The sequence below is a fragment of the Massilia sp. CFBP9012 genome (genome assembly GCF_034045115.1).
Classification (GTDB): Bacteria; Pseudomonadota; Gammaproteobacteria; order Burkholderiales; family Burkholderiaceae_D; genus Telluria.
In genome coordinates this window covers 1-57366 of record NZ_JAXCWM010000019.1, presented here as the reverse complement: position 1 = coordinate 57366, position 57366 = coordinate 1, and the positions used below count along the sequence as shown (strand labels likewise).

Sequence of the window (57366 nt, the reverse complement as noted above, 5' to 3'; positions counted from 1 at the left end):
GCACAAGACGCCGCTGTCGATCGCGCCGATCTTCACCAACCAGCGCGAAGGCACGCCGCGCAGCTGGATCTTCACCTCGGCCACGCTGGCGGTGAAGAACGACTTCAAGCATTTCTCCGATCAGCTCGGATTGACCGGCGAGCCGGCCAAGACCTGGCCCAGCCCGTTCGACTACGAGAACCAGGGCATCCTGTACGTGCCGACCGGCTTGCCCGAGCCGCAGGCGGCCGTGTACACCGACGCCGTGGTCGATGCCGCCTTGCCGGTGATCGAGGCGGCCGGTGGCCGCACCTTCTTCCTGTGCACGACGATCCGCGCGGTCAATAAAGTGGCCGAACGCCTGCGCACCGAGTTCGCCGAGCGCGGCTGGGATTTCCCGCTATTCGTGCAGGGCGAGCGGGGCCGTACCGAACTGCTCGATTCCTTCCGTAATGCCGGTAATGCGGTGCTGGTCGGCAGCCAGAGCTTCTGGGAAGGCGTCGACGTGCGCGGCGAGGCGCTGTCGCTGGTGATCATCGACAAGCTGCCGTTCGCGCCGCCCGACGATCCGGTGCTGGCCGCGCGCATCGAGGTGATGGAAAAGCAGGGCATGAACGGTTTCATGCACCACCAGCTGCCCGAGGCGATCATCACCCTCAAGCAGGGCGCCGGCCGCCTGATCCGCGACGTCGACGACCGCGGCGTGCTGATGATCTGCGATCCGCGCATCATCACCAAGCCCTATGGTCGCCGCATCTGGCAGAGCCTGCCGTCGTTCAAGCGCACCCGGGTGCAGGAAGAAGTGATCCAGTTCTTCCGGCCGGTGGAAGAGGCGAACGAGAACGTCGCCTGATTCTTCGTTGCCCGCTCAGGGCACGATGATGACCTTGCCGATGACCTTGCGCGCCGCCATGTCCTGCAGCGCCTGCGCGGTGTCGGCAAGGCGGTAGCGCCGCGAGACCAGCGGTTTCAATTTCCCTTGCGCGATCCAGCCGGTGATGCGCGCCATCGCCGCCAGGTGCGCATCCTGTTCCTTGCGCGTAAAGTCGCCCCAGAACACGCCCACCACCGACGCCCCTTTCAGCAGCATCAGGTTCCACGGCAGGCGCGGGATCTCGCCGGCCGCGAAGCCCACCACCAGGTGCCGCCCGCGCCAGGCGATCGAGCGCAGCGCCGGTTCGCTGTACTTGCCGCCGACCGGGTCGTAGATGACGTCCGGGCCATTGCCGCCGGTGGCGGCGCGGATCGCTTCGCGCAAGTCCTCGGTTTCGTAATTGATCAGCACGTCGGCTCCGTGCGCCTTGCACGCCGCCAGTTTCTCGTCGCTGGACGCGGCCGCGATCACGCGCGCGCCGAGAGCCTTGCCGATCTCGATCGCCGCCAGTCCCACGCCGCCGGCCGCGCCCAGCACCAGCATCGTTTCGCCCTGCTGCAAGGCGCCGCGGTCGGCGACCGCGTGGTACGAGGTGCCGTAGGTGAGCGTGATGGCGGCGGCGACGTCGAAGTCCATATCGTCCGGTATGGGGAGGAAGGCGCTGCCTGGCGCCACGGCCTGCTCGGCGAAGGCGCCGGTGCGGGTGAAGCCGATCACGCGCTGGCCGGGAACAAAGCCGTCCACGCCTGCGCCGACGGCGCGCACCACGCCCGCGAACTCGTTGCCCGGCGTGAAGGGGAGGGGAGGACGCACCTGGTATTTTCCCTGAACCGTCAGCACATCGGGGAAGTTGACGCCGGCCGCCTTCACGTCCACCACGACGTCGCCAGGGCCGGCGACCGGCTCCGGCAAGTCTTCCAGCACCAGGCTGTCTGGCGGTCCCCAAGCGGTGCAGCGTACGGCTTTCATTGCTTCCTCACAGTTTATTGGCGGAATTGTTGGCGGGGCGAATTATGCCTTAAGAAAGAGAGCGAATCTTCGCCGGCAAGGCCCGTGTCTGCTTGTCCGTCCGCAAAGCCGGCAGGGGGCTGCGCGCTAGAGTCTTGGGATGTGGACGCTGCGCGCGCCCAGCACAAGAGGACAAGCATGGCAATCCGTTACGGTTGTTTCTTCAGTTATGCCCACGGCCGGCACGCGCTGATGCAGCGCTTCAAGTCGGCCCTGGCCAACGCCCTGCGCTGCTATCTCGAACCCTACTTCGACAACGAAGACGAACTGTTTATCGATACCGAGCAGCTGGGCGGCGGCGACGATCTCGACAGCAAGATCGCACGCGCCATGTGCGAGAGCGTCTGCATGATCCTCATCTATACGCCCAAGTACGAGGCGCACGCCTACACGCGGCGCGAGTACGAGGCCATGCGCCTGATCGAGGCCGAGCGCGGCAAGTGGTACACCCTGCCGAGCCGCCTGATCATCCCGGTCGTCATGACGCGCCACCCCGAATCGCTGCCGCCCCAGATCAGCGACGCCCGCTTCTACGTCGACTTCTCGCACTACACGATGGCCACGCCAGATCTCATGTCGAATCCAGACTTCTTGCCGGACATTGACAAAATGGTCAAGCGGATCGCAGCCCATTATGCATGTCAAAAAAAGCATACTCCACTCGACCACGACTGCAACCAATTCGTGCTTCCCGCTGTCCCACCAGAATGGCGCGATGTCCCAGAACTGACGTTTCCAAAAGAATGAGGAGCCATATGGACCAACAAGGTATCTCGCTCCCGCCGCTGGCCATGCCCGGCGCGGTGACGAGCTTCTATGCCTACGAGGGTGGCGCGGCGCGCAATGCCGTGCTGGCGGCGCTGGCGCTGCAGCTGGCGGGTGGGGACGCCGAGGCGCCGGTGCTGGTGATCGACTGGGATCTCGAGGCGCCGGCGCTGCACCGTTATTTCGCGGTGCCGGCCGATGAACCGTTTGCCGGCCTGCCTGTCTCGCTGCATGCTTCCGAGCCTGCCTCTCAGCCCGACACCGGGCCGGCGTCCGCGCACCTGGCGGGGCTTCCGGCCGCGCATGCCGCCGCCGACGACGCGGGCGACGCGGCCCGGCCCGGGCTGCTCGAATTCTTCGAGGCCTGCCGCGCCCGGCTGCGCAACACCGCCGGCCGCGGCGAAGAGCTGGCCGACCGCGTGATCGACGGTGTCGGCTGGCAGGCCTATCTCGAACGCGCCGACGGCCGCCGCCCGCTCTACCTGCTGCGCGCCGGACGCTTCGACGGCAGCTATGCCGAACGCGCCGGCCGGCTCGACTACCCAGCCCTGTTCGACGCCTGCCCGGCGCTGTTCCGCCGCTTCGCGGCGCGCCTGGCGCAGCATTTCGGCCACGTGCTGGTCGCCACCGCCGCCGGGCGCTCGGCCGCCGTCAGCGTGTGCTCGACCCTCGTGCCCGACCGCCTGGTGGGCCTGTTCACGCCGGCGCCGGGCAGCATCGAAGGCATCGAAGGCGTGCTGCGGCGTGCCATCGATTACCGCTGCACCCATGAAGACGAACAGCGGCCGCTGCTGCTCTATCCGCTGGCCTGCAGCGCCGACGGCGCGCGCAGCGATCCGCATGCGCGCTGGCGGCGTGGCGAAGCGCGCCACGGCGTGCCGGGCTACCAGCCGCGCTTCGAGGCGCTGCTGCGCGCCAGCTACGGCTGGTCGCGCGTCAACCTCGACAGCTGGTTCGACGAGACCCAGCTGGCGCTGGCCGACGCCCTGTCCACCGCCGGCCCGGCCGGCGACCGCCGGGCGCTGGCGCGCCATGCCGCGCTGCTGGCCGAATGGCTGGCGCCGGTAAGCCCGCCCTGGCAATCGCTGGCCGAAGTGCGCCTGCGCGCCGCGGTCGCGCAGGCGCGCACGCTGGGCGGCGACGACGAGATCGGTTCGCCGCAGGTGGCCGAACAGCTCGCCCGCCTGGGCGAGCTGTGCCGCCGCGAGCGGCGCCGCGACGAAGCCCGTGCCTGTTTCGAAGAATGCCTGGTCCTGCGCGAACGCCTGCTTGGCGACGACCATGCGGCCACGCGCCAGGGCCGCGCCGCGCTGGCCGCAGTCCTGCTCGACAGCGGCGCCGTGCAAGAGGCGCGCCGCCACTACGACCTGCTGGTCCAGGCCTGCGCGCGCAAGGCCGGCGCACAAGCCGCCGAGACGCTGACGGCGCGCTCGCAGCTGGCGCGGGTGCTGGCCGCGCTGGGCGAGGGCGAGCGCGCGCTGGCGCTGCACGAGCAGGTGGTGTCCACCTGCGAACGCGCGCTCGGCGCCGAACACCTGGTCACGCTCGACTGCCTCGAAGACCTGGCCCACAGCCTGGTGCAGCAGCGCGAACTCGAACGCGCCCGCATCGTGCTCGAGCGGGTGCTCGATGCCCGTCGCCAGCGCCAGGGCGGCGAGCATGCCGACACCCTGCGCTGTGGTCATCGTCTGGCGCTGCTGCTGGGCGAGACGGGCGAACTGGGCAACGCTCGGCGCATGCTCGAATCGGTATTGCGGGCCCGCGAACGGCACGACGGCCTGGACGCCGCCGGCACGCTGTCGGCGCGCGAGGCGCTGGCCGAGATCCTGGCCGCCCAGGGCGACCTGGCGGCGGTGCGCAGCATCCAGGAATCGCTGGCGCGCACGCGCGAGCGGCACCTCGGGGCCGGCCATCCCGAAACGCTCAATATGCAGCTGCGGCTGGCCTCGACCCTGGGCCAGCAGGGCGAGGCCGAAGCCGCGCGCCGCCTGCGCGAACAGGTGGCCGAGTTGCGCCAGCACTTGCGCGAAGTCGAAGGCGCGCCGGCGTCCGGTGGCGCCCAGGACGATGCCGTGCAGGCGCAGATGCTGGAGCGGATGCGGGCCCAGGCCGGGGCGTCAGCCGCCGGGCTGCTCCCGGACAGCGAAGAGACAACCCCGCCGTCCCAGCCTGCGGCGGACGGCGTTGCGGCGCGCGGCCAGCACGCGCATGCGGCCTCGCGCGAACATGCCGAGACCCGTCACGCGGCCGACAACCTGGGGCACAAGCTGACCCAGTTGCAGAACCTGATCGACAGCAGTAGTCCGGGCGAGGCCAGGGCGCTGGCCGACAGCCTGCGCACCTCGGTGCTCAGGCCCAGCGCCGCCCATCCGCTGCGCCGGCGCGGCGCCGCCATGATCAAGCAGGTCTATCTGCAAGAGGGCGACAAGGACGCGCTGCTGTCCTTCACCCAGGACGAAGTGTCGCTGCTCGAAGGAGCCTTGATCGAGGCGGCGCGCGACAATCCGATGGCGATGCGCTGACGGCGCTGACGGCGCTGCGCCAGCCTCGACGCCCGGCGCCGCTCCGGGCAAGTGCTTGCGCCGTCTTTCGTATGCCGGCTCTTATGTCGGCTCTCTTATGCCGACGCCCGTATGCCGACGCCCGTATGCCGGCGCCCGTATGCCGGCGCCCGTATGCCGGCGCTCGCCGGCCTCGCATCTGCCTGGGCTGACTTGCCATCACTTTCCCACGCCACGCCCAGACTTACCCTGCTGACAAGCAACTTGTAAAGACGGCATTGGTCGATTCCGGTCGAGCTTGTCAGCCTGTCCAGTAAACTGTCGCATGTCCGCTTCACTGTTATCAGGCGGTCCATCGTTCGTCCCGGATTATGAAATCCGGGCGTGAATTTCTGATGCCGGGCGTCGATACGGGCGTTGCTTCAGGTAAAATCTCCGCCATGCGAATCTTGATCAGTAACGATGACGGTTATCTGGCGCCTGGGCTGCAGGCGTTGGCGGACGCGCTCGCGCCGATCGCCGACATCGTCGTCGTCGCACCCGACAGCAATCGCTCGGGCGCCTCGAATTCGCTGACCCTGGACCGGCCGTTGTCGGTCTACAAATCGGCCAACGGCTTCTATTTCACCAATGGAACGCCGACCGACTGCGTGCACATTGCCCTGACCGGCATGTCCGATGCGCCCCCCGACCTGGTGGTTTCCGGCATCAATAATGGCCAGAATATGGGCGACGACACCCTGTATTCCGGCACTGTCGCCGCCGCCACCGAAGCCTTCCTGTTCGGCCTGCCGGCGATCGCCTTTTCGCAGGTGCACGGCGGCTGGGCCCACGTCGATTCCGCCGCCCGGGTGGCGCGCGACATCGTCGAGCGTTTCGCCGCCGGCGGCTTCGACATGCTGCCCAAGCCCTTCCTGCTGAACGTGAACATCCCGAACCTGCCATACGAGGAGATCGGCCCGCTGACGCCGACCCGCCTCGGACGCCGGCACCAGGCCGAGCCCGTGATCCGCGCAGAGGATCCGCGCGGCCGCGAGATTTTCTGGATCGGCGCCCCGGGCGCCTGCCGCGATGCGGGCGAGGGCACCGACTTCCACGCGACCGCGGAAGGCCGCGTGTCGATCACGCCGCTGCAGATTGACCTGACCCACAAGACCCAGCTGGCGCTGCTCGCGGGAGGCCTGGCATGAAGGATGCGCGACCGAATTTCCCGCTGCCGCTGTCGTCGGTGACGAGCGGCGTGCGCAAGCCCGGCACGCCGGCGCCGGTGCAGACGCCGCAGACCGCCACCCGCAACGCCACCACCTATACCGGCGCCAGGACGCCGCAGTCCCCGGGCCCGGCGCCGCGCGCACCCAGCTATGTGCAGGTGACCAGCAGCGCGCCGGCCGCCCAGCGTTCCGACCTGGCGGCGAGCGAGGCGGTGCGCCGCGCGATGGTGGGCCGCATTGCGCGCCAGGGCGTGAGCGATCCGAAGGTGCTGATGGCGATGGAAACCGTGCCGCGCCACCTGTTCATCGAACCGGCCATGTCGGGCCAGGCGTATATCGACGCCTCGCTGCCGATCGGCCATAACCAGACGATTTCCCAGCCGTATATCGTCGCCCGCATGATCGAAGCAATGCGTGCCGGCGGCGCGCTGGGCAAGGTGCTCGAAATCGGCACGGGCTGCGGCTACCAGGCCGCGGTCCTGTCCTTCGTCGCCAAGGATGTGTATTCGATCGAACGCATCAAGCCCTTGCACGAGCTCGCGAAGACCAATCTGCGGCCGCTGCGGATATCGAACCTGCGTTTGCAGTATGGCGATGGTATGCTAGGCTTGCCGCAGGTCGCGCCTTTCGATGGCATCATCCTCGCCGCCGCCGGACTCGAGGTGCCGCGGGCCTTGCTCGAGCAGCTGGCCATCGGCGCGCATCTCGTGGCGCCGGTCGGCGCCCAGGTGCAGCATCTGCACCGTATTACCCGCACCGGCAAATCCGAGTGGACCAGCGAAACGCTGGAAGCGTGCCACTTCGTGCCGCTGCGCCCAGGCACCATCTAAAACCCAAGAAGGGCCGCCAGGCCCGCCGTACGCCGATAAGACAATAGAATGCCAATGACACAAGCACCGCGTTTAGCCCTCCTGACGATCCTCATCGGCCTCGTGGCCGGTTGTTCCACCACTACCCGCCAGGCGCCGGTCGTCGAGCGTCCTGTCACCGCTGCCCCGAGCCGTCCCGCTCCGGCCAAGGTCGAAGAAGCGCCGAAGCAGGACGAGCGCGGCATGTACACCGTGCGCAAGGGCGACACCCTGCTGCGCATCGCCCTCGATTTCGGCGAAAACTACCGTGACCTGGTGGCCTGGAATAACCTGGCCAATCCGGACGACATCAAGGTCGGCCAGGTGCTGCGCGTGAGCCAGCCCGGCGGCGAACGCAGCGCCAATATCCAGACCCAGCCGGTGCCGATGCCGCCGTCGGCCAGCGTGCCGCGCAAGACCGAGCCGCGCGCCGACAAGACGCCTTACAGCGACGGCAAGGTGGCCACCACCACGCCGCCGGCCACCACCGCACCGGCCACACCGGCCGCACCTGCCACCCCGGCTGCTGCCGACGAAGCGCGCCTGAGCTGGATGTGGCCATCGGAAGGCCGCGTCGTCGCCACCTTCGACGATGGCCGCAACAAGGGGCTGGACATCGCCGGCAAGCTGGGCCAGCCGGTGGTCGCCGCCAGTTCGGGCAAGGTAATGTATGCTGGCAGCGGCATCCGCGGTTATGGTAATCTCGTCATCGTCAAGCACAGCAACAGCCTGCTGTCCGCCTATGCCCACAACCGCAAGATCGTGGTCAAGGAGGGCGACAACGTCAGCCGTGGCCAGGTGATCGCCGAGATGGGCGACTCCGACGCCGATGCGGTCAAGTTGCACTTCGAGATTCGTCAGCAGGGCAAGCCGGTCGACCCGACGAGGTTCTTGCCCGTTCGTTAGGAACGGTATGACGCAGCCGCCGCACTCGCTGGACCAGGACGATACGGATGAGTTTCCGGATGAGCCGGATAGCGAGCGCGTGCATGCTGATGACGATACCGACCGCGGCGACGGCGCGGCGGGCCAGGAGCCGCTCGCACGCCACGCCAGCGTCGAGACGGTCGACGAGCTGCGCAAGGTCTTGCAGGCCGAGCTCGCGACCGACACCACCCAGCACTACCTGAACCAGATCGGCGCCCGGCCGCTCCTGACGGCCGTCGAGGAAGTCCACTTCGCCACGCTGGCCAAGGCCGGCGACTTCGGTGCGCGCCAGAAGATGATCGAGCATAATCTGCGCCTGGTCGTCTCGATCGCCAAGCACTACATCAACCGCGGCGTGGTTCTGCTCGACCTGATCGAAGAGGGCAATATCGGCCTGATGCGCGCCATCGACAAGTTCGAGCCCGAACGCGGCTTTCGTTTCTCGACCTACGCCACCTGGTGGATCCGCCAGAGCATCGAGCGCGCCATCATGAACCAGGCCCGCACCGTGCGCCTGCCGGTGCACATGGTGCGCGAGCTCAACGGCGTGCTGCGCGCCAAATACCACCTTGAGGCGCAAAAGCACGACGGCAAGGAAGCCTCGAGCGAGGATATTGCCAGCCTGGTCGGCCGTCCGGTCGAAGAGGTGCAAGACATACTGACCCTGTCCGAGCACGCGACGTCGCTCGATGCGCCGCTGGACAACGACCCGCAATCGAGCCTGATGGACATGCTGCCCGACGACGGCGAAGGCAGCCCCGACGCCCACGCCGAGCAGCAAGAGGTGGCGCTCTTGGTGCGCGACTGGCTGACCCGGCTGCCGGACAAGCAGCGTCTGGTCGTCACGCGCCGTTTCGGCTTCGACAACGACGATCCAGCCACCCTGGAAACCCTGGCCGAGGAGATGGGCGTGACGCGCGAGCGGGTGCGCCAGATCCAGCAGGAAGCGCTGGTCAAGCTCAAGCGCGCGATGGCGGCGCGCGGCGTGGTCCGCGATTCCTTGTTGTAACGACAAGGCCTCCGGTAGCGTCCACTTCGATTCCTTGCTATCATCCGCCGTTCTTTTTTGCGCGGCCTTTGAAGCATGCGCCGCCAGCCAGGGCCAGCCCCTGCCTTCACCCCACTTTCTCATCACCATGCAAGAAATCTTCATCGACATCAAATCCCTCGACATGGACGGGCGCGGCGTGGGCCACCTCGAGAACGAGGACGGCTCGCCGGGCAAGGTGATCTTCGTCGAAGGCGCGCTGCCGGGCGAACGCGTCAGCTTCGAGACGACGCGCAAGAAAAAGAATTGGGAAGCTGGCCGCATGGTCACCCTGCAGCGCGCCTCGTCGATGCGGGTCGAGCCGAAATGCCAGCATTTCGGTACCTGCGGCGGCTGCTCGATGCAGCACCTGGAGCCGGGCGCCCAGGTGGCGATGAAGGGCCGCGTGCTGGAAGATAACCTGTGGCACATCGGCAAAGTGAAGGCCGAGATGATCATGCGCCCGATGTACGGCCCGACCTGGGACTACCGCTACCGCGCGCGCCTGTCGGTGCGCCACGTGGCCAAGAAGGGCGGCATCCTGGTCGGCTTCCACGAGCGCGGCTCGTCCTTCGTCGCCGACATCACCACCTGCGAGATCCTGCCGGATCACGTCGCGTGCCTGCTGGTGCCGCTGCGCGAACTGATTGCAAGTCTGTCGATCTACGACAACCTGCCGCAGATCGAGGTGGCGATCGGCGAGGAAAGCACGGTGATGGTGCTGCGCATCATGGAATCGCTGACGGGCGCCGATGAAACCCTGTTGAAAGCCTTCGCCGACCAGTGGGGCATCCAGTGGTGGCTGCAGACGAAAGGCCCTGACACTGCCCATCCGTTCTACCCGCTTGGCAAGGAGCTGTATTACACGCTGCCTGAATTCGGCATCCGCATGCCGTTCAAGCCGACCGACTTCACCCAAGTCAACCACCAGATCAACCGGGTGCTGGTGGCGAAGGCGCTGCGCCTGCTCGACGTGCAGTCGCAAGACCGCGTGGCCGACCTGTTCTGCGGCCTGGGCAACTTCACCCTGCCGCTGGCGACCCAGGCGCGCGAAGTCGTGGGCATCGAGGGCAGCACGGCGCTGACCACGCGCGCGCTGGACAATGCCAAGGCCAACGGCCTGGCCGCAAAAACCTCGTTCTCGACCCGCAACCTGTTCGAAGTCACCAAGGACGACCTGGTGGCGCTGGGCAAATTCGACCGCATGCTGGTCGATCCGCCGCGCGACGGCGCCATGGCGCTGGCGACGGCGCTGGCCGAACTGCGCGAGACCCATGAAGACCTGATGCCGCAGCGCATCGTCTACGTGTCGTGCAGCCCGTCGACCCTGGCGCGCGACGCCGGCATCCTGGTGCACAAGGCGGGCTATGTGATGAAGAAGGCGGGTGTGGTGAACATGTTCCCGCACACCTCGCACGTCGAGTCGATCGGCGTGTTCGAGCTGGGCGCCAAGCCCGTGCCGCCAGCGGACGCGGTGGCCTGAGTGAGGCGGATCGGCCGCCACGCGGCAGCCTTGCTGGCCGCCGCCGTCGCGACCGGTCTGGTAGCCAGCCTGGTCCAGACCCAGGTCAATCTCGGCGAACTGACCGCGCTCGGCGCGACGATTCCACTGTCGCTGCGGGCCTGGACCACGCTGCAAGACCTGGCGGGATTCGGTCCGGTCATGATCGGGATCTCGTTCGCGGCGCTGCTGCCGGCCATGCTGGCCGGGCACGCGATCGGGCGCACCGCCGGGCTGGCGCACCGCGCGCCGCTGTTCGCCGTGGCTGCCGTCGCCGGCCTGTGGGCGGCATTCTGGCTGATGCTCAACGTCATTCCCATGCCGGCGATCGCCGCGACCCGCGGTGGACTCGAGCACGCCCTGATGGCCATGAGCGGCATCGCCGGCGGCCTGGTCTATGCCCGCATGACGTCGCCGGCGCGGCAGGCCGCACAGCCGCGGCGCCAGGTGTTGGCGGCGGCATTGCTGGCCCTGATTCCCGCGACGGTCTTCCTCATTACCTCGCCGGGCGCGGCCGACAAGCTCGATGCGGTCGACCCCGCCACTTACCGGGTCGAGACCGTGGCGAAGGGACTCGATCGGCCGTGGTCGCTGGCTTTCCTGCCGGATGGCCGCCTGCTCGTCACCGAGATGGCCGGGCGCCTGCTGGTCATCGGCAGGGATGGCGCGAAGACGGCGATCGCCACCGGCGGCCTGCCGCCCGTGTTCCAGCGTGGCGGTACGATCGGCCTGATGGACGTCGCCCTCGATCCCGCCTTCGCGCACAATGGTTTGCTGTACCTGACGATGGGCCATGGCGAGGAGGGCGCCAATGGCACGCGCCTGGCGCGGGCCAGGCTGGAGAACGACCGGCTGGAGGACGTCCGGATCCTGTTCAGCTCCACGCCGAAGCCGCGCGCCGGCAATAACGGCGGCCGCGTCGCTTTCCTGCCCGATCAGACGCTGGTGCTGACGGTCGGCGACGGCAACTGGCGCCGTGAAGAAGCGCAGAACGCCGCCAATCACCTCGGCACCGTCGTCCGGATCGACCGCGACGGCAAGGCGCCGCCCGACAATCCTTATATCGGCCGTCCCGGCGCCGCGCCCGAGATCTACAGTCTCGGCCACCGCAATCCGCAGGGCATCGCCGTCGATCCGGCCAGCGGCGAGCTGCTGCTGACGGAGCACGGCGCACGCGGCGGCGACGAGATCAACCGCATCGTGGCGGGCAAGAATTACGGCTGGCCGCTCGTCACGGCCGGCATCGATTACCCGTTCGGCCGCGTGACGCCGTTCAGCCGCCTGGCCGGCTTCGAGGCGCCGCTGCTGGAATGGACGCCGTCGATCGCGCCGGCGGGCCTGGCGGTCTATCGCGGCGACCAGTTCCCCGAATGGCGCGGCGACCTGCTGGTGCCGGCACTGCGCGGACGCGCACTGCACCGCGTCGCGCGCGATGGCGGCAGGATCGTCGGCCAGCAGACGCTGTTGGCAGAACTGAATCAGCGCCTGCGCGACGTCAAGGTCGGCCCGGACGGCGCGATTTACGTCCTGACCGATGGCGTCGATGCCAGGCTGCTGCGTTTGACGCGCCCATGAAAAAACCGGCCCGCAGGCCGGTTTCTTGTCGAGAAACAGCGATCGGTCAGTCGTCGCCGCCCACGATGCCCAGCAGGCGCAGCAGGCTGGTAAAGATGTTGAACACGTTCAGGTAGATCGACAGGGTGGCGGTGACGTAGTTGGTCTCGCCGCCGTTGACGATGCGCTGCACGTCATACAGGATGAAGGCCGAGAAGATACCGATCGCCAGGACCGAGATCACGATCGACAGCACCGACATCTGCAGGAAGATGTTGGCCACGACCGCCAGCAGCAGGACGACGACGCCGGCCATCAGCCAGCTGCCCATGCCCGAGAAGTCGCGCTTGGTGGTGGTGGCGATGCTGGCCATCACGGCGAACACGGCGGCGGTACCGCCGAAGGCGGTCATGATCAGGCTGCCGCCGTTCGAGTAATTGAGCGTGTGGGTCAGCAGCGGCGCCAGCATCAGGCCCATGAAGAAGGTGAAGCCGAGCAGCAGGGCCACGCCCAGGCCGGAATCCTTGTTCTTCTGGATCGCCCACATGAAACCGAAGGCAACCGCGAGGAAGATGACGAAGCCCATGATGCCGGTGAATGCGATGCCCAGGGAGATGCCGGTGAAGGCGCCCAGGACGGTAGGAATCATCGACAGCGCCAGCAGCCAATACGTGTTGCGTAACACTTTGTTACGCGTGGCCTGACCACCTTTGCTCAGGTCGATGGTACTTTGCTGTTGGGTACTAGGGTACATATAGTGCCTCCGGTTAGATAAATGGTACTTGCGAGTGCAACGCGAGGTACGTCAGCTTGATCCTATCGCATCTTTCTTAACTGAAGATGAAGAAAGGCTCACTTTGGACGGACTTTTGCCGCCACTGTAACCCATGCTTGCCGCTACCGCAATATCGGATATCTGGGGCAGGTATGGTAAAATTAAAGGTTGATTGAGTCCCAAAGTTCAAACGAATTTCTCAGTTCAAAACCTTTCTTTTATTGGAGTTTTCTCATGGCAATCGAACGCACCCTGTCCATCATCAAGCCGGACGCAGTTGCAAAAAACGTGATCGGCAAAATCTACAGCCGTTTCGAAGAAGCCGGCCTGAAGGTCGTGGCTGCACGCATGGTGCAACTGTCGCGCGCTGAAGCCGAAGGCTTCTACGCAGTGCACGCTGCGCGTCCGTTCTTCAAGGATCTGGTCGACTTCATGATCTCGGGTCCGGTGATGATCCAGGTGCTCGAAGGCGAAGGCGCGATCCTGAAAAACCGCGACCTGATGGGCGCTACCGATCCGAAGAAAGCCGACGCCGGCACCATTCGCGCCGATTTCGCTGACTCGATCGACGCCAACGCCGTTCACGGTTCGGACGCTGCCGAAACCGCCGCTGTGGAAATCGCTTACTACTTCCCAGCACTGAACGTCTACTCGCGTTAATTAGTAAGGGGGAACGCAGTCCGGGCGTTCCCCGGATTGATTCCCCCGGACTAATTTAAATGAGTAACCCGCTTGCCCGCAGCCAAGGGCTGGCGCAAGCGGGTTCGGAAATATAGGAAGACGATATGACAACTCTCACCAACCTGCTGGACTTTGATCCCGCGCAACTCGTCGCTTACTGCGCCGACTTGGGTGAGAAACCGTTCCGCGCCAAGCAATTGCAACGCTGGATACACCAGTTCGGCGCGGCGGACTTCGATAGCATGACCGACCTGGCCAAGTCGCTGCGCGAAAAGCTCAAGACGCGCGCCGAAGTGCGCGCGCCAGCCATCGTCAGCGACCAGACTGCCACCGACGGCACCCGCAAATGGCTGGTCGACGTCGGCAACGGCAACGCGGTCGAAACCGTGTTCATCCCGGAAGAAAACCGCGGCACGCTGTGCATCTCCACGCAGGCGGGCTGCGCCGTCAACTGCCGTTTCTGCTCGACCGGCAAGCAGGGCTTCAACCGCAACCTGACGGTGGCCGAGATCATCGGCCAGCTGTGGATGGCCGAGTTCGAGCTGCGCCGTACCAAGGGTATCGAGCCCGGCCCGAAAGGCGAACGCCAGATCACCAATGTGGTGATGATGGGCATGGGCGAGCCGCTGCTGAACTACGAGCCGACCGTCACCGCGCTCAAGCTGATGCTCGACGATAACGCCTATGGCCTGTCGCGCCGCCGCGTGACCCTGTCGACCTCGGGCGTGGTGCCGAATATCGACAAGCTGTCGCAAGACGTGCCGGTGGCGATGGCCGTGTCGCTGCACGCCTCGAACGATGCGTTGCGCGACATCCTGGTGCCGCTGAATAAAAAATATCCGCTGCGCGAGCTGATGGCCGCCTGCAAGCGCTACCTCGAGTTCGCACCGCGCGACTTCATCACCTTCGAGTACTGCATGCTCGACGGTTTCAACGACAGCGACGAGCACGCGCGCGAACTGATCGCGCTGGTGAACGATCCGGTGGTCGGCGTGAACTGCAAGTTCAACCTGATCCCGTTCAACCCGTTCCCCGAGTCGGGCCTGTTCCGCTCCAAGAATCCACGCATCAAGGCTTTCGCCGAAGTGCTGATGAACGCCGGCATCGTGACCACCGTGCGCAAGACGCGCGGCGACGACATCGACGCCGCCTGCGGCCAGCTGGCGGGCGAGGTCAAGGACCGCACCCGGGTGGCCGAACGCATGGAAAAGATGGCCGAATACCAGAAGAAGTTCGGCGCCGATTTCGGCCGCATCGTGGAGATCCCGACCTGATGAAATTCGCCGCCGCCTGGCTCGCATTCGCATCGACCCTGTCCCTCGCTGTGCTGGCCGGTTGCGCCGGCACGGGGGCGGGCGGCGCGGCAACGGCGCGCGACGGCGAACTCAGGACCGCCTCGGACCAGACCGCGCTGGAAAAGCGCGCCTCGATCCGGGTGCAGCTGGCGGTCGGCTACTACCAGGAGGGCAAGCACGAAATCGCCCTCGACGAAGTCAAGCAGGCGCTGGCGGCCGATCCGAACTACGCCGACGCCTACGGCCTGCGGGCCCTGATCTATACCTCGATGGGGCAGTTTCCGCTGGCCGACGAGAACCATCGCCACGCGCTGCGGCTCGAACCGGGCAATCCCGAGTTCGCGAACAACTACGGCACCTTCCTGTGCCAGTCGGTGAACAAGCCGGCCGAAGCCTTGCGTTATTTCGATGCCGCGCTCAAGAATCCCGCCTATCAGACGCCGCTGTCCGCGCTGATCAACGCGGGCGCGTGCAGCATCAAGAACCGGAATGTCGACGCGGCCGAGCGCTACCTGCTCGAGGCCCTGCGTCTGAACCCGACGCAGCCGGCGGTCAATGCCGGCCTGGCGCGGGTGTACTACGAGCGGCGCGACATGCAGCGCGCCGGTTTTTTCGTGAATCGCCTGATCGAGACGGCAAGCATCGAGACACTGCCGGCCGACGCGCTCTGGCTCGCGCTGCGCGTACAGCGCAAGCTGGGCGACCGGACCCATGAAGCAACGTTCGCGGCCCAGCTGCGGCGGCGCTTCCCCGGTTCGCCCGAGTACGCGGCATTCGAGCGCGGCGCTTTCGACGAGTAAGCAAAAAAACAAGCTCAACTAGAAGCTCACACGGACAAGGACGAGGACAATGAACGAGCAAGCAGATCAGCCGGCTACGCCAGGCAACCAGCCCGGCATCCCTGGCAAGACCCTGCAATCCCAGCGCGAGGCGATGGGCTGGAGTGTGGAACAGGTGGCGGACCAGCTGAAGCTGGCCCCGCGCCAGGTGGTGGCGCTGGAAGCGGGCGATTACGCCGCGCTACCGAGCCCGGCCGTGACACGCGGTTTCGTGCGCGCTTACGCCAAGCTGCTCAAGATCGACGCCGCGCCGCTGGTGTCGATGATCGAACTGAATATGCCGCCGGAAGCCCAGGCGGGTGCTCCCATCAATACCGGCGCCGTGCGCCGCGAACAGCGTCCGGCCACGTTCTCCGAGAACCGTTTCCCAATGGGCGGCAAACGCAACCGCCTGCCGCTGGGCTGGATCGCCGCCGCCGTGGTGGTGGCCGGCGCCGCCGTCGCGGCCTGGCAGTTCGACCTGATTCCTAACCTGCAGCGCGATGGCCAGGCGGACGACGCCACGGTGCTCGAGAATCCCGCCGCCGGCGTCGTCGCGCCGGGTTCGGCGCCAGCCAATGGCGCCCACCCAGGCCTGATCAATCCGTCGGTGCCGCTGATCTCGGTGCCGGCCCCGGCCCCGGCCGGAGAAAGCACGCCGCCAGCGGCAGCTCCGGGCTCGGCGCCGGATACCGCGCCGGCCACCCCGACCGCACCGGTGCCAGCCGTGCCGCCGCCGGCCTCCGGCACGCCGGGCGCCGCCGCACCTGGTGCGACGCTGGCTCCTAGCGTCTCGACCGCCGCGGCGCCGGTCACCGCCGTGGCGCCCACCGCCGGCGCCAACACCCTGGTGCTGAACGTGCGCGAGGATTCCTGGATCGAAGTGCGCCCGAGTGCCGGCGGCCGTCCGCTGATCTCGCGCCTGGTCAAGGGCGGCAGCACCGAGTCGATCGAGCTGGCCGGCCCCGCGACCCTGGTGGTCGGCGCCCCTGGTGGCGTCAGCGCGACCCTGCGCGGCGCCGACATCGCGCTGCCGCCGCAGCCGGGCCGCACCATCGCGCGCGTGGCGCTGAAATAATTAGCTGGAACAAGCTGGAACAAAACCGATGAACTCGTTGAATCAAGGCTGCATCTCCGAAGCAATTCCCTCAGGCCCGCTGGCGCGCCGCGCCAGCCGCAAGGTGGCCGTCTCGCATGGCGCCCGCACGGTGTGGGTGGGCGGCGACGCGCCGGTGGTAGTGCAGTCGATGACCAATACCGACACCGCCGACGCGATCGGTACCGCGATCCAGATCAAGGACCTGGCGCGCGCCGGCTCCGAGATCGTGCGCATCACGGTCGACACGCCGGCGGCGGCTGCCGCCGTGCCGGCGATTCGCGAACAGCTCGACCGCATGGAAGTCGACGTGCCGCTGGTGGGCGACTTCCACTACAACGGCCACCTGCTGCTGCGCGACTATCCGGAATGCGCGCAGGCGCTGTCGAAGTACCGCATCAATCCGGGCAATGTGGGGCAGGGCGCCAAGCGCGACACCCAGTTCGCCCAGATGATCGAGATCGCCGCCAAATACGACAAGCCGGTGCGCATCGGCGTCAACTGGGGTTCGCTCGACCAGTCGCTGCTGGCCCGCATCATGGACGAGAACGCCGCGCGCGCCAATCCATGGAGCGCCCAGGCGGTGATGTACGAAGCCCTGATCACGTCGGCGATCGAGAACGCCGTTCGCGCCGAAGAAGTCGGCCTGGCGCGCGACAAGATCATCCTGTCGTGCAAGGTATCGGGCGTGCAGGACCTGATCGCGGTCTACCGCGAACTGGCGCGCCGCTGCGACTACCCGCTGCACCTGGGCCTGACCGAGGCCGGCATGGGCAGCAAGGGCATCGTCGCCTCGACCGCGGCGCTGTCGGTGCTGCTGCAAGAGGGCATTGGCGACACCATCCGCATTTCGCTCACGCCGGAACCGGGTGGCGACCGCACCCGCGAGGTGGTGGTGGGCCAGGAAATCCTGCAAACCATGGGCCTGCGCAAGTTCACCCCGATGGTGATCGCCTGCCCGGGTTGCGGCCGTACGACCTCGACCGTGTTCCAGGAGCTGGCGGACAATATCCAGACTTTCCTGCGCGAACAGATGCCGGAATGGAAGAAAACGTATCCGGGCGTGGAGGCGATGAACGTGGCCGTGATGGGCTGCATCGTCAACGGCCCGGGCGAATCGAAGCACGCGAACATCGGTATCAGCCTGCCGGGCACCGGCGAATCGCCGGCCGCGCCGGTATTCGTCGATGGCCAGAAATTCGCGACCCTGCGCGGTGAGCGCATCGTCGACGAGTTCCAGACCATCGTGCTCGATTATGTGAAGAAGAATTACGGCCGCGAGGCAGTCGCACCATAAAATACGGCCATCGGCCCCCGCACGTCGTTCCCGCGAAGGCGGGAACCTAAGTTTTCCAGCGCTGCGGTAACGTATGCAAACTTGGGTTCCCGCCTGCGCGGGAACGACGAGGATCAAAAGTTAACTAATATGTCCAAACCAGAAAAAATCGTCGCCATCAAAGGCATGAACGACATCCTGCCGCAAGATGCGCCGCTGTGGGAGCTGTTCGAGAACACCACCGAAACGATCCTCAAAAGCTACGGCTACCAGAAGATCGTGACCCCGATCGTCGAGCAGACGGGCCTGTTCGCGCGCGCCATCGGCGCCGTCACCGACATCGTCGAGAAGGAGATGTATTCCTTCGAAGACTCGATGAACGGCGACCAGCTGACCCTGCGTCCGGAAGGCACGGCCAGCGTCGTGCGCGCCGTGCTCGAGCACAACCTGGTCTACGACGGCCCGCGCCGCCTGTGGTACAAGGGTCCGATGTTCCGCCACGAGCGTCCGCAGCGCGGCCGCTACCGCCAGTTCTTCCAGTTCGGCGCCGAAGCGATCGGCTTCTCGGGCCCGGACATCGACGCCGAGATGATCATGATGTCGCGCCGCCTGTGGGATGACCTGGGCCTGCAGAACGTGCGTCTCGAGCTGAACTCGATCGGCAATGCCGAAGAGCGCAACCGCCATCGCGCCGACCTGATCGTGTATCTCGAAAAACACGAAGACATCCTGGACGCCGAAGCCAAGCGCCGCCTGCACAGCAATCCGCTGCGCATCCTGGACACCAAGAACCCGGCGATGCAAGAGATGGTCAACGCCGCCCCGCGCCTGCTGGACTACCTGGGCGAGGAATCGCTGGCCCACTTCAACGGCGTCAAGGCGCTGCTGGACAAGAACGCGGTGCAGTACACCGTCAACCCGCGCCTGGTGCGTGGCCTGGATTACTACAACCGCACCGTGTTCGAGTGGGTCACCGACGAGCTGGGCGCCCAGGGCACCATCTGCGCCGGCGGCCGCTACGATCCGCTGATCGAGACCTTCGGCGGCAAGCCGACCCCGGCGGTCGGTTTCGCGATGGGCATGGAACGCATCATCGAGCTCATGAAGGGGCTGGGCGAACCGGCCGAGCCGAACGTGTGCGACGTCTACATGGTCCACCAGGGAGAAGAAGCGCAGCTGCAGTCCTTTATCCTGGCCGAGAGGATTCGGGATGCCGGCCTGGATGTTGTGTTACATTGCGCAACTCCAACGGGTGCGGGCAGCTTCAAGAGCCAGATGAAGAAGGCCGATGGCAGCGGTGCGGCCTTTGCCGTCATCATCGGCCAGGACGAGATCGCGAACAATGCCGCGCAAGTGAAAACGATGCGCGGCGAGATTGGCGAACAGCAGCAGGCCAGCGTGCCGTTCGAGGAAGTGGTCGACTACCTGGTCGACCAGATCGTCGGTGGACATGTTCACGGCCCCGATTGCGACCACGACCACGACCACGTGCACAGGCATTAATCCCGGCACTGGCCACATTTTCGAACCACTCACTACAAGAATACGCACATGGCATACGATCACCAGGAACAGGAACAGCTTGATTCCTTCAAGGCGTTCTGGTCGCAGTACGGCAATATCATCATCTGGGTCCTGATTCTCGCGCTCGGCTCCTACGCCGGCTGGAACTACTGGAAAACCCACCAGCGCAACAAGTCGGTCGAGGCGTCGGCGCTGTATGACGAGCTGCAGACCTCGCTGCTGGCGAACGACAATGCCAAGGTGCAGCGCGTCGCGGGCGACATCCGCGCCAAGTACGAATCGTCGGCCTACGCGCCGATGGCGGCCCTGGCCGCGGCCAAGACCGCCTTCGAAGCGAACGACCTCAAGACTGCCAAGACGCACCTGCAGTGGGCGGCCGAGCACGGCAACGACGAGTACAAGTCGATCGCCAACCTGCGCCTGGCCGGCGTGCTGCTGGACGAGAAGGCATTCGACGAAGCGCTGAAGGTCTTGAACGGCAAGTTCCTGCCGCAGTTCACGTCGGAAGTGAACGACCGCAAGGGTGACGTGCTGGTCGCGCAGAATAAGCTCAACGAAGCGCGCGCGGCCTATGTCGCGGCGATCGCCGCCATGGAGCCGAATGCACCGGGCCGCCAGTTGGTGCAGATCAAGCTGGAAGCAATCGGCGGCACCGTGCCGGCAGATAAGAAATCGGAAGCAGCTGCCGAGCAAAAGGCAGCCGCGTAATCCTCCCCCATGAGAGGGCCCGCGCACGCCTGACGGCGGCGCGGGCCTTGCGTCCTCTATAGTCCAGGAACAAGGTAGAACAAAATGCGTATTTGCAGCAAGCTTGTTGGTGTCGGCGTACTGGCCCTGATGACGGGTTGCTCGACCCTCAATTCGCTCAATCCATTCGCGTCTGAAAAGAAGGGCGACCAGCCGGCCAAGCTGGTCGAGCTGAAAGGCAGCATGGCCGTGCGTACAGCATGGAAACTTGATATCGGCAAGGCGCACGGCTACACCTTCTCGCCCGCGCTGACCGGCAACACGGTGGTCGTGGCCGGCGCCGACGGCGCCATCGCGCGCGTCGAAGCCGCGAGCGGCAAGCAGCTGTGGCGCATCAAGGCCGATACCGAACTGTCAGCTGGCGTCGGCACCGACGGCAACCTGATCGTGGTCGGCGCCGACAAGGGCCAGCTGCTGGCCTTCGACATGGATGGCAAGGCGCTGTGGAAGACCCAGCTGTCGAGCGAAATCCTGTCGGCGCCGGTGGTGTCGCAGGGCGTCGTCGTGGCGCGCTCGATCGACAACCGCATCGTCGGCATCGACGCCGCCAACGGCAAGACCAAGTGGACGGTGCAAAAGGTCGCGCCGCCGCTCACCCTGCGCAATGCGCCGGGCATGATCGTGGCTGGCGGCGACGTCATCGTCGCCCAGCCGGGCGGCAAGCTGTCGTCGATGATCCTGGCCACCGGCGCGCCGCGCTGGGACGTCGAGGTGGGCGTCTCGCGCGGCGCCACCGAGCTGGAGCGCGTGACCGATATCGGCGGCGCCCCTGTGCTGTTCGAGAACGAGGTGTGCGCCGTGTCCTATCAAGGCCGCGTAGGCTGCTTCGACCTGGTCACCGGTTCGGCCAAGTGGACGCGCGATCTGTCCTCAAGCGTCGGCGTCGCCGTCGACCAATTGTATGTGTTCGCACCGGACGACAAGGGCGCCCTGCATGCCTTCACCCGCGACACGGGTTCTTCCAGCTGGAAGAACGACAAGCTGGCTTTCCGCCGCCTGTCGACCCCGCTGTCGTATGGCCGCGCCGTCGCGGTCGGCGACTTCGAGGGCTTCGTGCACTTCCTGTCGCGCGAGGACGGATCTTTCCTGGCGCGCGCAGCGACCGATGGCAGCCCGATCCTGGGCACGCCGCTGGTGGCCGGCACGAACCTGATTTTTCAAACACAAAATGGAACTGTGACCGCCATCGCGGTCGAATAGAATAAAACATGAAGCCGGTAATCGCACTCGTAGGTCGTCCCAACGTCGGGAAATCGACCTTATTTAACCGCCTGACCCGTTCGCGTGACGCGCTGGTGGCCGACCTCCCTGGCCTGACACGCGACCGCCACTATGGCGAAGGCCGGATTGGCGAACGGCCATTCCTGGTCATCGACACGGGCGGTTTCGAGCCGGTCGCCAAAGAAGGCATCATGCACGAAATGGCGCTGCAGACGCGCCAGGCCGTGGCCGAGGCCGACGTGGTCGTGTTCATCGTCGACGGCCGCCAGGGCCTGACCCCGCACGACAAGACCATCACCGATTTCCTGCGCAAGAGTGGCCGCAAGGTCATGCTGGTGGTGAACAAGTCGGAAGGCATGAAGTACACCTCGGTCACCGCCGATTTCTATGAACTCGGCATGGGCGACCCCTACGTCATCTCCGCCGCCCATGGCGACGGCGTCACCGACCTGGTCAACGAGGCGCTCGACATGGCCTTCGAAGGCCGTCCGGAAGAACCCGAAGAGCTCGAGCCGGCCGACCACGGCTTCAAGATCGCCATCGTCGGCCGTCCTAATGTTGGTAAGTCCACATTGATCAACACCCTGGTCGGCGAGCAGCGCGTGATCGCCTTCGACATGCCGGGCACGACCCGCGACTCGATCGAAGTGCCGTTCGAACGCGACGGCAAGCGCTTCACGCTGATCGACACCGCCGGTATCCGCCGCCGCGGCAAGGTGTTCGAGGCGATCGAGAAATTCTCGGTGGTCAAGACCATGCAGTCGATCTCGGACGCCAACGTCGTGATCCTGCTGCTCGACGCCCAGCAGGATATCTCGGAGCAGGATGCGCACATCGCCGGCTTCATCCTGGAGTCGGGCAGGGCGCTGGTGGTGGCCGTGAATAAATGGGATGGCCTGCAGACGCAGGACCGCGACGAGGTCAAGATCGACCTCGACCGCAAGCTGGACTTCCTCAGTTTCGCCAAGACCCACTTCGTGTCGGCGCTGCGCGGCACCGGCGTGTCGCAACTGATGAAATCGGTCGAAGCGGCCTATGCCGCCGCCACCGCCAACCTGTCGACGCCGCGCCTGACGCGCGCGCTGCAAGAGGCGGTCGAGAAGCAGGAGCCGAAGCGCAAGGGTACCTCGCGTCCGAAGATGCGCTACGCCCACCAGGGTGGCCAGAACCCGCCGATCATCGTCATCCACGGCAATGCCCTTGAAGGCATTACCGAGCCGTACAAGCGTTATCTGGAAAAGCATTTCCGCGAGACGTTCAGCCTGGTCGGCACGCCGTTGCGGATCGAGCTGCGTAGCGGTAAGAATCCGTTTGCCAAGGACTGATTCACGGAGGCGATTAAGTCGTTCTTAACCTTAGCAGTACGACAAAAACCGGCAAAACAGGTTACAGTAGGCTTAGGGCTGCATTCGCTCACGCAGAATATGGCTCTAGCTACTTGAAAATCGGCAAATCGCCTCAAACTTTTAACTACAACAACATTACGGAGCTGTTATGAGCAACAAAGGGCAACTGTTACAAGACCCATTCCTCAACGCCTTGCGCAAGGAACACGTCCCTGTCTCCATCTACCTCGTCAACGGTATCAAACTCCAGGGCCATATCGAATCCTTCGACCAATACGTCGTTCTGCTTCGTAATACCGTGACCCAGATGGTCTACAAGCATGCCATTTCCACCGTCGTGCCGGCACGTGCCGTCAACCTTAACCTTGACTCCAACGAAGCCGAGTAAGGCCGATGGCTGACGCCCCCGGCACTCCCACCTTGCGCGCAGCGCTGGTCGGCATCGACTTCGGGACTGGCGACTTTGCCGCCAGCCTCGAAGAGTTGTCGCTGCTTGCGCGCTCCGCCGGCGCCGAACCGATCACCACGATCACGGCGAAGCGCAGCAGCCCTGACCCCGCGCATTTCGTCGGCAGCGGCAAGGCCGACGAAATCGCCCTCGACGCCAAGGCCCTTGGCGCCGAGATCGTCATCTTCAATCACGCGCTCTCTCCTGCCCAGCAGCGCAACCTGGAACGCCGTCTCCAGCTGCGCGTGATCGACCGTACCAGCCTGATCCTCGATATCTTCGCGCAGCGCGCCAAGAGCCACGAGGGCAAGCTGCAGGTCGAGCTGGCTCAGTTGCAGCACCTGGCCACGCGCCTGATCCGCGGCTGGACCCACCTTGAACGTCAAAAGGGCGGTATTGGCCTGCGCGGTCCGGGTGAAACCCAGCTCGAGACCGACCGCCGGCTGATCGGCGAGCGCGTCAAGATGCTGCGCGCGCGCCTGGCCAAGCTGCGCAAGCAGCACGAGACCCAGCGCCGCCAGCGCGGCCGCAACAAGACCTTCTCGGTGTCGCTCGTCGGTTATACCAATGCCGGCAAGTCGACCCTGTTCAACACGCTGACGAAAGCCGGCGTGTATGTGGCGAACCAGCTGTTCGCGACCCTGGACACCACCAGCCGCCGCCTGTACCTGAATGACGAAGTGGGTAGTGTCGTGATCTCGGACACCGTCGGTTTCGTGCGCGAACTGCCCCACCAGCTGGTGGCGGCTTTCCGCGCCACGCTGGAAGAAACCATCCATGCCGACCTCTTGCTGCACGTGGTCGACAGCGCCTCACCGACGCGCATGGAGCAGGTCGAACAGGTCAATGAAGTGTTGCGCGAGATTGGCGCAGATCATGTTCCGCAAATTTTGGTATGGAACAAGATCGATGCCGCCGGCCTGGAGCCTGGGGTCGAGCGTGATGAGTATGATAAGATCAACCGGGTTTTCATCAGCGCCCACAGCGGCGCCGGCCTGGATCTGCTGCGTTCGGCAATCGCCGAGGTAGCCGCGTCCGCGCCGGGGTCACGCGGGTACAGTAACCCAGAAAACGAAGAGCAGGACGAAGCCTTCGGGCTCGCCGAGGACGACGCGTCGGTGGACGCGCACCCTGGCGGTCTTGCCGACAATATGCCAACTTCCACCCATGTCAGGCCCAACTAGCCTATGCTTGTTTCTCTACTAAAAAGATTCGGCGTCAAACTGTCGCTGAACGACCCACGCTGGGGACGCAACCCCGAAGACGACCGCAAGGCCCAGGATGGTCGCCGCCCCGGTGACGGTCCTCCCGACCTCGACCAGATGTGGCGCGATTTCAATGCGCGCCTGAACCGCATGTTCGGCGGCCGCGGCAACAATAACGGCGGCGGCGACAATGGCAGCCCGCGCGGCGAGATGCGCGGCGCCGGCATCGGCGCCGGCGTGATCGCCATCATCGTCGGCTTCATCTGGCTTGCCAGCGGCGCCTTCATCGTGCAAGAGGGCCAGGTCGGCGTCGTGACCACCTTCGGTAAGTACAGCCATTCGACCACGCCGGGTTTCAACTGGCGCTGGCCGTATCCGTTCCAGGCCCACGAGACCGTCAATACCTCGCAGATCCGTACTGCCGAGATCGGCTACCGCGCGAACGTGCGCAACAAGCAGCCGCAAGAAGCGCTGATGCTGACCGATGACGAAAACATCATCGACATCCAGTTCGCGGTGCAGTACACGCTCAAGGATCCGGTCGCCTGGTTGTTCAACAACCGCGACCAGGACGACAGCGTGCGCCAGATCGCTGAGACCGCGATCCGCGAAGTGGTCGGCCGCAACAAGATGGACTTCGTCCTGTACGAAGGCCGCGAGAAAGTCGCCGCCGACGTGCATTCGATGATGCAGGCGATCGGCGACCGCTATGCGCTGGGCGCCCTGATCACCAACGTGACGATGCAGGGCGTGCAGCCGCCGGAGCAGGTGCAGAGCGCCTTCGACGACGCCGTGCGCGCCGGGCAGGACCGTGCCCGTGCCCGTAATGAAGGTGAGGCATATGCCAACCAGATCATCCCGGCTGCGCGCGGCCAGGCCTTCCGCCTGCAGCAGGACGCCGAAGCGTACCGCTCGATGGTGGTCGAGAACGCGACCGGTAACGCCTCGCGCTTCGACCAGGTGGTGGCTGCGTATTCGCGTGCTCCAGCCGTGACCCGCGACCGCATGTACATCGACACCATGCAGCAGATCTTCACCAGCACCACCAAGGTGATGATCGACTCGCGCGCCAACAACAATATGCTGTACCTGCCGCTCGACAAGCTGATGCAGCAGCAGGCAGCCAACGACGCCCAGGTCGGCAGCAAATCCGGTCCGGTGCAGTTGCAGCAGAACGGCCAGCCGGCCGAAGTGACCCAGGCCTTGGAAGCGGTGCGCCAGCGAGACGAGCGTAGCCGCGATACCTCACGCGACAGGGAGACCCGCTGATGAACCGCCTCGTAACTATTTTCGTCGCGGGCTTCATCGCACTGATGCTGCTGTCGTCGACGATCTTCGTCGTCGACCAGCGCCGCTTCGCGATCGTGTTCGCGCTCGGCCAGGTGAAGGAAGTGATCGCCCAGCCGGGCCTGCACTTCAAGCTGCCGCCGCCGTTCCAGAACGTGATCTACCTGGACAAGCGCATCCTCACGCTGGATACGCCTGACGCCGACCGTTTCATCACGGCCGAGAAGAAGAACATCCTGGTGGATGCCTTCATGAAATGGCGTATCGAAGATCCGCGCCTGTACTACGTCAGCTTCGGCGGCGACGAGAGCCGTGCGCGCGACCGCATGTCGCAGATCATCAAGGCGGCGCTGAACGACGAGATCACCAAGCGCACCGTGCGCGAAGTGATTTCCGGCGAGCGCGCCGCGGTGATGGCGGCGGTGCAGGCCAAGGTCGTGGCCGAGGCCAAGGAGATCGGCGTCGGCATCGTCGACGTGCGCTTGAAGCGTGTGGACTACATCGAGCAGATCAACAACTCGGTGTACGAACGCATGCGCGCCGAGCGCGTCCGCGTCGCCAACGAGCTGCGTTCGACCGGCGCCGCCGAGTCCGAGCAGATCCGCGCCGATGCCGACCGCCAGCGCACCGTGATCATCGCCGAAGCCTTCCGCGATGCAGAGAAGGTCAAGGGTGACGGCGACGCGAAAGCTTCGGCCATCTACGCCGACGCCTTCGGCAAGAACCCGGAATTCGCCCGCTACTACCGTTCGCTCGAAGCCTACCGCGCCAGCTTCAAGGATCGCAGCGACGTGCTGGTGGTGGATCCGAGCTCGGAGTTCTTCAAGTACATGAAGCAGCCGGGGGCATCGGGTCGCTGATGACTGGCTCCGCTTGAGTGCGGGGCTGTTCATGCATTACTTAGGTTCCCGCCTTCGCGGGAACGACGGTTTTGAAGCTAGGTGAGAAGCGTATAGCGCCTCTGTTCACCTCCTGCCAAAGCACGTCGTTCCGCGAAGGCGGGAACCCAAGTCATTTGCAAACCACCACCCCAATCAGCACCTCCAACCGTGGCAGATTATCAACCTGCCACCATGTCTAGACAGCATTCCACTCCTCGATCTGTCCGTTTTCGGGTAAAATCACCGATTCGGCGTTCGCGCCATGCGCCGGCACGCCCGTCGCAAATACAATCCCAACTCCCATCTGTTGCCCATGCCGAACTGGCTATTGCCTGAGAATATTGCCGATGTCTTGCCGTCCGAAGCGCGCAAGATCGAAGAGTTGCGCCGCCTGATGCTCGATAACTTCCGGCTCTACGGTTACGAGCTGGTGATGCCGCCAATGCTCGAGTACCTTGAATCGCTGCTGGCCGGTGCCGGCGAAGATACCGACTTCAAAACCTTCAAGGTCGTCGACCCGCTGTCGGGCCGCCTGCTCGGCCTGCGCGCCGACATGACCACGCAAGTGGCGCGCATCGACGCGCACCTGCTGAACCGCGAATCGATCACCCGCCTGTGCTATGCCGGCAGCGTGCTGCATACCCGTCCGTCGGGCCTGCACGCGACCCGCGAGCCGGTGCAGATCGGCGCCGAGATCTACGGCCATGCCGGCCTCGAAGCCGACGCCGAAATCCAGGAACTGGCCCTCGGCTCGCTGGCCCTGGCCGGCTTTACCAATGTGCGCCTGGACCTGGCCCACGTCGGCGTGCTGCGCGCACTGCTGAACGAAGACCCGGCCGCCAAGCGCGACGAGACCCAGATCTATTGCCTGCTGCGCGCCAAGGATGCGCCGGGCCTGGACGAGATCTCGGCCAATTACTACCCGCAGACCCGCCAGGCGCTGCTGGCGTTGCCGCACCTGTACGGCGACGTCGAGGTGCTGGCCAAGGCGCGCGAACAGCTGCCGGCGCTGCCGGGCATCGGGCGCGCACTGGCCGAACTGGCGGCGCTGGCAGCCGGCGCCATCGGCCGCGCCGACGTGGCGATCGACCTGGCCGACCTGCGCGGCTACCAGTACGAAAGCGGCGCCATGTTCGCGCTCTACGTGCCGGGCCTGCCGAACGCGGTCGCCCGTGGCGGGCGCTATGATCATGTGGGCGAGGCCTTCGGACGTGCGCGTCCGGCGACCGGCTTCTCGCTCGACTTGCGCGAACTGGCCCGGCTGCTGCCGACGGCCGAGCGCAAGCATTCCATCCGCGCGCCGTGGGGCAATGCCCCCGAGCTGAAGGAAAAAATCGCTGACCTGCGCAAGGCAGGCGAAGTCGTGATCCAGAGCATGCCTGGTCACGACAATGTTCAGGACGAGTTCGAGTGCGACCGCGTGCTCGTCCTCGAAAACGGAAATTGGATTCTCAAAAACTTAGGTTAAGTGATGTCAAATACTAACGTGGCAAAGAACGTCGTTGTCATCGGCACCCAGTGGGGCGATGAAGGCAAAGGTAAGATCGTCGACTGGCTCACCGACCACGCCGCCGGCGTGGTGCGTTTCCAGGGCGGCCATAACGCCGGTCACACCCTGGTCATCAAGGGCCAGAAGACCGCGCTGCAGCTGATCCCGTCGGGCATCATGCGCGAAGGCGTGGCCTGCTACATCGGCAACGGCGTCGTGGTCTCGGTGCCGGACGTGATGCGCGAGATCGACAAGCTGCAGGCCGCCGGCATCGAAGTCGTGTCGCGCCTGAAGATCTCCGAGGCGTGCCCGATCATCCTGCCTTACCACGTCGCCATCGACAAGGCGCGCGAAGCCAAGCGCGGCGAGAACAAGATCGGCACCACCTGCAAGGGCATCGGCCCGGCTTACGAAGACAAAGTCGCGCGCCGCGCGATCCGTATCGCCGACCTGCTCAACGCGGAACGTTTCGCCGAGAAGCTCAAGGAAAACCTGGACTACCACAACCACGTGCTGGTCAACTACCTGGGCGGCGAAGCGATCGACTTCCAGACTACCTACGACGACGCGATGGCCCTCGTGCCGCGCCTGCGTCCGATGGTCGCCGACGTGTCGTCGCTGCTGTACGCGGCCCACAAGGCCGGCGGTAAGCTGCTGTTCGAAGGCGCGCAGGGTTCGCTGCTCGACGTCGACCACGGCACCTATCCGTTCGTCACCTCGTCGAACTGCGTGGCCGGCAATGCCGCCGCCGGCGCCGGCGTCGGCCCGAACATGCTGCACTACATCCTGGGCATCACCAAGGCCTACACCACCCGCGTCGGTTCGGGCCCGTTCCCGGCCGAGCTGTCGACCGAAGAAGGCGTGGGCGAACACCTGTCGCGCATCGGCCATGAATTCGGCACCGTGACCGGCCGCGCCCGTCGTTGCGGCTGGTTCGACGCCGCACTGCTGCGCCGCTCGGTCCAGATCAACGGCGTGTCGGGCATGTGCCTGACCAAGCTGGACGTGCTGGACGGTATCGAGTCGCTGAAGCTCTGCACCGGCTACAAGATCGACGGCCGCGAGGTCGACATCTTCCCGGTCGGCGCCGAAGAAGCGGCGCTGTGCGAGCCGGTGTACGAAGAGATGCCGGGCTGGACCGAATCGACCGTCGGCGCCAAGTCGATGGAAGAGCTGCCGGCCAATGCCCGCGCCTACATCAAGCGCATCGAAGAACTGGTTGGCGTGCCGATCGACATGGTGTCGACCGGCCCGGACCGTGAAGAAACCATCGTCCTGCGTCACCCGTTCGCAGCGTAATCCAATAAAAATCTGGAGTAGAAGATGAATTCCCCTGTATCGACGGACAAGGACCTGTGGGTCTCCTGGGATGAATACCACCGCCTGATCGAGCGCCTGGCGCTGCAGGTCTATGAATCGGGCTGGAAGTTCGACCAGGTGCTGTGCCTGGCGCGCGGCGGCGTGCGTCCTGGCGACGTGTTCTCGCGCATCTTCGACGTGCCGCTGGCGATCCTGTCGACCAGCTCGTACCGCGAAGAAGCCGGCACCAAGCAGGGCGACCTGGACATTTCGAAGTACATGACCATGACCAAGGGTCCGCTGGCCGGCCGCGTGCTGCTGGTCGACGACCTGGCCGATTCGGGCGTCACCCTGCGCAAGGTCAGCGAACACCTGACCGAGAACTACAAGGATGTCACCGAAGTGAAGTCGGCCGTCATCTGGGTCAAGGGCACGTCGTCAATCCGTCCGGATTACTTCCTGGACGACCTGCCGCACAATCCGTGGATCCACCAGCCGTTCGAAGAGTATGACGGCCTGCGCCCGCATCAGCTGGCGGCGTGGCTGAAGAAATTCGAGAAGTAAGCAGACCGCTGCGGCTACCCAGTCAGCCGCTGCCCCATGTCGTCCCCGCGCAGGCGGGGACCCAAGTTTTTCAGCGCACCACTTGCTTCGAGCGAAGTGGCTGCGCAAGCGAGCTTGGGTCCCCGCCTTCGCGGGGACGACGTCTTTACTTGGGTCCCCGCCTTCGCGGGGACGACGTCGTTTCGGGCCTCTGCTAATATTGCGTCACCAAAACTTTTGGCATTCCAACAATAACAAGCCATGACCCAAAGCTTCTTCCAGACCTTTATCCTGCTCATCCTCGTCACCGACCCGTTCGGCAACGTCCCCCTGTTCGCCGCCGCGCTGAAAGACACGCCGGTCGAGCGCCGCAACAAGATCGTGATCCGTGAGTGCGCCATCGCCTTCCTGCTGTTGCTGACTTTTATGTTCTTCGGCAAGCACTTCCTCGAAGCGCTGCACCTCTCCCCGGTCGCGCTGCGCATCGGCGGCGCCGTCATCCTGTTGATGATCGCGATCCGCATGATCTTCCCGCACCCGGACGGCGTGCTGGGCAAGAGCGAAGGCGGCGAGCCCTTCATCGTGCCGCTGGCGATTCCCGCGCTGGCCGGTCCATCGGCGCTGGCGACGGTGCTGCTGTTTTCTTCCACCAGCTTTACCGACACGATGGTGCACGTCGCTGCGCTCGCTGCCGTGGGCATCGTGTGGCTGATGGTGTTCCTGAGCGCCGAGAAGCTGCAGCAGAAACTCGGCCCGCAAGTCATGACCGCCTTCGAGCGCCTGATGGGCCTGATCCTGACGGCGATGTCGATCGAGATGCTGCTGGGTGGTATTCGCGAATTCGTTCAGTCGTTGTAACTGTCGGGTTTCTTTACAGAGATCGCAGTGTCAGGTGTGACGCAACTTTAGTTGCTTGATTCCTAAGGAAATTGTTGGCGTGGTGTGCTTTTTGCTTAGGCAGAAGCACCTTCCTTTCGATGGGAGGACACAAGACCAACTATTTCTGAAGGGATGTCAGATGAAATTCGCAAAACAACTTGCCGCCACGTTCGTCCTGGCTGCCGCGGTCATCGCACCGGCCAGCGCCAATATCGTCGTCGACGGCAGTTTCGAAGCCTTCGACGGCGAGGGCGCATGGCAAACCGAGAGCTGGAGCCGGTACGTGCGCGGCACGCAGGACGGCAGCTCGTCGGCAGGTACCGGTTGCGCTATGGGCAGCAATTTCGGCTGCACGCTCAGCCAGACCCTGACCACTGTCGCCGGTCAGCGCTACGACCTGAGCTTCTGGTTGTACGCCGACGGCGTTGTCGATAGCAATGGCAACGTTGCGTTGAATTTCGATAACGGCTTGCGGGTCTGGTTCGGCGACGAGATCGTCCAGACGATCATCAATTTCCCGACGACGAATACGAGCGGGAGCTTCAACCCCGGTGGACCTTCGACGCTGATCACCATCAGCAATATCCTGGCGACTTCCGCATCGACCGTCCTGCAGTTCGCCGGCTACCACAACCCGGCCGGCATCTATCTCGACAACGTCGTGGTCGAGGCGGTGCCTGGCGAAGAGCCCGGCGAAGTGCCGGAGCCGGGCACGCTGTCGCTGCTCGGCCTGGCAATGGGCGGACTGGCGCTGGCGCGCAGGCGCCGCGTGCGCGCCGGCTGAGGAGCAGGTCCTGCCGTCCTGAAGCCATCTGTGCGGGACTCGACACCGCATTGACTCCCGTCAGATGGCGTTCCTTGACATCGTCCTCGCGAAAATCAATCATCGTTTACTCCCGGATGTGCTCAGAGGAGGTTCCGATGGAATCCGTAATGCGTGCCGCCGCAGCAATCCTGCTGGCGTTGGCAGTCGCCGTGCCGGCAAGTGCCAATATTGTCCGCGACGGCAGTTTTGAACTGAACGACGGCACGTGGGAACTCTCCGAAGGCTGGTTTCTGGGCGACGCCGGCCGCGGCGCGCACAGCGGCGTCAACTCGCTCAGTACCGGCTGCTTCGGGCCCGAATTCTCCTGCTTCGCCACCCAGGTCCTGCCGACGACGATCGGCCAGCGCTACGATCTGACCTTCTGGCTGTACGCGGACGGCGTGATCGGCCCGGGAGGCTTTCCGATATTTCAATTTGATAATGGAATACAGGTGATGTTCGGAGACGCGCTGGCCACGGCCATCTACAATTTCCCGACCACGAACACGTCCACCGATATCACGACGGGCGGCCCGTCCACACAGATCATCGTGCGTAACCTGATGGCGACATCGGCCTCGACCATCCTGCAGTTATCCGGCTACCACGACCCTTCGGGAATCTTCTTCGACGACGTCTCGGTCGAGCTGGCGGCCAGCCAGATTCCCGAGCCAGGAACCTTGTCGCTGATCGGCATGGCGCTCGGCTGCCTCGGCCTGTGCAGGCGGCGGCGAGCGCGCATGCTCTAAGCGGCAAGCAGCCTGTTCCGTGCATCCGTGCGGGAGTCGCCAGACAAATCTGGCACACTGCAATTGCGTAAACTGTACGCGACTCCCGGCACACGAATGAATCAGGAATCCGCGTCACCGACCGAATGGCTACCCTTTCTCAGCGGAGGAGGGATGATGGGCGCGACGATGCGCGCTCACGACTGGTCGGCCTCGCCCCTGGGGCATCCGCGCACCTGGCCGCAGGCGCTACGCACGACGGTCGGCCTGATGCTCAACTCGAAGTTCCCGATGTTCGTCGCCTGGGGCGGCGAGCTCGGCTTTCTCTACAACGACTCCTACATCGCGATCCTGGGTGACAAGCACCCGGGCGCGCTTGGCAGGAGATTCCACGACGTCTGGGCCGAGATCTGGCTCGACATCCATCCGCTGGTCGTGCGCGCGCTCAAGGGCGAGGCCAGCTACATGGACCGCCTGCCGCTGCGCATGCGCCGTCACGGCTATGACGAGGACACCTGGTTCCGCTTTTCGTATTCGCCCGTGCGCGACGAGGACGGCACCGTGGCCGGCATGTTCTGCGCCTGCGTCGAGATGACCGGCGAGGTGCTGGCGCAGCGCTACCGCGAGGAAGAGAACGAGCGCCTGGTGACCCTGTTCGAGCAGGCGCCCGGCATCATCGCCGTGCTGCGCGGGCCGGACCACGTGTTCGAACTGACCAACCGCTCCTACCTGCAACTGGTCGGCCACCGCGCGCTGGTCGGCAAGGCCGTGCGCGACGCGCTGCCCGAGGTGCGGGGGCAGGGCTTCTTCGAGCTGCTCGACCACGTGTACCAGACCGGCCAGCCTTTCGTCGGCCACGCGGTGCCGCTGCGCGTGCAGCGCGACCCCCATGCGCCGCTCGAAGAGCGCTTCATCGACTTCGTCTACCAGCCGATCCACGACCAGCATGGGATGGTTGCGGGCATCTTCGTGGAAGGCAGCGATGTCACGGCGCGCAAGCACATCGAGGACGAGCTGCGCGCCGCCAACCGCCAGAAGGACCAGTTCCTGGCGATGCTGGCGCATGAGCTGCGCAATCCGCTGGCGCCGATCACGACGGCGGCCCAGCTGCTGCAGCGCGGCCAGCTGGATGCGCCGGGCATCGAGCGCGCCAGCGACATCATCGCGCGCCAGGCCCAGCACATGACGTCCCTGGTCAACGACCTGCTCGACGTCTCGCGCGTGACGCGCGGCCAGGTGACCATCACCAGGGAGGCGCTGGAAGTACGCGAGATCGTGGGCGCGGCGGTGGAGCAGGTGCGCCCGCTGATGGATGCGCGCCGCCACGAACTGCATTGCGAGATCGCCTCCGGCGCATTGCGCGTGGAGGGCGACCGCACGCGCCTGGTCCAGGTGGTCTCGAACATCCTGAACAACGCCGCCAAGTACACGACGCCGGGCGGATGCATCGTGCTCAGCGCGCGCATCGAGGCGGGCGACGTGCGGGTGGCGGTGCGCGACAACGGGCAGGGCATCGATCCGCCGATCCTGCCCTATATTTTCGACCTGTTCATCCAGGCCGAGCGCACGCCCGACCGCTCGCAGGGCGGCCTAGGGCTAGGCCTGGCGCTGGTCAAGAGCCTGGCCGTGCTGCATGGCGGTCGGGTCGAGGCGCACAGCGAAGGGCTGGGCAAGGGCAGCGAGTTCGTGGTGTATCTGCCGTGCCTGGCCGCGGCGCCGGAAGCGAGCACGCCGCGGCTGGACGTGCAGCCGCGCGGCGCGCGCGGGCTGAGGGTGCTGGTGGTCGACGACAACGTCGACGCGGCCCAGATGCTGGGGACGCTGCTGGAGATGAACGGGTATGAGGTCGACGTTGCCTACGATGGCCGCAGCGCGCTGGCCAGCGCGCTGCACGCGCCGCCGGACGTCGCCCTGCTCGATATCGGCTTGCCCGACATCGACGGCCACGAACTGGCGCGCCGGCTGCGCGCGATGCCCGAGACCACGCAGGCAATGCTGGTGGCGCTGACGGGGTATGGGCAGGAACAAGACCGGCAGCGTGCGCACAATGCCGGATTCGATCATCACATGGCCAAGCCAGCGGACCTGGCGAAACTGCTGGAGTTGCTGGCGGGCGTGGCGGCGTAAGGCGTCCGCACCGTGGGAAGGTAATCCTGTCCGCAGCCCAAAAACGTCGTTCCCGCGGAGGCGCACTGGTGTCCGGAATATTTATACGCAAAGTATGCATCGTCATCCCCGCGGAGGCGGGGATCCAAGTGAAATCACAGAATGTTCATGCCCTTGCGTGACCCGAACGTTCATCGGAGGTCGATTTTTAGGCCACTGGCCATGCACACTTAGGTTCCCGCCAAGGCGCCCGGCGAGGGCGGGAACGACGTGATTTTTCCTATACAGCGGCCTTTTTCAAGCGCTCAAAATTATTCCGGACACCAGTGCGCGGAGGCGGGAACCTAAGTCGCTTGCTTAGAGACTACGTTTGAGGCAGTCGACATTGCGTCAGTCTTAGGTTCCCGCCAAGGCGCCCGGCGAGGGCGGGAACGACGGGCGAGCGTTGCGAACTGGCGGGTGCGTTACTTGCCCAACATCGACACCACATTATCCGCCCCCGGCGCCCCGAACGCCTGCTGCTTGAGCACATGCAGCTGATCGCGCACCTGCGCCGCCTTTTCGAACTCGAGGTTCTTGGCATGGTCGACCATGAGCTTCTCGAGACGCTTGATCTCCTTGCTGATCTGCTTCTCGCTCATCGACTCGACCTTGGCCGTCGCCGCATCCTCGTGCACGCCCTCGACCATGGCCTTCTGCGCGGCGCTGCTGTACACGCCGTCGATCATTTCCTTGATCTTCTTGTGCACACCCTTCGGCGTGATGCCATTGGCCTCGTTGAAGGCGATCTGCTTGGCGCGGCGACGTTCGGTTTCGTCGATCGCGCGCCGCATCGAATCGGTGATCTGGTCGCCATACAGGATCGCCACGCCGTTGAGGTTACGCGCCGCGCGGCCGATGGTCTGGATCAGCGAACGTTCGGAACGCAGGAAGCCCTCTTTATCTGCATCGAGCACGGCCACCAGCGACACCTCGGGCAAGTCCAGGCCTTCGCGCAGCAGGTTGATCCCGACCAGCACGTCGAAGGTGCCCAGGCGCAGGTCGCGCAGGATTTCCACGCGCTCGACCGTGTCGATATCGCTGTGCAGGTAGCGCACCTTGATGCCGTGGTCGCCCAGGTATTCGGTGAGCTGCTCGGCCATGCGCTTGGTCAGCGTGGTCACCAGCACGCGCTCGTCCTTGGCGACGCGGTCGTTGATCTCGCTCATCAGGTCGTCGACCTGCGACAGGGCAGGGCGCACGATGATTTGCGGGTCGACCAGGCCGGTGGGGCGCACCACCTGCTCGACCACATTGTCGGCCTTGCCCTTCTCGTACTCGGCCGGCGTGGCCGAGACGAAGATCGTCTGGCGCGCCTTGCTCTCGAATTCCTCGAATTTGAGCGGCCGGTTGTCGAGCGCCGACGGCAGGCGGAATCCATAGTCGACCAGGTTGGTCTTGCGCGAACGGTCGCCGCTGTACATCGCATTGAGCTGGCCGATCATCACGTGCGACTCGTCCATGAACATCAACGCGTCTTTCGGCAGGTAGTCGATCAGGGTCGGCGGCGGCTCGCCCGGCATCGCGCCGGACAGGTGGCGCGAGTAGTTCTCGATGCCCTTGGTAAAGCCGATCTCGGCCATCATCTCGAGGTCGAAGCGGGTGCGCTGCTCGAGGCGCTGCTCTTCGATCAGCTTGTTCTGCTGACGGAATTCCTCGAGGCGGTCGCGCAGCTCGGCCTTGATCGATTCGACCGCACGCAGCACGGTGCTGCGCGGCGTGACGTAGTGCGAGCCCGGATACACGGTAAAGCGCGGGATCTTCTGGCGCACGCGGCCCGTCAGCGGGTCGAACAGCTGCAGCGATTCGATCTCGTCGTCGAACATCTCGACGCGGATCGCCAGCTCGGCATGCTCGGCCGGGAAGATGTCGATGGTGTCGCCGCGCACACGGAACGATCCGCGCGAGAAATCCATCTCGTTGCGGGTGTACTGCATCTGGATCAGGCGCGCGATGATGTCGCGCTGCGCCACTTTATCCTTGTGGCGCAGGGTGAGGATCATCTTGTGGTACTCGTTCGGATTACCGATACCGTAGATGGCCGACACGGTGGCCACGATGACCACGTCGCGCCGCTCCATCAGCGATTTGGTGCACGACAGGCGCATCTGCTCGATGTGCTCGTTGATCGACGAGTCCTTTTCGATGAACAGGTCGCGCTGTGGCACATAGGCCTCGGGCTGGTAGTAATCGTAGTACGACACGAAATACTCGACCGCGTTTTGCGGGAAGAATTCGCGGAACTCCGAATACAGCTGGGCCGCCAGCGTCTTGTTGGGTGCGAACACGATCGCCGGACGGCCGGCGCGCGCGATCACATTGGCCATCGTGTACGTCTTGCCCGAGCCCGTGACGCCAAGGAGAGTCTGGTATGACAGGCCGTCGTTGATGCCTTCGATCAGGCCCGCGATCGCGGTCGGCTGGTCGCCCGCCGGCTCGAACGGTTGATGCAACTTGAAAGGGGAATCCGGGAAGGTGATGACCGTCGGTTCCGGCGAAGTTGCGATGGATAAATCAGCCATGCTTACAGACCTTTGTTAGAATGAGAATCCGCCCGCGGCCTTGCACCTACAAGGGCCGCTGTCTATACAATTACTAACCCCACCGCTGCCAACCCAGCCGAAAACCGAGTTTATCACGATGACTTCCACCGCCTCTGCCAGCCTCTTCGGCGCCATTGAAATGGCCCCGCGTGACCCGATCCTGGGCATCACCGAAGCCTTCAATGCCGATACCAACCCTGCCAAGATCAACCTCGGCGTGGGCGTCTATTATGACAATAACGGCAAAGTGCCACTGTTGGAGTGCGTACAGAAAGCGGAAGCGAAACTGATGGAGCAGCCCGCGCCGCGCACCTACCTGCCGATCGATGGCCTGGCGGCCTACGACAAGGCAGTGCAAGAGCTGGTATTTGGTGCCGATAGCGCCGTAATTCAAGAGAAGCGTGCGATTACCGTGCAAGCACTGGGCGGCACCGGCGCGCTCAAGATCGGCGCCGACTTCCTCAAGCGTTTCCTGCCATCGTCCGACGTGTATATCAGCGATCCGAGCTGGGAAAACCACCGCGCGCTGTTCGAAAGCGCCGGCTTCACCGTCCATAACTACGCCTATTACGACGCGGCTACCCGCGGCGTGAACTTCGACGCCATGCTGGCCGCGCTCAAGGCCATGCCGGCCGGCGCGATCGTCGTGCTGCACGCCTGCTGCCACAACCCGACCGGCGCCGACCTGTCGCAAGAGCAGTGGGATCAAGTCATCGCCACCGTGCAGGCGGGCGGCCTGGTGCCGTTCCTGGACATGGCCTACCAGGGCTTCGCCAACGGCATCGACGAAGACGGCGCCGTCGTGCGCCGCTTCGCCGCGACCGGCATGCCGCTCTTGGTGTCGAACTCGTTCTCGAAGTCGTTCTCGCTGTACGGCGAACGCGTCGGCGCGCTGTCGATCGTCGCCACCAGTGGCGAAGAGGCTGCCCGCGTGCTGTCGCAACTCAAGCGCGTGGTCCGCACCAACTACTCGAACCCGCCGACCCATGGCGGCAAGGTCGTCGCGACCGTGCTGTCGACCCCTGAGCTGCGCAAGCTGTGGGAAGAAGAACTGGCCGGCATGCGCGTGCGCATCCGTGAAATGCGCGGCGCGATGGTCGAGAAGCTCAAGGCCAAGGCCCCGGGCCACGACTTCGAATTCGTGCGCGAGCAGGTCGGCATGTTCTCGTATTCGGGCCTGACCAAGGAGCAAGTGGGCAAGCTGCGTGACGAATCGATCTACGCCGTGGACACCGGCCGCATCTGCGTCGCCGCGCTGAACTCGACCAATATCGATCGCGTCGTTGACGCGGTTGCCAAAGTTCTCTAAAATCCCGGCTCTCCGCAAGCGTTACGGCGTGTGTGGAGAGCAGCAGGAGTGGCGCTTGCGATCTGTGCAAATTTGACAGAAACGTTTCAGCAGCCATATAATGCAAGCGTAAATTCCCTGATAGCTCAGTTGGTAGAGCGACGGACTGTTAATCCGCAGGTCCCTGGTTCGAGTCCAGGTCGGGGAGCCAGAATTAGAAGAGGCCGCATCTGAGGATGCGGCCTTTTTCGTTTGCGGCGTGCATGATTGGCGCTGTCGGGCACCATAGGAGATACCCGCGTGAAGCAACTTCCGAAAAGCCATGCCACCCTGATCGAAGGGCAGATGTTCCGCTTGATGAAGTCGGGGCAGGGCAAGCCGTCGATCGTGCTGATCAATGGCGCGGGCGGCCCGCTCGATGGCTGGTACAAGCTGTATCCCGAGATCGAGCAGTTGGGCACCGTGTTCGCCTATGACCGGCCCGGTGTCGGCGGCAGCCCCAAGCCGCGCGAGGCGCAGTACGGCGAGACCGTGGTGGCGCAGCTGCGCCTGCTGTTGCAGACGGCCGGCATCGAGCCGCCGTTCGTGCTGGTCGGCCATTCCTTCGGCGGCCTGCACGCCAACCTGTTCGCACGCGCCTTCGCCGACGAGGTGGCCGGGGTGCTGTTCCTGGAAGCGACCGCGCCGGACGACGTCACCACGCTCAAGCAATTCCAGTCGCCATTGCAGCGCGGCTTCATCAAGCTGCTCGACCGCATATCGCCGCGCGATCAATTCGACGAGATCCGGCATGAGCTTGAAACCGTGAAGGATATCCAGGAGGCGCCCGCGTTCCCGCCGGTGCCGGTGACGGTGTTGTCCGGCACGAAGCGCCTGCCGCGCTGGATGGTGCCTGCAGCCCTCGTGCGCGAGCGTGAGCGTACCCAGCTGGCGCTGGCGGCCTTGTCGCCGCTGGGCGAGCGGATCGAAGCGCGGCGCAGTGCTCACTTTCCTCAGTTGACCGAGCCGGAGCTGGTGCTGGACGCCCTGAAGCGCCTGGTCGCGCGGACGAAAGTCTAGTTTCACGTTTTTTCGTCGCGTGAATGCTTGCGAAATCGAAAACAGCAGGTATAATGCGGCCTCCTTTCCCTGATAGCTCAGTTGGTAGAGCGACGGACTGTTAATCCGCAGGTCCCTGGTTCGAGTCCAGGTCGGGGAGCCAGAATTGAGAAGGGCCGCATGCGAATGCGGCCCTTTTTGCTTTGGCGGCTCGGATCAGTCGCGCGCCAGCGTGGCCAGTACCTCGTCCGTGCTGCGCACCTGCGCGTATTCGTCATGCAGGTTCGCCAGCGCCATCAGGTGTACCTCTTCGGCGCTCCGCCATGTACCGCCGAAATCCTGCTTGTCGAAGGTGAAGCAGGCATCGGACACGACCACGACGTCGAAGCCCAGGTTGCCCGCCGTGCGCGCAGTTGCTTCGACCGAATTGTTGGTACTGACCCCGGCGATCACGAGGCGGCGCAGCGCCCGCGCGTGCAACCATCGCTCCAGCCCGGTGTTGATGAAGGCGTCAGGCACGTTCTTCTCGACGACGTGTTCATGCGGCTGCGGCAGGAAGCGCTCCTGGTGCGTCGCCCCATGCTGGCCAGGCGCGAACAGGGATGTCGGCGAACGGCTGATGTGCCGCACGAAGACCAGCGGCTGGCCCGCATTGCGCCAGGCGAGCTGGAGGCGTGCAATATTGTCTTCCGCCGCCTGATTGTTGCGAGGTGGAAGGGTTTGGCTGCACATAGCGTTCTGCATGTCGATGATGAGCAGTGCAAGCTGTTCATGCATGGCGGTCGTCCTTGAGGGCGACTGCTTCAGCGTTTGCCGGACACTGGTTTGACCTTCGACGCCGCCTCGAGGGCACGCTGGCGCGCGGTCTCGACGTCGTCGGCGCTCGCCAGCGCCACGCCCATGCGGCGGCGCGCGAACGATTCCGGTTTGCCGAACAGGCGCAGGTCGGCGCCCGGCACCCGCAGCGCCTCGGCCACGCCCTCGAAGGCGATGCCGGCTTCGTCCAGCTGGCCATAGATCACGGCAGAGGCTCCGGGGGCGCGCAATGCCGGGTTCACCGGCAGGCCGAGAATGGCTTTGGCATGCAGTTCAAATTCGCTCTGCACCTGGCTGGCCATGGTCACCATGCCGGTGTCGTGCGGGCGCGGGCTCACTTCCGAGAACCACACCATATCGCCCTTGACGAACAGTTCGACGCCAAACACGCCCAGGCCGCCCAGGTTGGCCGTGACCCTGGCCGCGATCTCGCGCGAGCGCTCCAGCGCCAGTGGCTGCATCGGGTGCGGCTGCCACGATTCGACGTAATCTCCCTGCACCTGCTTGTGGCCGATCGGCTCGCAAAAGCTTGTTTCGACCTGGCCATCGGCGCCGAGCGAGCGCACGGTCAGCAGGGTGATCTCGTAGTCGAAGTCGATGAAGCCTTCTGCGATCACGCGGCCGGCGTCGACCCGTCCGCCCGCGGCGGCGTAGGCCCAGGCATCGGCCACGTCGGCGGCGGAATCGAGTTTCGACTGGCCCTTGCCGGACGACGACATCACCGGTTTCACCACGCAGGGGAAGCCGACCGCTTCACAGGCTTCCTGCAACTCGGCCAGGCTGCTGGCGAAACGGTAGGGCGAGGTCGCCAGGCCCAGTTCCTCGGCCGCCAGGCGGCGGATGCCTTCGCGGTTCATGGTCAGCTGGGCCGCGCGCGCGGTAGGGATGCAGGTGATGCGGCCCGCGGCTTCGAGTTCGGCCAGCTTGTCGGTGGCGATCGCCTCGATCTCGGGCACCACCAGGTCGGGGCGCTCGCGGTCGATCAGGGCCTCCAGTGCGGCGCCGTCCGTCATGTCGATCACGTGGGCGCGGTGCGCCACCTGGTGGCCAGGCGCGTTCGGGTAGCGGTCGACGGCGATCACTTCGACTCCCAGGCGCTGCAGGGCGATGATCACTTCCTTGCCCAGCTCGCCGGAGCCGAGCAGCATGACTTTGGTTGCGGAAGGGGAGAGCGGGGTGCCGAGGGCGCGGGAAGTGGTCATGGTTTGTCAGTGAGAAGTGGTCGGCGCGGGCGCCGGAGAAGCTGAAACTATAGCAAACTGGGTATGCCTTGCGCTGGCGGCGAGTCCGTTTCGCAAGATGCACTGGTCAAACTGCAAACGCCCGGCTATAATATTGCCTCAATTCCCTGATAGCTCAGTTGGTAGAGCGACGGACTGTTAATCCGCAGGTCCCTGGTTCGAGTCCAGGTCGGGGAGCCAGAACAAGAGAAGGGCCGCATGCAAATGCGGCCCTTTTTGCTGTTTACGGCGCCACTTACGGCGCCTTCACGCCGCCGCGCGCTGAGCCCCATGCCGTTGACGTAATTCGTAGACGCCCATTCCCGCCACCATCGCCACGAAAAACAGCAGCGGCTTGACGCCGCCGACCAGGATCGACGCCACCGCCGGCCCGGGACAATACCCGGCCAATCCCCAGCCGCCGCCGAACACCAGGCTGCCCATTAGCAGCCAGCGGTCGATACGGGTCGCGGTGGGCAGTTGCAGCGGCGCTCCGAGCAGGCAAAGCCTGCGGCGCCGCGCGAGCGCATACGCAGCCATGGCCGCCAGCAGCGCGCCGAGCATCAAGATTCCCAACTGTTCATGGTGCGCTCCCGAGCACATGGTGCAGCAGGTAGACAACGGCGAAGCCGGCGCCCATGAAGGCGGCGGTTGCCGCCAGCGAGCGCTTTGATCCGCGCGCCATGCCGCACACGCCGTGGCCGCTGGTGCAGCCGCCGGCGTAGCGGGTGCCGATGCCGACCAGCAGGCCGGACGCGATCAGGGCCAGCCAGCCCGCATCGACCTCGACGTGGGGCGGCGAGGCAAGCAGGCTAACGAGCAGGGGAGCGCAGGCCAGGCCCACGAGAAATGCCAGGCGCCAGCCGGTCTCGCCATGCGCCGGATGCAGCAGTCCGCCGAGAATCCCGCTGACGCCGGCGATGCGGCCGTTGAACAGCAGCAGGCCGCCGGCCGCCAGGCCGATCAGCAGTCCGCCGGCCAGCGCCGACCACGGCGTGAAATTGACCCAGTCGATGTCCATCGTGCGCCCCAAATCCACCTTGGACTATGGATGCGCGCGAAAGTTGTCGGGAGCCTATCGATCAGCGGCTCTTCTTCTTGTTGGACGTGTAAGTACGGGTGTGGAACTCGGGCGGCTTGTTTGCCACCCAGTCGATGAAGGCGGCGATGTCTTCGTGGCCGCGCAGCGCGTCCCAGGTGTGATACTGCCGCAGTAGTTCGCGCTCGGTCAGCGCAGAGTGAATCTTGCGGTGGCAGATCTTGTGGATCGGGAACTGCTCCTTGCCCTTGAAGGTCTTCGGGACCAGGTGGTGGCGGTCGATATTGACCGTCCCGAGAGGCCTCCCGCACAGGGGGCAACAGTTGTCGATCACATCCTGCTCCGGGTTGTGTTTGCTTATCGATTGCGATATGGTGGGCTAAGACGTATTGCACAAGTCTTGAACCGATAATTTCAATGAAGAAATGCGTGTGCGCCTTGTGTAAAATAGGAAACGTGTAAAATTTACCCTTGGTCTTTGTGCCAGACATTCACCTTTTTAGCCTGAAAGCGACGCAGTTGCATGATTGAAGACGACTCGACCCGCTGCTCCGTGCTGTTGATTGACGATGAATCCTTTGCCCAGGACATCATCGCGCACGGTCTGAAAGGTTGTGTCGGCCATCAACTCGTGTATGAATCGGACTCGTCGCGCGCCGTCGACCTGGCGCGCCAGGTCGATGCGACCGTCGTCATCGTCGACCTGCGCATGCCGGGCGGAGTCGATGGCTTCGACGTCATCGCCAGCTTGCGCGCGCATCCGGATACCCACGACATTCCCGTCATCCTGCTCTCGTCCGAGGACGATCCCGATATCAAGGCCAAGGCCTTCGCCATCGGCGCCAGCGACTATATGGTCAAGTGGCCCGATCCGCGCGAACTGGTGGCGCGCGTGCGCCACCACAGCGGCGCCTGCATCGCCCGGCGCGAGCGCGACCAGGCCTTCGCCTCGCTGCGCCGCAGCCAGGAAGAGCTCGCCGCCAGCCAGTCGGCGCTGCAGCAGGCGCAGAAGATGGAGGCGATCGGCCAGCTCACCGGCGGCGTCGCCCACGACTTCAACAATGTGCTGCAGATCATCGGCGGCAACCTGCAACTGCTCAGGATGGTTGGTGGCCTGAGCGATGCGGGGCGCTCCCGGGTCGAGATGGCGCTGGCGGGCGTCGAACGCGGGGCCAAGCTGGCGTCGCACCTGCTCGCCTTCGCGCGCCGCCAGCCCCTGCAGTCGATCGTGATCGATCCTGGCCACCTGCTGCGTGAGCTCGACGATATGGCGCGCCGCCTGCTGGACGCCAATACCTTTGTCCGCAGCGAGATCGCTGCCGACCTTGGCAGCACGGTGATCGATCCGAACCAGCTCAATAATGTGCTGCTCAACCTGGTCATCAATGCGCGCGACGCGATGCCTGGCGGCGGTACCCTGACCATTCGCGCCACCAATATCGGCCCAGGCGACGAACGGCCGGCGGAAGTAGCATCCGACGACTTCGTGATGATCGAGATCGCCGACACCGGCAAGGGCATGCCGCCCGACGTAATGGCCCGCGCCTTCGAGCCGTTTTTCACTACCAAGCCGACCGGGCAGGGCACTGGCCTGGGCCTGTCCATGGCCTACGGCTTCGTCAAGCAGTCAGGCGGCGAGATCGTGCTGCGCAGCGAAGCCGGCATGGGTACGAGCGTGCGTATCTATCTGCCGCGCAGCAGTGCGGCGCCACAGGTGGCCAGCGAGCATCCTTATCACCTGCCGCTGGCCGGCGGCCTGGAGACCATCCTGGTGGTCGAGGACGAAGAAGACGTGCGCTCGTCGACCTGCGGCATCCTGTCCGCGCTCGGTTACGACGTGCTGGAGGCGGGGGATGCCGCGCAGGCAGCGGCGATCATCGAGCAGGGGCGTCACATCGACCTGGTGTTCACCGACGTGGTGATGCCCGGGCCGCTCACCAGCCTGCAACTGGGCGAGATCGTGCGCAGCAAGCTGCCGGAATGCGAGGTGCTGTACACCTCGGGCTATGCCGAGGGCGTGCTGACCCATGAAGGAAAACTGGATGCATCGGTCCATTTGCTGCAGAAACCCTACCATCCGGAAGCGCTGAGCGCGCGCATCCGTCACCTGCTGCGGCGCGCCAGGCGCGCCGCAGGCAAGCCGTCAAACGCGACTCATTTCGGCTTGATGTAGCGGTGCGAGCCTGGCGGCGGCTCGTTCAGCACCGCCCAGAAGATGCCAAGATCGGCGATCGCGCGCACGAATTCATTGAAGTCCACCGGCTTGACCACATAGGCATTCACGCCCAGCGCATAGCTGCGCACCACGTCCTGCTCTTCCTTGGACGACGTCAGCATTACCACCGGCACCGGCTTGAGTCCATCGGTGTTGCGGATTTCCTTGAGCACTTCGAGGCCATCGACCTTGGGCAGCTTGAGGTCGAGCAGGATCACGGCCGGGCTGCCCAGCTGGCGGTCGGCGAACTCGCCGCGCCGGTGCAGGTAGTCGAGCGCCTCGGCGCCGTCGCGTACGACCACGACTTCATTGGCCAGCTGGCTCTTCGACAACGCGATCAGCGTCAGTTCGAGGTCGTGCGGATTGTCTTCGACCAGAAGAATGGGTTTGAGCATGGTGCGGTTTACGGATTGATGGGTTGTTTTGGAAGGGTGAAGGAGAACGTTGCCCCTTCGCCCTGTATCGAGTCGGCCCATACGCGGCCGTTATGGCGCTCGATGATGCGGCGTACGTTGGCCAGGCCAATGCCGGTGCCCTGGAAGTCTTCCATCCGGTGCAGGCGCTGGAATACGCCGAACAGCTTGTGCACGTAGTTGGGATTGAAGCCGGCGCCGTTGTCGGCCACGTGGAACACGAATTCGTCTGCGGCCTCGTCGCAGGTGATCCGGATCACAGCCTGTTCGCGCTCGCGCGTGAACTTGACCGCGTTCGACAGCAGGTTGAACATCGCCAGGTGCAGGAAGGCCGGATCGGCGCAGACCACCGGCATGCCTTCGATATGCCAGTCGACCTTGCGCTGGCCGATGTCCAGGGCCAGCTTGTCGATGCAGCCCGACACCAGGTCGGTCATGTCGATATTGGTCGGGCGCAGGGCGGCGCGGCCCATCTGCGAGAACGACAGCAGGTCGTCGACCAGCTTGCCGGCCAGGCGCGCCGATTCCTTGATGTTCTTTAAAAAGCGCTGGCGCATCGCCACGTCTTCGCTGCCGGCCGATTCGATCAAGAGGTCCGAGAAGCCTGCGATGTGGCGCAGCGGCGCGCGCAGGTCGTGCGACACCGAATACGAGAACGCCTCGAGCTCCTTGTTGGCGCGGCCCAGTTCTTCGGCCAGTTCGGCCATCTGTTCTGCGCGCTCGAGCGCGATGCCCAGCAGCGCACTGCGAAACTCGGTGGTCAGCTCGATCTCGGCGGCATGCCACGGCAGGCTGTGGCCGTGGATGGTCTCGCGCCACGCGGCGAAGCTCTGGCGAGGCGACAGGCTGGTCGGCGCATTGGCCGGGGCCTGTTTTTCATACGGGTTGCCGGCCCATTCCACGGTCTGCACCAGCTCGGGACGGAACCACAGCAGGTAGTGCTGGTGGATGCGCGAGATCGGCAGCGCCAAGAGGCCGCTGGCATTGCGCGTCAGGTCCTGCGCCGGCGGGTACGCGCCGGCCAGGTGATTGGTATGGAGCACCTCGTGACCGTGCACCGCGAGCCAGGTGGCCAGCGAACGGATCGCTTCGTCATTCGGCGTGTCGCCATACGTGAGAATGCGGTCGTCGACCACGATCGCCACGCCGCCGGCGCGAGCAAAGCGCAGCAGTTCGGGGAACACGCCGGAGAGGTTGTCGATGAAGTCGGAACCCTTGGTCAGGCGGCCCAGCATCTCGACCATGATGCGGCGCACGTCGAGGCGGAACTGCAGTTCGCGCGCATCCTCGCGCGACTCGATGCACAGCGCCAGGATCTGGCCCAGCTGTTCGCAGGCGGTGCGCTTCTCGACCGACACCTGGCAGGGCGTGGCGTTGTGGCACGAGATCATGCCCCACAACTGGCCCTTGACGATCAGCGACACCGACATCGAGGCCAGCGTGCCCATATTGCGCATGTATTGCAGGTGCACCGGCGAGACGCTGCGCAGGGCGGCGAAGGACAGGTCGTTGCGCGCGCCGGTGGCCGGATTGACGTCCGGGACCAGCGGGGCGGCCTCGTAGTTGGCGTCCTGGATCACGCGGATCGGCGAGAGCGTGTACAGCGCACGCGCCTGGGTCGGGATATCGCTGGCTGGGAACGACTGGCCAAGATACGAGTCGTAATCGTCCGCCTTCGATTCGGCCACCACCCGGCCATGGCCGGCGGGGTCGAACTGGTAGACCATCACTCGGCCGTAGCCGGTCACCGAACGCACGTGGTGCGCGGCCAGGTCGGTCAGGGCCGGAATCGAGGCATGGCTGCCCACGCGCGCCAGGAAGTCGGTGATCAGCGGGTACAGGTGGCGAAAATCGGCCGGCTGCGCGCGCATGACCGATTCGAATTCGGCGATCACCAGGCCGTCCCAGGCGTGCGCCAGCACGTCGAAGTGCTGGCCGTTGCCGGTCGTGACGGTGCCGAGGTAGGTCGGGCGCTGGCCCAGCGTGCCGCTGCCCAGTTCCTGGGCCAGTTGGGAGGCGGCCGCTTCGCCGATCGCGGCGGCCAGCGGCAGGCCGATCACGGCGCCGGCGTCGACGCCGGCCCACCCGGCGAGATTGGCGCTCGCCTGCAGCACCTCGAGCGCAGGCGACAGCGTCAGCATGAAGCCATGCGGCTGGATGCTGCCCGGCGTGCGGATCGGTTCGCGGTCGCAGCCGCTGATGTCGAGTTGGTCGGGAGATGCCTGGGTCATGGAGCCGCTTTGTAACGAGCAGGGAACAACGCTCATTGTAACGTGAAAAGCTGGTATCTCATTCTATATAGAATGTTTTTCAACACCCAATGCCGCGCCGCATTGCCATTCTGGCTAGTCGGCCTGACAACTGGTTACCGATGCGCACGTACATATTCTCGCATGGCGTGTTCAGCAAGAGCAGATGTATGATGGGCTACTTTTTTGACCCCGTAGACAAGGACGCGGTATCGCCCAATGGACACTTCTCTACCCGTCAAGCAGACGCTTACCGACGAGCAACGCTTCCAGTACCTGATCGCCGGCATCAGCGACTACGCGATCTACATGCTCGATCCGCAAGGATACGTCACCAGCTGGAATGCCGGCGCCCAGCGTTTCAAGGGCTACGTCGAGCACGAGATCCTGCAGCAGCATTTCTCCCGGTTCTATACGCCGGAGGACCGCGCCACCGGCCTGCCGGCGCAGGCGCTGGCCGAAGCGCTCGAGCACGGCCGCTACGAATCCGAAGGCTGGCGCGTGCGCAAGGACGGCGGCCGCTTCTGGGCCCATGTGGTGATAGATCCGATCCGCGACGACCGGGGTGAGCTGATCGGCTACGCCAAGATCACGCGCGACGTCACCGACAAGAAGCAGGCCGCGGACTTGCTGCGCGAGAGCGAGCAGCGCTTCCGCCTGCTGGTGCAGGGCGTGACAGACTATGCGCTCTACATGCTCACGCCCGAGGGCGTGGTGTCGAACTGGAACCTGGGCGCCCAGCGCATCAAGGGCTACAGCCAGGACGACATCGTCGGCCACCATTTCTCGCTGTTCTATACCGATGAAGACCGCCTGCGCGGCCTGCCAGCGCGCGCGCTCACGACGGCCGGCGACGTCGGCCGCTACGAAGCCGAGGGCTGGCGCGTGCGCAAGGACGGCACCCGGTTCTGGGCCAACGTCGTGATCGACGCCATCCGCGGCGACGATGGACGCCTGCTGGGCTATGCCAAGATCACGCGCGACCTGACCGAAAAGAAAGCGGCTTCCGAGGCGCTCGACAAAGCCCAGGCGGCGCTGTTCCAGGCCCAGAAGATGGAATCGATCGGCCAGCTCACAGGCGGCATCGCGCACGATTTCAACAACCTGCTGTCGGTGATCTCGAGCGGCCTCGAGATCCTGAGCATGCAGCGCAGTCCAAGCGGCGACGCCAAGACGCTCGACAGCATGCGGCGCGCGATCGACCGCGGCGCCACGCTCACCCAGCAACTGCTGGCCTTCGCGCGCCAGCAGCCGCTGGAGCCGGAGACGCGCAACGTCAACCGCATCATCAGCGGCTTCGAATCGGTGCTGCGGCGCGCCGCCAATTCGTCGATCGACTTCGTGCTCAAGCTCGATCCAAGTGCGCCGAACGCCGTCATCGATGCGGCTCGCCTTGAGTCGGCGGTGCTGAACCTGGTGGTCAATGCGCGCGACGCCATGCCGGGCGGTGGGCGCATCGTGGTCGAGACCGCGGGCGTGGCGCTGGCGCAGGGCGAGCACGCGGCGCTGGCGTCCGGTTCCTATGTGCGCCTGAGCGTGAGCGACAGCGGCACCGGCATGGCGCCCGAGACCATCGCGCGCGCGTTCGAACCCTTCTTCACCACCAAGGAAATCGGCAAGGGCACCGGCCTGGGGCTGTCGCAGGTGTATGGTTTCATCAAGCAGTCGGGCGGCGAGGTGACCATCGAGAGCACCGTGGGCGAGGGCACCAGCATCATTATCTGGTTGCCGGCCGTCACCTCGCACGCGCACGACCTGGCCGAGATCGAGACCGAGACGGTGCTGATCGTCGAGGACGAACCCGACCTGCTGGACGTTGCGTCCTCGCTGTTCCTCTCCATGGGCTACGATGTGATGACCGCCGCCAGCGGCAACGACGCCCTGAACCTGCTGGCCAGCCGCGACGTCGACATCCTGTTTACCGACGTGGTGATGCCGAACGGGATGAACGGCATCGAGCTGGCGGCCTACACGCGCAACAACTACCCGAACGTGAAGGTGATGCTGGCCTCGGGCTACCCGCAACCGGCACTGAAGCTCGACCGCTCGCGGCTGGGGGAGTTCGCCTTCGTCAGCAAGCCGTACCGCTTGTCGGACCTGGCCAGGAGCCTGCGCAGCGCGCATTGATCGGCGCCTATTGTCCGCGAGTCCATGGTTGCCGAAGGGTCTTCATTGAAATGAGAATAATTCTCATTTAAGATGGCGGCTGTGGCGCAACTTGCGTCACCCTTCGAAAGGGGATGCCATGCTTGCCGAACAGGACGTCGATCGACTGCTATGCGAGCATGGCGCGCTGCTGCGGGCCCATGCCCAGGTTCAGGCGCGCTGCACCGTGCTGTTACGCGAGCAGGCCGAGCGCATTCGCGGCCTCGATGCACAGCTGATGCGCTCGCGCGTGGCGGCGATGCGCAGCCTCACCGCGCTGGCCTGGGAGCGCGAGGACCGCGCCGCGCTCGAAGAGGCTGCGCCTGGCTTGAAGCGGCGCGCCACCATGGGCCGCCAGATAGAATCCCTGCAGGCGCGGGTGCACACACTGATGCGCCAGCTGCATTCGCGCGAACTGGCCGGGCATGCTGCGCGGGTCGACGAGGCTTTGCCAGTCGAGCTGGAAGCGAGCCTGCTGGCGGCCGATCTGGTGATCTGCCAGACCGGTTGCCTGAGCCATGGCGACTACTGGCGCGTGCAGGACCACTGCAAGCGCAGCGGCAAGGTATGCATGCTGGTCGACCGGCCCGACCGCATGCACATCGTGCGCATCGAGAGCCTCGCGTAAATCCTACAGCGCAAAAATGATGTCGCTGACCTGCTCATAGAGCTTGTCGGCCGACGGCCCCTGGTTAGGCCAGTTCAGGATGTCGAAGTGGTCGTAGCCCTTGTAGTTGCCCAGGAAGTTCCAGGCGCCGCGCAGGGCCGTGCCGTCGTAGTCGCGCGCCGGGTGGCCGTTTGGCGAGCGCATGCTGATCGTGTTGACCACGCCGTCGTTCGAGAACCAGCCGCTGTCGATGCGTACCCGGTTGGGCAGGTCGAGGGTATAGCTGCCCATGCCGCGCTGTGCCACCGAGGGCACGATCCACTCACCGGCGAAGGATTTGAAATAGGGGATCATGTCGGCGCGCGCATACTGGAACAAGGTGGTCTGGACCGGGGCGACGATGCGGTCGGTGCCGTTGCAGCACCAGGCGCCGCCTTCGGTGGCCACTGTGCCGACCGAAAAATAATAGATGTGCGGCGAGGTGCGCGCCCACAAGTTAAATTCGCGCGCGCCGTCCGGCGCCAGTTCCCAGCCCGCTACCCGGTGCCCGAGCACGTCGCGCAGCGGCAGGCGGATGCCCGGCAGGATGTTGAACACGGCATCGGTCAGGGTGGTGCCGTTGTGCGGCGCCGAGATCGTGGTCACGCTGCGGATCCAGCCGACCTTACCGCCCTTGAACAGTTCGCCGTCGCCTTCGTCCTGGGGCGAGCCATGTTCCAGCAGTTCGATCAGCGCCCGGATCGTGGTGCCGCCCTGGCTGTGTCCGATAAAGTGGATCGGGTGGTCCTGGTCCCAGGCCGGATACAGGGCCAGCGGATAGTCTTGCGGATTATTGCGCGGATCGGCGGCCCAGCATTTGCCGGGGGGCTTTTGTACCTGACCGGGCAAGCCGTGGTCGCGCACATGGGCCTTGCCATAGTCGACGCAGCCGCCCTTGATCTGGGCATACAGGTCGGCGGCGCGGTCCCAGTTGGACGAGATCGGCCCGACCGCCGCGGCGAATACGGCGCGCGGACCGCGGTAGATCTGCATCTGCGAGGCGATGTCGCCGTAGCCGCCCCAGTAGTTGAAACCGCTGTGCTGGAATTCCTCGGGCCCGAAGCCGAGGAAGCCGTGGACGAGGATGACGGGATAGTTATTCGCCGCGCTGCAGGCCGGGGCGGCAAGGATGCCCAGCGCCGTCAACAGGGCGGCGCAGGCGCGATAGAACCGAACCATCTGGTTTCTCCGTTAAATGCGTCAAGCACATTGTCGGAGGTAGGACGACGGTCGGGTTTGCGCTGCATCGACCCGCGGTGAAGGAATTAAAATTCACGCAAGGAAACGTGCGCATGCCGCTTAACAACGCCGTGTCACATTCCCTGCGTTTATTACTTATGCGATCAGCGCACCGTGGTGCTGCCGACCGACGTGGTCGGCTCCGAGACCGCCGTCGCCGGCGTGGCGCCCGGCAGCGGCGCGGTCGATGCGGTGGCCGCCGCCTTCTCGGCCTGCTCCAGGCGGCCGTCGGTCCAGACCACGTAGTCGTCGACCGAGTACAGGCGGCACGGGTCGCGGCTTTTAGCCGAGCAGGTGGCCAGCGCGCGGCCTTCCGGGTCTTCGCCTTCCTCGGCCCAGGTCCAGCCGCCGCTCGGCGACACGGCAAAAGCGCGCGGCGTCATCTTGGTCAGGTATTCGCGGTAGGCGCGGCGGCCGTGCTCGGACAGGAAGGGCACGGCGTCGACGGCGTCGACACTGGCGAAATCGGTGCGCGGCTGGCTCGGCGGGGCCGCGACGTCGACCACGACCGCGGTCGGCATGCCGATCTCTTTCAGGAAGCGTTCGGTATCGGCAAGCCACACCTTCTCGCCGTCGCGGCTGGCCAGCATCCCATGGGCATCGCGCTTGAACGAGGGGAACTCGACCAGGCGGCCGCGGCCGCCAGCCTGGGCATAGGAGGCGTGCATGCGGCCGGCCAGTTCCGGCCCGAACAGCGAGTCGTTCTGGCCATACATCCACAGGCTCGGCAGCTTGGCCCTGGCGCCATATTCGCCAAAGGCCGCCACCAGCTGCGAGCGCCAGGCGCAGCGGTCGCTGTCGTCGCGCAGGCCGCCGGCGAAATTGATCAGGCCGCGCACGCCTGGCAGGCTTTCGGTGCCGAGTGCGATCGTGGCCAGGCCGCCATACGACTGGCCGGCCACCACCATGCGCTCGGCATCGATCCAGGGCTGGCTGCGCGCATAGTCGAGGGTCGAGCGGATGTCTTCGGCCTGCGTATAGCCGTTGGCCGTCATGTCGCAGCCATGGTCGCGGTAGCGGCCGCCCGACTTCGAAAAGCCCTGGCGCATCGGCACCATCACCGCGTAACCGCGCTTCACGAAGGCGCTGGCCATGTGATAGAAGCGGTCGCGCGACTGCAGGCTGGGGCGACCGGAATCCTTGCCGTGGTTGATGACGATCAGGGGAAACGGACCGGCGCCGTTCGGCTGGAACACGGTGGTTTCGAGCGTGACGCCGCCGTCGCCGGCCGGAACCTGGACGATGCGCTCGTTCATGCGGTAATCGAGCGCCGCAGTGCTGGTAATGACTGCAGTGGCAGGCAATTCCTGCAGGTGCGCCACGGCGGGCAGCATGGCCAGCGCGGCAATCGAAGCGGAGATCAGGGTGGACAGTGTTCTCGACATGGATGACTCTGGAAATGCGCGGTGCATATTTACTGCCATACGGAACAATTTCCGCAGGGAATAAACCGAGTCTAGGACGAGTAAATCTTGAGAGCAATATCCGGTTGACCAGATCGGAAGGAATATTTTTGTGTGTGGCGAAAGTGTCATCCGACGCGTTTTTCCCACAAGGAGTATCATCGCGCCCTGTGAGTAGCAAGGGAAATTACGCATGAGCAAGTATGCGCCGCGCGAGTGGGCACCCGACGAGCGGCCGATGATGCCGGGCTCGCCGTCCACGCCGGCCCATCCGACTCCGCTGCGCCTGGCCTATCTGTTCGTTGGCGTCCTGATCACCATTACCGGCGGTCTCGGCAACGCGCTCGTTACCGTCAACCTGGTCCACCTGCAGGGTGTGCTGGGCGCCTACTCCACCGAAACCACCTGGTTGCCGGCCGCCTACGTGATGGCCAATGCCTCGATGAACTTGCTGCTGGTGAAATTCCGGCAACAGTTCGGCCTGCGCCTGTTCACCGAGATCTTCCTGGTGCTGTATGCGCTGGTGACCTTCGCGCACCTGTTCGTCAACGACCTGGCCTCGGCGATCGCGGTGCGCGCCGCCCATGGCATGCTGGCGGCGGCGGTGTCGCCGCTGGGCCTGTATTACATCCTGCAAGGCTTCAAGAAGGAGTGGCGCCTGCGCGGGGTGGCGCTGGCGATGGGCGCGGCCCAGCTGGCGCTGCCGCTGGCCTATATTTTCTCCAACGACCTGCTGCAGATCGCCGAATGGCGCGGGCTGTACCTGTTCGAGCTGGGACTGGCGCTGGTGTCGCTGGGCGCCGTGCTGCTGCTCAAGCTGCCGTCGGGCGACTACATCAAGGCCTTCCGGTCCACCGACTTCGTCACCTTCGCCCTGTTTGCGCCGGGCATGGCGCTGCTGTGCGCGGCGATCAGCTTCGGCCGCGTGGAGTGGTGGTTCGAGCGCGCCTGGATCGGGGCGGCGCTGGCGGGCGCGATCGTGCTGCTGGCGGCGGCGCTATGCGTCGAGCACAACCGCGCCAATCCGCTATTGAACCTGCGCTGGCTGGCTAGCGGCAATATCGCGCGCCTGGCGCTGTCGATGCTGCTGGTGCGCATCGTGCTGTCGGAGCAGAGCGTGGGCGCGGTCGGCTTCCTGCGCGCCGTGGGCCTCGACAACGACCAGTTGCAAACCCTGTACGCGATCGTGCTGGCCGCCACCGTGGCCGGGATCGTGGTGTCGGCACTGACCATCAATGTCAAGCACCTGGTATCGCCGCAGGTGATCGCGCTCTTGTGCATGGCGCTGGGCGCCTGGATCGATGCCCATGCCAGCAACCAGACCCGCCCCGAGCAGATGTACCTGAGCCAGAGCCTGCTCGCCTTCGGCGGCACCCTGTTCCTCGGGCCCCTGGTGGTGTCGCTGCTCGGGGCCGTGATCCCCAATCCGCAAAACCTGATCAGCTTTTCGGTGCTGTTCGGCCTGACGCAAAACCTGGGCAGCCTGCTCGGTTCGAGCCTGGTGGGCACCTTCCAGGTGATCCGCGAAAAATACCATTCCTCGCTGATCGTCGAGGGCCTCTCCAGCCTGGATCCGCTGGTGGCCAGCCGCATCCAGTCCGGCGCCGCCGCGGCCGGGCGCCTGCTGGCCGATCCGGCCGCCGCGACGCGCCAGAGCCTGCAATCGCTGTCGGCCACCGCGACGCGCGAAGCCAATATCCTCGCCTACAACGACGTGTTCCTGGTGCTGGCCATGCTGGCCGCCGGGAGCGCGGCCTGGATCTTCCTGCATGCCGTGTGGCTGCATTACTTCCCGGCGGTCAAAGCCGTGCCGGCGCCCAAGCCGGGAACCCCACCACCACCCGACCCTGTGACTGACTGATATGCCAGAACCATCGACCGTGCCCTCCCGTTCCCGCCGCCGCATCCTGCTGAGCGCACTCGCTTTCGGCGCCATCGCCGTCGCCGGCGTGCTGATCGTGCTGTATGCCTGGAACCTGCCGCCGTTTCGCAGCACCCTGCAGAGCACCGAGAATGCGCTGGTGCGCGGCCAGGTGACGATCATCAGTCCGCAGCTGAGCGGCTACGTGGTCGAGGTGCGGGTGCAGGATTTCCAGATGGTCAAGAAGGGCGAACTCCTGATGCGTATCGACGAGCGCATTCCCACCCAGCGCCTGGCGCAGGCGCGCGCCGAACTGGCCAACCGCCAGGCGGCCCTCGCCAACTTTGCCCAGAGCCAGTCGAGTGCGCGCGCGACCATCGCACAGAACCAGGCCTTGCTGGCGTCGAATGAGGCGCAGTCACGGCGCGCCCAGGCCGACCTGCGCCGCGTGGAAGAGCTGGCGGCCGACGGTTCGCTGTCGGCTCGTGAGCTCGACGCCGCGCGCGCGACCCAGGCGCAGGCCAGCGCTTCGCGCGACCAGTCGCGCGCCGCGATCGAGATCGCGCGCCAGAACCTGCGCTCGGTCGACGTCAACCGCGCCGCGCTCGCGGCGGCGGTGGCCAATGCCGAGGCGACCGTGAAGCTGGCCGAGATCGACATGGCCAACACCCATATCACCGCCCCGCGCGACGGCCAGCTGGGGCAGGTGACGGTGCGCCAGGGCGCCTATGTGAACGCGGGCGCGCAGCTGACGGCCTTGGTGCCAAGCACGATGTGGGTGATTGCCAACATGAAGGAAACGCAGATGGCCAATGTGGCCGTGGGCCAGCCGGTGACTTTCAGCGTCGACGCACTCGGTAACGCGCGGCTGCGCGGCCAGGTCGAACGTATCTCGCCGGCGACCGGCTCGGAGTTTTCGGTGATCGCGCCCGATAACGCCACTGGCAATTTCGTCAAGATCGCTCAACGGATCCCGGTGCGGATCAGCATCGATCCGAACCAGCCGCTGGCGCAGCGCCTGCGGCCGGGCATGTCGGTGGTGACCACGATCGATACGGCGCACGCCGGAGCCGCGCGGTGAGCCGGCGTGTGCTCGTCCTGGCGGCGCTGCCGCTGTTGCTGTCGGCCTGCGCAATGGCGCCGCAGCCGGCGCCCGAACCTTCGTTGACCGTTCCCCCGGCGTGGCGCACGGCCAGCGCCGGCGACAGCGCCGCCATCGACCGTGACTGGTGGCGCACCTTCGGCGATCCGGCGCTCGACGCACTGGTGCGGCGTGCGCTCGACAATAACGGCGACCTCAAGATCGCGCGCTCGCGGTTGCAGGAATACCAGGCCCGCATCCGCGTGGCCGACAGCGCGCGCCTGCCGGCATTGAACCTGTCGCTGGGACCGACGCGCTCGCGCACCATCGGCGCGCTCGGCGAGCCGGTCGAGACCACTTCGGTGGTCGGCGCGGTGCAGGCCAGTTATGAAGTGGACCTGTTCGGCCGCATCGCCGGCAGCGTGGATGCGGCGCGTTTTGAATCGCTGTCGCAGGAGGCGGCCCTGGAAGCCGCGGCGCTGGCGATAGCGGCGAATACGGCGTCCGGCTACCTGAACCTGCTCGGGCTGGACGCCCAGCTGGCGCTGGCGCGCGCAACCCTCGAATCGCGCGAGCGCTCGTTCGAGCTGGCGCGCCACCAGTTCGAGGTCGGCTACAGCTCGCGCCTGGAGATGTCGCAGGCCGAGGCCGAGCTGCACTCGACCGCCGCCACCGTGCCCCAGCTGGAACGCCAGATCGCGCTGCAGGAGCAGGCGCTGAACCTGCTGCTCGGCGCCAGCCCCGGCCCGGTGGCGCGCGGCGCCGAGCTCAAGGCATTGCACGAACCGCGACCGGCGCCGGGGCTGCCGTCGGAACTGTTGCGCCGGCGTCCCGACATCGCCCAGGCCGAGCGCCTGGTGGCCGCCAGCGACGCCAGCCTGGCGGTGGCGCGCGATGCGCTGCTGCCGTCGATCCGCCTGACGGCATCGCTGGGCGCCCAGGGACACAGCCTGTCGCAGCTGCTGCGCGATCCGACCGAGTTGTGGAGCATCGGCGGCAGCGTGCTGGCGCCGTTGTTCGATGCGGGCCGCTTGCGCGCCCAGGCCGAGATCGCGGGCACGGTGCGCGACCGCGCGGTTTACACTTATGAATCGGTGGTGCGCACGGCGTTTGCCGAGACGGACAATGCGCTCGCTTCGATCGAGGGCTTGCAGCGGCAACTGGTCGAGGCCGAGGCGCGGCGCCGGGCGGCGGGCGAGGTGTTGCGGGTGGCGGCCAATCGCTATCGCAATGGCTACGCTTCCTATCTGGAGGAACTCGACGCCCAGCGCACGGCCTTCAATGCCGATTTGAATGCGCTGCAGTTGCGCGCCAGCCTGCTGGCGGCGCACGTCGACCTGTACCGCGCCTTGGGCGGCGGATGGACGCCGGCTCAGTGACCACCTATCCCGTCGTCCCCGCGCAGGCGCACTGGTGTCCGGAATATTTATACGCAAAGTATGCATCGTCATCCCCGCGAAGGCGGGGATCCAAGTGAAATCACAGAA

Annotated in this window: 49 protein-coding genes and 3 tRNA genes (1 of these 52 only partly in view); 40 read left to right on the top strand and 12 right to left on the bottom strand. The window is 65.3% G+C overall.

The window, feature by feature from the left end:
- On the top strand, nt 1–832 hold the 3' portion of the coding sequence (locus SOM61_RS24515; RefSeq protein WP_320476498.1) for a DNA repair helicase YoaA. The gene continues 1184 nt to the left of window position 1, outside the view; only the last 832 of its 2016 coding nucleotides appear in the window; its start codon lies beyond the left edge, outside the window; the stop codon is at nt 830–832.
- Between the two features lie 15 nt (nt 833–847).
- Here the strand turns inward: SOM61_RS24515 and SOM61_RS24510 are convergent, their stop codons facing one another.
- Nucleotides 848–1822, bottom strand: coding sequence for an NADPH:quinone oxidoreductase family protein (locus tag SOM61_RS24510; protein WP_320476497.1), 975 nt, complete (start codon nt 1820–1822; stop codon nt 848–850).
- A gap of 177 nt (nt 1823–1999) precedes the next feature.
- On the opposite strand from SOM61_RS24510, the gene SOM61_RS24505 reads away from it, so the two are divergent.
- The 8 genes from SOM61_RS24505 (at nt 2000) to SOM61_RS24470 (ending at nt 12216) form a co-directional block, all read left to right on the top strand.
- Nucleotides 2000–2608, top strand: coding sequence for a toll/interleukin-1 receptor domain-containing protein (locus SOM61_RS24505; protein ID WP_320476496.1), 609 nt, complete (start codon nt 2000–2002; stop codon nt 2606–2608).
- A gap of 8 nt (nt 2609–2616) precedes the next feature.
- Entirely contained in the window at nt 2617–5148 is a 2532-nt protein-coding gene (locus tag SOM61_RS24500; protein WP_320476495.1) for a tetratricopeptide repeat protein, read from the top strand.
- Nucleotides 5149–5567: 419 nt separating this feature from the next.
- Entirely contained in the window at nt 5568–6317 is a 750-nt protein-coding gene (surE, locus tag SOM61_RS24495) for a 5'/3'-nucleotidase SurE (RefSeq protein WP_320476494.1), read from the top strand.
- On the top strand, nt 6314–7168 hold the full coding sequence (locus SOM61_RS24490; protein WP_320476493.1) for a protein-L-isoaspartate(D-aspartate) O-methyltransferase: 855 nt from the start codon (nt 6314–6316) through the stop codon (nt 7166–7168). The genes surE and SOM61_RS24490 overlap by 4 nt, the downstream gene beginning before the upstream one ends.
- A gap of 54 nt (nt 7169–7222) precedes the next feature.
- Nucleotides 7223–8092, top strand: a complete 870-nt coding sequence (locus tag SOM61_RS24485) for a peptidoglycan DD-metalloendopeptidase family protein (RefSeq protein WP_320476492.1) — start codon at nt 7223–7225, stop codon at nt 8090–8092.
- Nucleotides 8093–8099: 7 nt separating this feature from the next.
- The gene (gene rpoS, locus SOM61_RS24480; protein ID WP_320476491.1) at nt 8100–9122 is read left to right on the top strand and encodes an RNA polymerase sigma factor RpoS; all 1023 of its coding nucleotides are present in this window, start codon (nt 8100–8102) and stop codon (nt 9120–9122) included.
- A 127-nt stretch (nt 9123–9249) separates the two neighbouring features.
- Complete coding sequence (gene rlmD, locus SOM61_RS24475; protein ID WP_320476490.1) at nt 9250–10623, top strand: 23S rRNA (uracil(1939)-C(5))-methyltransferase RlmD; 1374 nt, start codon at nt 9250–9252, stop codon at nt 10621–10623.
- Complete coding sequence (locus SOM61_RS24470) at nt 10624–12216, top strand: PQQ-dependent sugar dehydrogenase (protein ID WP_320476489.1); 1593 nt, start codon at nt 10624–10626, stop codon at nt 12214–12216.
- A gap of 46 nt (nt 12217–12262) precedes the next feature.
- On the opposite strand, the gene SOM61_RS24465 is transcribed toward SOM61_RS24470, so the two are convergent.
- Entirely contained in the window at nt 12263–12949 is a 687-nt protein-coding gene (locus tag SOM61_RS24465; protein ID WP_123071980.1) for a Bax inhibitor-1/YccA family protein, read from the bottom strand.
- A 255-nt stretch (nt 12950–13204) separates the two neighbouring features.
- Between SOM61_RS24465 and ndk the strand changes: the two genes are divergently transcribed.
- The 20 genes from ndk to SOM61_RS24365 all read left to right on the top strand — a co-directional run bounded on the left by ndk (nt 13205) and on the right by SOM61_RS24365 (nt 34665).
- Entirely contained in the window at nt 13205–13630 is a 426-nt protein-coding gene (gene ndk, locus SOM61_RS24460) for a nucleoside-diphosphate kinase (RefSeq protein ID WP_123071979.1), read from the top strand.
- A gap of 125 nt (nt 13631–13755) precedes the next feature.
- Nucleotides 13756–14925: a dual-specificity RNA methyltransferase RlmN gene (gene rlmN / locus SOM61_RS24455; RefSeq protein WP_320468736.1), complete on the top strand. Its 1170-nt coding sequence runs from the start codon at nt 13756–13758 to the stop codon at nt 14923–14925.
- Complete coding sequence (pilW, locus tag SOM61_RS24450; protein ID WP_320476488.1) at nt 14925–15746, top strand: type IV pilus biogenesis/stability protein PilW; 822 nt, start codon at nt 14925–14927, stop codon at nt 15744–15746. Before rlmN ends, pilW begins: the two co-directional genes overlap by 1 nt.
- Nucleotides 15747–15795: 49 nt before the next feature.
- On the top strand, nt 15796–16842 hold the full coding sequence (locus SOM61_RS24445; protein ID WP_320476487.1) for a RodZ domain-containing protein: 1047 nt from the start codon (nt 15796–15798) through the stop codon (nt 16840–16842).
- A gap of 28 nt (nt 16843–16870) precedes the next feature.
- Nucleotides 16871–18157, top strand: a complete 1287-nt coding sequence (gene ispG, locus SOM61_RS24440; RefSeq protein WP_320476486.1) for a flavodoxin-dependent (E)-4-hydroxy-3-methylbut-2-enyl-diphosphate synthase — start codon at nt 16871–16873, stop codon at nt 18155–18157.
- Between the two features lie 129 nt (nt 18158–18286).
- Entirely contained in the window at nt 18287–19639 is a 1353-nt protein-coding gene (gene hisS / locus SOM61_RS24435; RefSeq protein ID WP_320468740.1) for a histidine--tRNA ligase, read from the top strand.
- 48 nt (nt 19640–19687) lie between these two features.
- Nucleotides 19688–20368 (top strand): YfgM family protein, encoded by a 681-nt coding sequence (locus tag SOM61_RS24430; protein ID WP_320476485.1) that lies wholly within the window; start codon nt 19688–19690, stop codon nt 20366–20368.
- Nucleotides 20369–20452: 84 nt separating this feature from the next.
- Nucleotides 20453–21607 carry an outer membrane protein assembly factor BamB gene (gene bamB / locus SOM61_RS24425; protein ID WP_320476484.1) on the top strand — a complete coding sequence of 385 codons (1155 nt, stop codon included), beginning with the start codon at nt 20453–20455 and terminating at the stop codon, nt 21605–21607.
- A gap of 8 nt (nt 21608–21615) precedes the next feature.
- Complete coding sequence (der, locus tag SOM61_RS24420; protein WP_123071971.1) at nt 21616–22953, top strand: ribosome biogenesis GTPase Der; 1338 nt, start codon at nt 21616–21618, stop codon at nt 22951–22953.
- Nucleotides 22954–23122: 169 nt separating this feature from the next.
- Nucleotides 23123–23362, top strand: coding sequence for an RNA chaperone Hfq (gene hfq / locus SOM61_RS24415; RefSeq protein ID WP_005666255.1), 240 nt, complete (start codon nt 23123–23125; stop codon nt 23360–23362).
- A gap of 32 nt (nt 23363–23394) precedes the next feature.
- On the top strand, nt 23395–24606 hold the full coding sequence (gene hflX / locus SOM61_RS24410) for a GTPase HflX (protein WP_320476532.1): 1212 nt from the start codon (nt 23395–23397) through the stop codon (nt 24604–24606).
- Between the two features lie 3 nt (nt 24607–24609).
- On the top strand, nt 24610–25896 hold the full coding sequence (gene hflK, locus SOM61_RS24405) for an FtsH protease activity modulator HflK (RefSeq protein WP_123071969.1): 1287 nt from the start codon (nt 24610–24612) through the stop codon (nt 25894–25896).
- Entirely contained in the window at nt 25896–26774 is an 879-nt protein-coding gene (hflC, locus tag SOM61_RS24400) for a protease modulator HflC (protein WP_123071968.1), read from the top strand. Before hflK ends, hflC begins: the two co-directional genes overlap by 1 nt.
- 334 nt (nt 26775–27108) lie before the next feature.
- Nucleotides 27109–28263 (top strand): ATP phosphoribosyltransferase regulatory subunit, encoded by a 1155-nt coding sequence (locus SOM61_RS24395; protein WP_320476483.1) that lies wholly within the window; start codon nt 27109–27111, stop codon nt 28261–28263.
- A 3-nt stretch (nt 28264–28266) separates the two neighbouring features.
- Nucleotides 28267–29583 carry an adenylosuccinate synthase gene (locus SOM61_RS24390; RefSeq protein ID WP_320476482.1) on the top strand — a complete coding sequence of 439 codons (1317 nt, stop codon included), beginning with the start codon at nt 28267–28269 and terminating at the stop codon, nt 29581–29583.
- Between the two features lie 24 nt (nt 29584–29607).
- Entirely contained in the window at nt 29608–30147 is a 540-nt protein-coding gene (locus SOM61_RS24385) for a phosphoribosyltransferase (RefSeq protein ID WP_137173646.1), read from the top strand.
- A 240-nt stretch (nt 30148–30387) separates the two neighbouring features.
- Entirely contained in the window at nt 30388–30984 is a 597-nt protein-coding gene (locus SOM61_RS24380) for a MarC family protein (protein WP_320476481.1), read from the top strand.
- A 160-nt stretch (nt 30985–31144) separates the two neighbouring features.
- The gene (locus SOM61_RS24375; RefSeq protein ID WP_320476480.1) at nt 31145–31789 is read left to right on the top strand and encodes a PEP-CTERM sorting domain-containing protein; all 645 of its coding nucleotides are present in this window, start codon (nt 31145–31147) and stop codon (nt 31787–31789) included.
- Nucleotides 31790–31926: 137 nt separating this feature from the next.
- Nucleotides 31927–32559, top strand: a complete 633-nt coding sequence (locus SOM61_RS24370) for a PEP-CTERM sorting domain-containing protein (protein WP_320476479.1) — start codon at nt 31927–31929, stop codon at nt 32557–32559.
- A 153-nt stretch (nt 32560–32712) separates the two neighbouring features.
- Nucleotides 32713–34665, top strand: coding sequence for a hybrid sensor histidine kinase/response regulator (locus SOM61_RS24365; RefSeq protein ID WP_320476478.1), 1953 nt, complete (start codon nt 32713–32715; stop codon nt 34663–34665).
- Between the two features lie 443 nt (nt 34666–35108).
- Here the strand turns inward: SOM61_RS24365 and uvrB are convergent, their stop codons facing one another.
- Nucleotides 35109–37205 carry an excinuclease ABC subunit UvrB gene (gene uvrB, locus SOM61_RS24360; RefSeq protein WP_320476477.1) on the bottom strand — a complete coding sequence of 699 codons (2097 nt, stop codon included), beginning with the start codon at nt 37203–37205 and terminating at the stop codon, nt 35109–35111.
- 118 nt (nt 37206–37323) lie between these two features.
- Here uvrB and SOM61_RS24355 point away from each other — a divergent pair, with 118 nt between their 5' ends.
- From SOM61_RS24355 to SOM61_RS24340, 4 genes are all read left to right on the top strand, one after another.
- On the top strand, nt 37324–38535 hold the full coding sequence (locus SOM61_RS24355) for an amino acid aminotransferase (protein WP_320476476.1): 1212 nt from the start codon (nt 37324–37326) through the stop codon (nt 38533–38535).
- A gap of 114 nt (nt 38536–38649) precedes the next feature.
- Nucleotides 38650–38725, top strand: a tRNA-Asn gene (locus SOM61_RS24350).
- 89 nt (nt 38726–38814) lie between these two features.
- On the top strand, nt 38815–39573 hold the full coding sequence (locus SOM61_RS24345) for an alpha/beta fold hydrolase (protein WP_320476475.1): 759 nt from the start codon (nt 38815–38817) through the stop codon (nt 39571–39573).
- Between the two features lie 66 nt (nt 39574–39639).
- A tRNA-Asn gene (locus SOM61_RS24340) sits at nt 39640–39715 on the top strand.
- A gap of 53 nt (nt 39716–39768) precedes the next feature.
- Here the strand turns inward: SOM61_RS24340 and SOM61_RS24335 are convergent.
- Both SOM61_RS24335 and purT read right to left on the bottom strand, forming a co-directional pair.
- The gene (locus SOM61_RS24335; RefSeq protein WP_320476474.1) at nt 39769–40329 is read right to left on the bottom strand and encodes a cysteine hydrolase family protein; all 561 of its coding nucleotides are present in this window, start codon (nt 40327–40329) and stop codon (nt 39769–39771) included.
- Nucleotides 40330–40355: 26 nt separating this feature from the next.
- Nucleotides 40356–41570 (bottom strand): formate-dependent phosphoribosylglycinamide formyltransferase, encoded by a 1215-nt coding sequence (gene purT, locus SOM61_RS24330; protein ID WP_320476473.1) that lies wholly within the window; start codon nt 41568–41570, stop codon nt 40356–40358.
- A gap of 143 nt (nt 41571–41713) precedes the next feature.
- On the opposite strand from purT, the gene SOM61_RS24325 reads away from it, so the two are divergent.
- Nucleotides 41714–41789: transfer RNA gene (locus tag SOM61_RS24325), tRNA-Asn, on the top strand.
- 66 nt (nt 41790–41855) lie between these two features.
- On the opposite strand, the gene SOM61_RS24320 is transcribed toward SOM61_RS24325, so the two are convergent.
- From SOM61_RS24320 to SOM61_RS24310, 3 genes are all read right to left on the bottom strand, one after another.
- Complete coding sequence (locus SOM61_RS24320) at nt 41856–42164, bottom strand: DUF6691 family protein (RefSeq protein WP_320476472.1); 309 nt, start codon at nt 42162–42164, stop codon at nt 41856–41858.
- A 4-nt stretch (nt 42165–42168) separates the two neighbouring features.
- A complete protein-coding gene (locus SOM61_RS24315; protein ID WP_320476471.1) occupies nt 42169–42609 on the bottom strand; it encodes a YeeE/YedE family protein in 441 nt (146 codons plus the stop codon).
- A 61-nt stretch (nt 42610–42670) separates the two neighbouring features.
- Nucleotides 42671–42961: a hypothetical protein gene (locus SOM61_RS24310; RefSeq protein ID WP_320476470.1), complete on the bottom strand. Its 291-nt coding sequence runs from the start codon at nt 42959–42961 to the stop codon at nt 42671–42673.
- Nucleotides 42962–43150: 189 nt separating this feature from the next.
- Here SOM61_RS24310 and SOM61_RS24305 point away from each other — a divergent pair, with 189 nt between their 5' ends.
- Nucleotides 43151–44800, top strand: a complete 1650-nt coding sequence (locus SOM61_RS24305; protein WP_320476469.1) for a response regulator — start codon at nt 43151–43153, stop codon at nt 44798–44800.
- Here SOM61_RS24305 and SOM61_RS24300 read toward each other — a convergent pair.
- Nucleotides 44782–45237, bottom strand: coding sequence for a response regulator (locus tag SOM61_RS24300; RefSeq protein WP_320476468.1), 456 nt, complete (start codon nt 45235–45237; stop codon nt 44782–44784). The genes SOM61_RS24305 and SOM61_RS24300 overlap by 19 nt on opposite strands.
- A gap of 8 nt (nt 45238–45245) precedes the next feature.
- Nucleotides 45246–47486 (bottom strand): ATP-binding protein, encoded by a 2241-nt coding sequence (locus SOM61_RS24295; RefSeq protein ID WP_320476467.1) that lies wholly within the window; start codon nt 47484–47486, stop codon nt 45246–45248.
- A gap of 237 nt (nt 47487–47723) precedes the next feature.
- Here SOM61_RS24295 and SOM61_RS24290 point away from each other — a divergent pair, with 237 nt between their 5' ends.
- Both SOM61_RS24290 and SOM61_RS24285 read left to right on the top strand, forming a co-directional pair.
- Complete coding sequence (locus tag SOM61_RS24290; RefSeq protein ID WP_320476466.1) at nt 47724–49631, top strand: hybrid sensor histidine kinase/response regulator; 1908 nt, start codon at nt 47724–47726, stop codon at nt 49629–49631.
- A 118-nt stretch (nt 49632–49749) separates the two neighbouring features.
- A complete protein-coding gene (locus tag SOM61_RS24285) occupies nt 49750–50277 on the top strand; it encodes a DUF2325 domain-containing protein (RefSeq protein ID WP_320476465.1) in 528 nt (175 codons plus the stop codon).
- Between the two features lie 3 nt (nt 50278–50280).
- Here SOM61_RS24285 and SOM61_RS24280 read toward each other — a convergent pair whose 3' ends face one another.
- Both SOM61_RS24280 and SOM61_RS24275 read right to left on the bottom strand, forming a co-directional pair.
- Nucleotides 50281–51474: an esterase/lipase family protein gene (locus SOM61_RS24280; protein WP_320476464.1), complete on the bottom strand. Its 1194-nt coding sequence runs from the start codon at nt 51472–51474 to the stop codon at nt 50281–50283.
- 164 nt (nt 51475–51638) lie between these two features.
- Entirely contained in the window at nt 51639–52919 is a 1281-nt protein-coding gene (locus tag SOM61_RS24275; protein ID WP_320476463.1) for a dienelactone hydrolase family protein, read from the bottom strand.
- A 211-nt stretch (nt 52920–53130) separates the two neighbouring features.
- On the opposite strand from SOM61_RS24275, the gene SOM61_RS24270 reads away from it, so the two are divergent.
- From SOM61_RS24270 to SOM61_RS24260, 3 genes are read left to right on the top strand one after another with little or no spacing between them, the layout of a single operon-like run.
- On the top strand, nt 53131–54798 hold the full coding sequence (locus SOM61_RS24270; RefSeq protein WP_320476462.1) for an MFS transporter: 1668 nt from the start codon (nt 53131–53133) through the stop codon (nt 54796–54798).
- Nucleotides 54799–54817: 19 nt separating this feature from the next.
- A complete protein-coding gene (locus tag SOM61_RS24265) occupies nt 54818–55879 on the top strand; it encodes an HlyD family secretion protein (protein ID WP_320476461.1) in 1062 nt (353 codons plus the stop codon).
- Nucleotides 55876–57258: an efflux transporter outer membrane subunit gene (locus SOM61_RS24260; protein WP_320476460.1), complete on the top strand. Its 1383-nt coding sequence runs from the start codon at nt 55876–55878 to the stop codon at nt 57256–57258. The genes SOM61_RS24265 and SOM61_RS24260 overlap by 4 nt, the downstream gene beginning before the upstream one ends.
- Nucleotides 57259–57366: the final 108 nt, after the last annotated feature.

What these genes read in the sequence shown, in the direction of transcription:
- SOM61_RS24510 (WP_320476497.1), bottom strand. Translation starts at nt 1,822, where the DNA reads ATGAAAGCCGTACGCTGCACCGCTTGGGGACCGCCAGACAGCCTGGTG.
- SOM61_RS24505 (WP_320476496.1), top strand. Translation starts at nt 2,000, where the DNA reads ATGGCAATCCGTTACGGTTGTTTCTTCAGTTATGCCCACGGCCGGCAC.
- SOM61_RS24500 (WP_320476495.1), top strand. Translation starts at nt 2,617, where the DNA reads ATGGACCAACAAGGTATCTCGCTCCCGCCGCTGGCCATGCCCGGCGCG.
- surE (WP_320476494.1), top strand. Translation starts at nt 5,568, where the DNA reads ATGCGAATCTTGATCAGTAACGATGACGGTTATCTGGCGCCTGGGCTG.
- SOM61_RS24490 (WP_320476493.1), top strand. Translation starts at nt 6,314, where the DNA reads ATGAAGGATGCGCGACCGAATTTCCCGCTGCCGCTGTCGTCGGTGACG.
- SOM61_RS24485 (WP_320476492.1), top strand. Translation starts at nt 7,223, where the DNA reads ATGACACAAGCACCGCGTTTAGCCCTCCTGACGATCCTCATCGGCCTC.
- rpoS (WP_320476491.1), top strand. Translation starts at nt 8,100, where the DNA reads ATGACGCAGCCGCCGCACTCGCTGGACCAGGACGATACGGATGAGTTT.
- rlmD (WP_320476490.1), top strand. Translation starts at nt 9,250, where the DNA reads ATGCAAGAAATCTTCATCGACATCAAATCCCTCGACATGGACGGGCGC.
- SOM61_RS24465 (WP_123071980.1), bottom strand. Translation starts at nt 12,949, where the DNA reads ATGTACCCTAGTACCCAACAGCAAAGTACCATCGACCTGAGCAAAGGT.
- ndk (WP_123071979.1), top strand. Translation starts at nt 13,205, where the DNA reads ATGGCAATCGAACGCACCCTGTCCATCATCAAGCCGGACGCAGTTGCA.
- rlmN (WP_320468736.1), top strand. Translation starts at nt 13,756, where the DNA reads ATGACAACTCTCACCAACCTGCTGGACTTTGATCCCGCGCAACTCGTC.
- pilW (WP_320476488.1), top strand. Translation starts at nt 14,925, where the DNA reads ATGAAATTCGCCGCCGCCTGGCTCGCATTCGCATCGACCCTGTCCCTC.
- SOM61_RS24445 (WP_320476487.1), top strand. Translation starts at nt 15,796, where the DNA reads ATGAACGAGCAAGCAGATCAGCCGGCTACGCCAGGCAACCAGCCCGGC.
- ispG (WP_320476486.1), top strand. Translation starts at nt 16,871, where the DNA reads ATGAACTCGTTGAATCAAGGCTGCATCTCCGAAGCAATTCCCTCAGGC.
- hisS (WP_320468740.1), top strand. Translation starts at nt 18,287, where the DNA reads ATGTCCAAACCAGAAAAAATCGTCGCCATCAAAGGCATGAACGACATC.
- SOM61_RS24430 (WP_320476485.1), top strand. Translation starts at nt 19,688, where the DNA reads ATGGCATACGATCACCAGGAACAGGAACAGCTTGATTCCTTCAAGGCG.
- bamB (WP_320476484.1), top strand. Translation starts at nt 20,453, where the DNA reads ATGCGTATTTGCAGCAAGCTTGTTGGTGTCGGCGTACTGGCCCTGATG.
- der (WP_123071971.1), top strand. Translation starts at nt 21,616, where the DNA reads ATGAAGCCGGTAATCGCACTCGTAGGTCGTCCCAACGTCGGGAAATCG.
- hfq (WP_005666255.1), top strand. Translation starts at nt 23,123, where the DNA reads ATGAGCAACAAAGGGCAACTGTTACAAGACCCATTCCTCAACGCCTTG.
- hflK (WP_123071969.1), top strand. Translation starts at nt 24,610, where the DNA reads ATGCTTGTTTCTCTACTAAAAAGATTCGGCGTCAAACTGTCGCTGAAC.
- hflC (WP_123071968.1), top strand. Translation starts at nt 25,896, where the DNA reads ATGAACCGCCTCGTAACTATTTTCGTCGCGGGCTTCATCGCACTGATG.
- SOM61_RS24395 (WP_320476483.1), top strand. Translation starts at nt 27,109, where the DNA reads ATGCCGAACTGGCTATTGCCTGAGAATATTGCCGATGTCTTGCCGTCC.
- SOM61_RS24390 (WP_320476482.1), top strand. Translation starts at nt 28,267, where the DNA reads ATGTCAAATACTAACGTGGCAAAGAACGTCGTTGTCATCGGCACCCAG.
- SOM61_RS24385 (WP_137173646.1), top strand. Translation starts at nt 29,608, where the DNA reads ATGAATTCCCCTGTATCGACGGACAAGGACCTGTGGGTCTCCTGGGAT.
- SOM61_RS24380 (WP_320476481.1), top strand. Translation starts at nt 30,388, where the DNA reads ATGACCCAAAGCTTCTTCCAGACCTTTATCCTGCTCATCCTCGTCACC.
- SOM61_RS24375 (WP_320476480.1), top strand. Translation starts at nt 31,145, where the DNA reads ATGAAATTCGCAAAACAACTTGCCGCCACGTTCGTCCTGGCTGCCGCG.
- SOM61_RS24370 (WP_320476479.1), top strand. Translation starts at nt 31,927, where the DNA reads ATGGAATCCGTAATGCGTGCCGCCGCAGCAATCCTGCTGGCGTTGGCA.
- SOM61_RS24365 (WP_320476478.1), top strand. Translation starts at nt 32,713, where the DNA reads ATGATGGGCGCGACGATGCGCGCTCACGACTGGTCGGCCTCGCCCCTG.
- uvrB (WP_320476477.1), bottom strand. Translation starts at nt 37,205, where the DNA reads ATGGCTGATTTATCCATCGCAACTTCGCCGGAACCGACGGTCATCACC.
- SOM61_RS24355 (WP_320476476.1), top strand. Translation starts at nt 37,324, where the DNA reads ATGACTTCCACCGCCTCTGCCAGCCTCTTCGGCGCCATTGAAATGGCC.
- SOM61_RS24335 (WP_320476474.1), bottom strand. Translation starts at nt 40,329, where the DNA reads ATGCATGAACAGCTTGCACTGCTCATCATCGACATGCAGAACGCTATG.
- purT (WP_320476473.1), bottom strand. Translation starts at nt 41,570, where the DNA reads ATGACCACTTCCCGCGCCCTCGGCACCCCGCTCTCCCCTTCCGCAACC.
- SOM61_RS24315 (WP_320476471.1), bottom strand. Translation starts at nt 42,609, where the DNA reads ATGGACATCGACTGGGTCAATTTCACGCCGTGGTCGGCGCTGGCCGGC.
- SOM61_RS24305 (WP_320476469.1), top strand. Translation starts at nt 43,151, where the DNA reads ATGATTGAAGACGACTCGACCCGCTGCTCCGTGCTGTTGATTGACGAT.
- SOM61_RS24300 (WP_320476468.1), bottom strand. Translation starts at nt 45,237, where the DNA reads ATGCTCAAACCCATTCTTCTGGTCGAAGACAATCCGCACGACCTCGAA.
- SOM61_RS24295 (WP_320476467.1), bottom strand. Translation starts at nt 47,486, where the DNA reads ATGACCCAGGCATCTCCCGACCAACTCGACATCAGCGGCTGCGACCGC.
- SOM61_RS24290 (WP_320476466.1), top strand. Translation starts at nt 47,724, where the DNA reads ATGGACACTTCTCTACCCGTCAAGCAGACGCTTACCGACGAGCAACGC.
- SOM61_RS24285 (WP_320476465.1), top strand. Translation starts at nt 49,750, where the DNA reads ATGCTTGCCGAACAGGACGTCGATCGACTGCTATGCGAGCATGGCGCG.
- SOM61_RS24280 (WP_320476464.1), bottom strand. Translation starts at nt 51,474, where the DNA reads ATGGTTCGGTTCTATCGCGCCTGCGCCGCCCTGTTGACGGCGCTGGGC.
- SOM61_RS24275 (WP_320476463.1), bottom strand. Translation starts at nt 52,919, where the DNA reads ATGTCGAGAACACTGTCCACCCTGATCTCCGCTTCGATTGCCGCGCTG.
- SOM61_RS24270 (WP_320476462.1), top strand. Translation starts at nt 53,131, where the DNA reads ATGAGCAAGTATGCGCCGCGCGAGTGGGCACCCGACGAGCGGCCGATG.